General features: G+C 63.4%; 55 protein-coding genes and 1 tRNA gene (1 of these 56 only partly in view). 45 read left to right on the top strand and 11 right to left on the bottom strand.

The annotated features are described in order from the left end of the window. Positions 1-60 precede the first annotated feature (60 nt). Together lptF and lptG are read left to right on the top strand one after the other, a co-directional pair. Entirely contained in the window at positions 61-1,182 is a 1,122-nt protein-coding gene (gene lptF / locus ACFW0H_RS17100; protein ID WP_422915058.1) for an LPS export ABC transporter permease LptF, read from the top strand. After that, positions 1,175-2,236 carry an LPS export ABC transporter permease LptG gene (gene lptG, locus ACFW0H_RS17095; RefSeq protein WP_422915057.1) on the top strand — a complete coding sequence of 354 codons (1,062 nt, stop codon included), beginning with the start codon at positions 1,175-1,177 and terminating at the stop codon, positions 2,234-2,236. Before lptF ends, lptG begins: the two co-directional genes overlap by 8 nt. Positions 2,237-2,288: 52 nt before the next feature. Here the strand turns inward: lptG and ACFW0H_RS17090 are convergent, their stop codons facing one another. The 3 genes from ACFW0H_RS17090 to ACFW0H_RS17080 all read right to left on the bottom strand — a co-directional run bounded on the left by ACFW0H_RS17090 (position 2,289) and on the right by ACFW0H_RS17080 (position 3,486). Next, entirely contained in the window at positions 2,289-2,786 is a 498-nt protein-coding gene (locus ACFW0H_RS17090) for an RDD family protein (protein WP_422915056.1), read from the bottom strand. A 103-nt stretch (positions 2,787-2,889) separates the two neighbouring features. Continuing rightward, a complete protein-coding gene (locus ACFW0H_RS17085) occupies positions 2,890-3,102 on the bottom strand; it encodes a cold-shock protein (RefSeq protein ID WP_016491057.1) in 213 nt (70 codons plus the stop codon). Positions 3,103-3,400: 298 nt separating this feature from the next. Continuing rightward, positions 3,401-3,486 (bottom strand) — tRNA-Leu (locus tag ACFW0H_RS17080). A 109-nt stretch (positions 3,487-3,595) separates the two neighbouring features. Between ACFW0H_RS17080 and queA the strand changes: the two genes are divergently transcribed. From queA to ACFW0H_RS17050, 6 genes are all read left to right on the top strand, one after another. After that, the gene (gene queA, locus ACFW0H_RS17075) at positions 3,596-4,645 is read left to right on the top strand and encodes a tRNA preQ1(34) S-adenosylmethionine ribosyltransferase-isomerase QueA (protein WP_422915055.1); all 1,050 of its coding nucleotides are present in this window, start codon (positions 3,596-3,598) and stop codon (positions 4,643-4,645) included. 14 nt (positions 4,646-4,659) lie between these two features. Beyond that, a complete protein-coding gene (tgt, locus tag ACFW0H_RS17070; RefSeq protein ID WP_422915091.1) occupies positions 4,660-5,775 on the top strand; it encodes a tRNA guanosine(34) transglycosylase Tgt in 1,116 nt (371 codons plus the stop codon). 56 nt (positions 5,776-5,831) lie between these two features. Beyond that, positions 5,832-6,173, top strand: a complete 342-nt coding sequence (yajC, locus tag ACFW0H_RS17065; protein ID WP_422915054.1) for a preprotein translocase subunit YajC — start codon at positions 5,832-5,834, stop codon at positions 6,171-6,173. 63 nt (positions 6,174-6,236) lie between these two features. Beyond that, on the top strand, positions 6,237-8,099 hold the full coding sequence (secD, locus tag ACFW0H_RS17060) for a protein translocase subunit SecD (protein WP_422915053.1): 1,863 nt from the start codon (positions 6,237-6,239) through the stop codon (positions 8,097-8,099). Between the two features lie 8 nt (positions 8,100-8,107). After that, on the top strand, positions 8,108-9,022 hold the full coding sequence (gene secF / locus ACFW0H_RS17055) for a protein translocase subunit SecF (RefSeq protein WP_422915052.1): 915 nt from the start codon (positions 8,108-8,110) through the stop codon (positions 9,020-9,022). 185 nt (positions 9,023-9,207) lie between these two features. Further along, complete coding sequence (locus ACFW0H_RS17050) at positions 9,208-9,795, top strand: glycine zipper 2TM domain-containing protein (RefSeq protein WP_422915051.1); 588 nt, start codon at positions 9,208-9,210, stop codon at positions 9,793-9,795. Between the two features lie 65 nt (positions 9,796-9,860). Here ACFW0H_RS17050 and suhB read toward each other — a convergent pair whose 3' ends face one another. Continuing rightward, the gene (gene suhB, locus ACFW0H_RS17045; RefSeq protein ID WP_280288399.1) at positions 9,861-10,676 is read right to left on the bottom strand and encodes a type III secretion system regulator SuhB; all 816 of its coding nucleotides are present in this window, start codon (positions 10,674-10,676) and stop codon (positions 9,861-9,863) included. A 150-nt stretch (positions 10,677-10,826) separates the two neighbouring features. Between suhB and trmJ the strand changes: the two genes are divergently transcribed. The 22 genes from trmJ to ACFW0H_RS16935 all read left to right on the top strand — a co-directional run bounded on the left by trmJ (position 10,827) and on the right by ACFW0H_RS16935 (position 29,965). Continuing rightward, entirely contained in the window at positions 10,827-11,600 is a 774-nt protein-coding gene (trmJ, locus tag ACFW0H_RS17040) for a tRNA (cytosine(32)/uridine(32)-2'-O)-methyltransferase TrmJ (RefSeq protein WP_422915050.1), read from the top strand. Then, positions 11,600-12,376, top strand: coding sequence for a serine O-acetyltransferase (cysE, locus tag ACFW0H_RS17035; protein ID WP_422915049.1), 777 nt, complete (start codon positions 11,600-11,602; stop codon positions 12,374-12,376). Before trmJ ends, cysE begins: the two co-directional genes overlap by 1 nt. Positions 12,377-12,561: 185 nt before the next feature. Next, positions 12,562-13,059, top strand: coding sequence for a Fe-S cluster assembly transcriptional regulator IscR (gene iscR / locus ACFW0H_RS17030; protein ID WP_069086425.1), 498 nt, complete (start codon positions 12,562-12,564; stop codon positions 13,057-13,059). Between the two features lie 49 nt (positions 13,060-13,108). Next, positions 13,109-14,323, top strand: coding sequence for an IscS subfamily cysteine desulfurase (locus ACFW0H_RS17025; protein WP_422915048.1), 1,215 nt, complete (start codon positions 13,109-13,111; stop codon positions 14,321-14,323). Between the two features lie 30 nt (positions 14,324-14,353). Continuing rightward, positions 14,354-14,740 (top strand): Fe-S cluster assembly scaffold IscU, encoded by a 387-nt coding sequence (gene iscU / locus ACFW0H_RS17020; RefSeq protein WP_044871955.1) that lies wholly within the window; start codon positions 14,354-14,356, stop codon positions 14,738-14,740. Positions 14,741-14,765: 25 nt separating this feature from the next. Next, a complete protein-coding gene (gene iscA, locus ACFW0H_RS17015) occupies positions 14,766-15,089 on the top strand; it encodes an iron-sulfur cluster assembly protein IscA (protein WP_422915047.1) in 324 nt (107 codons plus the stop codon). Between the two features lie 7 nt (positions 15,090-15,096). Then, on the top strand, positions 15,097-15,618 hold the full coding sequence (gene hscB / locus ACFW0H_RS17010) for a co-chaperone HscB (RefSeq protein WP_422915046.1): 522 nt from the start codon (positions 15,097-15,099) through the stop codon (positions 15,616-15,618). A 47-nt stretch (positions 15,619-15,665) separates the two neighbouring features. Next, positions 15,666-17,525 carry a Fe-S protein assembly chaperone HscA gene (hscA, locus tag ACFW0H_RS17005; RefSeq protein ID WP_422915045.1) on the top strand — a complete coding sequence of 620 codons (1,860 nt, stop codon included), beginning with the start codon at positions 15,666-15,668 and terminating at the stop codon, positions 17,523-17,525. A gap of 7 nt (positions 17,526-17,532) precedes the next feature. Continuing rightward, on the top strand, positions 17,533-17,871 hold the full coding sequence (fdx, locus tag ACFW0H_RS17000; RefSeq protein ID WP_422915044.1) for an ISC system 2Fe-2S type ferredoxin: 339 nt from the start codon (positions 17,533-17,535) through the stop codon (positions 17,869-17,871). Positions 17,872-17,881: 10 nt separating this feature from the next. Further along, entirely contained in the window at positions 17,882-18,082 is a 201-nt protein-coding gene (gene iscX / locus ACFW0H_RS16995; RefSeq protein WP_422915043.1) for a Fe-S cluster assembly protein IscX, read from the top strand. Positions 18,083-18,184: 102 nt separating this feature from the next. Continuing rightward, a complete protein-coding gene (ndk, locus tag ACFW0H_RS16990) occupies positions 18,185-18,616 on the top strand; it encodes a nucleoside-diphosphate kinase (RefSeq protein WP_377690863.1) in 432 nt (143 codons plus the stop codon). A 25-nt stretch (positions 18,617-18,641) separates the two neighbouring features. Continuing rightward, positions 18,642-19,790 (top strand): dual-specificity RNA methyltransferase RlmN, encoded by a 1,149-nt coding sequence (gene rlmN / locus ACFW0H_RS16985; RefSeq protein ID WP_422915042.1) that lies wholly within the window; start codon positions 18,642-18,644, stop codon positions 19,788-19,790. Between the two features lie 13 nt (positions 19,791-19,803). Then, positions 19,804-20,559, top strand: coding sequence for a type IV pilus biogenesis/stability protein PilW (gene pilW / locus ACFW0H_RS16980; RefSeq protein ID WP_422915041.1), 756 nt, complete (start codon positions 19,804-19,806; stop codon positions 20,557-20,559). After that, positions 20,556-21,641, top strand: coding sequence for a RodZ domain-containing protein (locus ACFW0H_RS16975; RefSeq protein ID WP_422915040.1), 1,086 nt, complete (start codon positions 20,556-20,558; stop codon positions 21,639-21,641). Before pilW ends, ACFW0H_RS16975 begins: the two co-directional genes overlap by 4 nt. A 3-nt stretch (positions 21,642-21,644) precedes the next feature. Next, entirely contained in the window at positions 21,645-22,757 is a 1,113-nt protein-coding gene (ispG, locus tag ACFW0H_RS16970; protein ID WP_422915039.1) for a flavodoxin-dependent (E)-4-hydroxy-3-methylbut-2-enyl-diphosphate synthase, read from the top strand. Between the two features lie 15 nt (positions 22,758-22,772). After that, complete coding sequence (gene hisS, locus ACFW0H_RS16965) at positions 22,773-24,062, top strand: histidine--tRNA ligase (protein WP_422915038.1); 1,290 nt, start codon at positions 22,773-22,775, stop codon at positions 24,060-24,062. Positions 24,063-24,093: 31 nt separating this feature from the next. Further along, complete coding sequence (locus ACFW0H_RS16960; protein ID WP_422915037.1) at positions 24,094-24,732, top strand: YfgM family protein; 639 nt, start codon at positions 24,094-24,096, stop codon at positions 24,730-24,732. A 4-nt stretch (positions 24,733-24,736) separates the two neighbouring features. Beyond that, positions 24,737-25,876, top strand: coding sequence for an outer membrane protein assembly factor BamB (gene bamB, locus ACFW0H_RS16955; RefSeq protein ID WP_422915036.1), 1,140 nt, complete (start codon positions 24,737-24,739; stop codon positions 25,874-25,876). Positions 25,877-25,954: 78 nt separating this feature from the next. Further along, positions 25,955-27,433 (top strand): ribosome biogenesis GTPase Der, encoded by a 1,479-nt coding sequence (der, locus tag ACFW0H_RS16950; protein WP_422915035.1) that lies wholly within the window; start codon positions 25,955-25,957, stop codon positions 27,431-27,433. Between the two features lie 220 nt (positions 27,434-27,653). Then, on the top strand, positions 27,654-28,802 hold the full coding sequence (locus ACFW0H_RS16945; RefSeq protein ID WP_422915034.1) for a pyridoxal phosphate-dependent aminotransferase: 1,149 nt from the start codon (positions 27,654-27,656) through the stop codon (positions 28,800-28,802). Beyond that, positions 28,790-29,584 carry an amidohydrolase gene (locus ACFW0H_RS16940; protein ID WP_422915033.1) on the top strand — a complete coding sequence of 265 codons (795 nt, stop codon included), beginning with the start codon at positions 28,790-28,792 and terminating at the stop codon, positions 29,582-29,584. The genes ACFW0H_RS16945 and ACFW0H_RS16940 overlap by 13 nt, the downstream gene beginning before the upstream one ends. A 15-nt stretch (positions 29,585-29,599) precedes the next feature. After that, positions 29,600-29,965: a winged helix-turn-helix transcriptional regulator gene (locus ACFW0H_RS16935; protein WP_422915032.1), complete on the top strand. Its 366-nt coding sequence runs from the start codon at positions 29,600-29,602 to the stop codon at positions 29,963-29,965. A 154-nt stretch (positions 29,966-30,119) separates the two neighbouring features. Here the strand turns inward: ACFW0H_RS16935 and leuA are convergent, their stop codons facing one another. From leuA to xseA, 4 genes are all read right to left on the bottom strand, one after another. Next, a complete protein-coding gene (leuA, locus tag ACFW0H_RS16930) occupies positions 30,120-31,790 on the bottom strand; it encodes a 2-isopropylmalate synthase (RefSeq protein ID WP_422915031.1) in 1,671 nt (556 codons plus the stop codon). Positions 31,791-32,144: 354 nt separating this feature from the next. Beyond that, a complete protein-coding gene (locus tag ACFW0H_RS16925) occupies positions 32,145-33,389 on the bottom strand; it encodes a mechanosensitive ion channel family protein (protein ID WP_422915030.1) in 1,245 nt (414 codons plus the stop codon). Positions 33,390-33,500: 111 nt separating this feature from the next. After that, a complete protein-coding gene (locus ACFW0H_RS16920) occupies positions 33,501-34,322 on the bottom strand; it encodes a peptidoglycan DD-metalloendopeptidase family protein (protein ID WP_422915029.1) in 822 nt (273 codons plus the stop codon). Positions 34,323-34,324: 2 nt separating this feature from the next. Further along, the gene (xseA, locus tag ACFW0H_RS16915; protein WP_422915028.1) at positions 34,325-35,704 is read right to left on the bottom strand and encodes an exodeoxyribonuclease VII large subunit; all 1,380 of its coding nucleotides are present in this window, start codon (positions 35,702-35,704) and stop codon (positions 34,325-34,327) included. 99 nt (positions 35,705-35,803) lie between these two features. On the opposite strand from xseA, the gene ACFW0H_RS16910 reads away from it, so the two are divergent. The 11 genes from ACFW0H_RS16910 to ACFW0H_RS16860 all read left to right on the top strand — a co-directional run bounded on the left by ACFW0H_RS16910 (position 35,804) and on the right by ACFW0H_RS16860 (position 46,128). Continuing rightward, positions 35,804-36,355 (top strand): sugar ABC transporter ATPase, encoded by a 552-nt coding sequence (locus ACFW0H_RS16910; RefSeq protein WP_422915027.1) that lies wholly within the window; start codon positions 35,804-35,806, stop codon positions 36,353-36,355. A gap of 142 nt (positions 36,356-36,497) precedes the next feature. Further along, a complete protein-coding gene (gene guaB / locus ACFW0H_RS16905; RefSeq protein ID WP_422915026.1) occupies positions 36,498-37,967 on the top strand; it encodes an IMP dehydrogenase in 1,470 nt (489 codons plus the stop codon). Between the two features lie 113 nt (positions 37,968-38,080). Continuing rightward, on the top strand, positions 38,081-39,661 hold the full coding sequence (guaA, locus tag ACFW0H_RS16900) for a glutamine-hydrolyzing GMP synthase (RefSeq protein ID WP_422915025.1): 1,581 nt from the start codon (positions 38,081-38,083) through the stop codon (positions 39,659-39,661). Between the two features lie 439 nt (positions 39,662-40,100). Beyond that, entirely contained in the window at positions 40,101-40,703 is a 603-nt protein-coding gene (locus tag ACFW0H_RS16895) for a hypothetical protein (protein ID WP_422915024.1), read from the top strand. 70 nt (positions 40,704-40,773) lie between these two features. Next, entirely contained in the window at positions 40,774-41,577 is an 804-nt protein-coding gene (locus ACFW0H_RS16890; protein WP_422915023.1) for an AfsA-related hotdog domain-containing protein, read from the top strand. After that, entirely contained in the window at positions 41,574-42,401 is an 828-nt protein-coding gene (locus ACFW0H_RS16885; protein ID WP_422915022.1) for a hypothetical protein, read from the top strand. Before ACFW0H_RS16890 ends, ACFW0H_RS16885 begins: the two co-directional genes overlap by 4 nt. 18 nt (positions 42,402-42,419) lie before the next feature. Beyond that, positions 42,420-42,677 (top strand): tautomerase family protein, encoded by a 258-nt coding sequence (locus ACFW0H_RS16880; protein ID WP_422915021.1) that lies wholly within the window; start codon positions 42,420-42,422, stop codon positions 42,675-42,677. After that, the gene (locus tag ACFW0H_RS16875) at positions 42,677-43,384 is read left to right on the top strand and encodes an HAD family hydrolase (RefSeq protein ID WP_422915020.1); all 708 of its coding nucleotides are present in this window, start codon (positions 42,677-42,679) and stop codon (positions 43,382-43,384) included. The genes ACFW0H_RS16880 and ACFW0H_RS16875 overlap by 1 nt, the downstream gene beginning before the upstream one ends. 38 nt (positions 43,385-43,422) lie before the next feature. Then, the gene (locus tag ACFW0H_RS16870; protein WP_422915019.1) at positions 43,423-44,643 is read left to right on the top strand and encodes an MFS transporter; all 1,221 of its coding nucleotides are present in this window, start codon (positions 43,423-43,425) and stop codon (positions 44,641-44,643) included. Next, positions 44,640-45,047 (top strand): carboxymuconolactone decarboxylase family protein, encoded by a 408-nt coding sequence (locus tag ACFW0H_RS16865; protein WP_422915018.1) that lies wholly within the window; start codon positions 44,640-44,642, stop codon positions 45,045-45,047. The genes ACFW0H_RS16870 and ACFW0H_RS16865 overlap by 4 nt, the downstream gene beginning before the upstream one ends. Positions 45,048-45,084: 37 nt before the next feature. After that, positions 45,085-46,128, top strand: a complete 1,044-nt coding sequence (locus ACFW0H_RS16860; RefSeq protein WP_422915017.1) for an aldo/keto reductase — start codon at positions 45,085-45,087, stop codon at positions 46,126-46,128. Here ACFW0H_RS16860 and ACFW0H_RS16855 read toward each other — a convergent pair. After that, entirely contained in the window at positions 46,118-47,092 is a 975-nt protein-coding gene (locus tag ACFW0H_RS16855) for a LysR family transcriptional regulator (RefSeq protein WP_422915016.1), read from the bottom strand. The genes ACFW0H_RS16860 and ACFW0H_RS16855 overlap by 11 nt on opposite strands. 307 nt (positions 47,093-47,399) lie before the next feature. Then, on the bottom strand, positions 47,400-48,044 hold the full coding sequence (locus tag ACFW0H_RS16850) for an intradiol ring-cleavage dioxygenase (RefSeq protein WP_422915015.1): 645 nt from the start codon (positions 48,042-48,044) through the stop codon (positions 47,400-47,402). Between the two features lie 215 nt (positions 48,045-48,259). Here ACFW0H_RS16850 and ACFW0H_RS16845 point away from each other — a divergent pair, with 215 nt between their 5' ends. Next, entirely contained in the window at positions 48,260-49,624 is a 1,365-nt protein-coding gene (locus tag ACFW0H_RS16845) for a multicopper oxidase family protein (RefSeq protein ID WP_422915014.1), read from the top strand. Between the two features lie 7 nt (positions 49,625-49,631). After that, complete coding sequence (gene tadA, locus ACFW0H_RS16840; protein ID WP_422915013.1) at positions 49,632-50,129, top strand: tRNA adenosine(34) deaminase TadA; 498 nt, start codon at positions 49,632-49,634, stop codon at positions 50,127-50,129. A 177-nt stretch (positions 50,130-50,306) separates the two neighbouring features. On the opposite strand, the gene mltF is transcribed toward tadA, so the two are convergent. Next, entirely contained in the window at positions 50,307-51,767 is a 1,461-nt protein-coding gene (gene mltF, locus ACFW0H_RS16835) for a membrane-bound lytic murein transglycosylase MltF (RefSeq protein WP_422915012.1), read from the bottom strand. 166 nt (positions 51,768-51,933) lie between these two features. On the opposite strand from mltF, the gene purL reads away from it, so the two are divergent. Together purL and ACFW0H_RS16825 are read left to right on the top strand one after the other, a co-directional pair. Beyond that, on the top strand, positions 51,934-55,830 hold the full coding sequence (purL, locus tag ACFW0H_RS16830) for a phosphoribosylformylglycinamidine synthase (protein WP_422915011.1): 3,897 nt from the start codon (positions 51,934-51,936) through the stop codon (positions 55,828-55,830). Positions 55,831-55,945: 115 nt separating this feature from the next. Further along, positions 55,946-56,034, top strand: partial view of a CDGSH iron-sulfur domain-containing protein gene (locus ACFW0H_RS16825; RefSeq protein WP_422915010.1) — the 5' end (the start) only. The gene runs 172 nt beyond the window's last position; the window shows 89 of its 261 coding nt (coding positions 1-89); the start codon lies at positions 55,946-55,948; its stop codon lies off the right edge, out of view.

Genomic DNA, 56,034 nt, shown 5'->3' with positions numbered 1-56,034 from the left:
CCATAAAGCGGCTAGTTTGAGCGTAGCCGCCCGAGCCTGACAACCCTGGAGTGTCTGGTTTTGATTGTCTTCCGTTATCTCTCCCGCGAGGTCCTGATCACCCTCAGCGCGGTCAGTGCCGTGCTGCTGGTGATCATCATGAGCGGCCGATTCATCAAGTACCTGGCCCAGGCTGCGCAAGGCGCCCTGGACCCCGGCGTGCTGTTCATGATCATGGGTTTCCGGATCCCCGGCTTCCTTCAGTTGATCCTGCCCCTCGGGCTGTTCCTCGGTTTCCTGCTGGCCTATGGCCGGCTCTATCTCGAAAGCGAAATGACCGTGCTCACCGCCACCGGCATGAGCCAGCAACGCCTGATGGCCTACAGCCTGGCTCCAGCCCTGCTGGTGGCCCTGCTGGTGGCCTGGCTGAGCCTGGGGTTGGCGCCCCAGGGCGTGGGTCAGGTGGCGCGCATCCTCAATGAGCAGGACGCGCTGACCGAACTCGATACCCTGGTGCCCGGTCGCTTCCAGGCGCTCAAGGGCGGTGGTCGGGTGACCTATACCGAGACGCTCACTCCCGATCGCGGCGAGCTGGGCGGCGTGTTCATCTCCGAGAAGCGGGTCTCGCGCCAGGATGGCAAGGACCGTGGTATCGGCGTGCTGGTGGCGGAGAAGGGGCGCCAGGAGATCCAGTCGGATGGCAGTCGTTACCTGATCCTGCAGAACGGCTACCGCTACGACGGCAACCCCGGCAAGGCCGACTACCGCATCATCCACTACGAGACCTACGGCGTGTTGCTGCCCAAGCCGGAGATCGTGTCCGAGATCGGCGAGCGCGAAGCGGTACCCACCTCCGAGCTGTTCGCCAGTAGCGATCCGCGCTATCACGCCGAGCTGCAATGGCGCCTGTCCATCCCGCTGCTGGTGTTCGTGGTCACCCTGCTGGCGGTGCCCTTGTCCAGGGTCAATCCGCGTCAGGGGCGCTTCCTCAAGTTGCTGCCGGCGATTCTGCTGTACATGGCCTACCTGGCTTTGCTGATCGCCGCCCGTGGCCAACTGGACAAGGGGCGGATTCCCATGTGGCTGGGCCTGTGGTGGGTGCACGGCCTGTTCCTCGCGGTCGGCCTGCTGTTGTTGTACTGGGAGCCTCTGCGCCTGAAGTGGGCGGCTCGTCGTGATGCCCGTGAGGTGGCCCATGGTTAGGTTGGATCGTTACATCGGCACCAGTGTGTTCTTCGGCATCCTCGCGGTGCTGGGGATCATCGTCAGCCTGGCGGCGCTGTTCGCTTTCATCGATGAACTGGGCGACCTCGGCGGCGACTACGATGTTCTGGCCGCTGCCTCGTACGTCTTCCTCACCCTGCCGCGACGGATCTACGACATGCTGCCCATGGCGGCGCTGATTGGCAGCCTGATCGGTCTCGGCACCCTGGCCAGCAGCAGTGAACTGACGGTGATGCGCGCCGCTGGTGTGTCTGTCGGCCGTATCGTCTGGGCGGTGATGAAGCCCATGCTGGTGCTGATGGTGGTGGGCGTGCTGATTGGCGAGTACGTCGCTCCCTGGAGCGAGAATATCGCCCAGGCCAATCGCTCCCTGGCTCAGGGCGGTGGCGATGCGCAGAGTTCCAAGCGCGGTCTGTGGCACCGCCAGGGCGAGGAGTTCGTGCACATCAACTCCGTGCAACCCAATGGCGTGCTCTATGGCGTGACCCGCTACCGCTTCGATGGCGAGCGTCACATGCAGTCCTCCAGCTTCGCGCGGCGTGCGCTGTATCAGGGCGATCACTGGCAGCTGGAAGACGTGGCCACCACCCATTTCCGTGGTGACCACACCGAAGTGGTGAGCAGCGCCAGCGAACGCTGGGATGTCGAGCTCAATCCGCAACTGTTGGGCACGGTGGTGATGGAGCCGGAGGCGCTGTCCATCACGGGGCTATGGCGCTACACCCACTACCTGGCGGAGCAGGGCCTGAACAATGGCCGCTACTGGCTGGCGTTCTGGACCAAGGTGCTGCAGCCGCTGGTAACCGCGGCGCTGGTGCTGATGGCGATTTCCTTTATTTTCGGCCCGCTGCGCTCGGTGACTCTCGGTCAGCGCGTGTTCACCGGTGTAGTGATCGGCTTCGTGGTGCGTATCAGCCAGGACCTGCTCGGGCCGTCGAGCCTGGTGTTCGGTTTCTCACCGTTATTCGCCGTGCTGGTGCCGGCGGGCATCTGCGCCGTGGCCGGTCTCTGGTTGCTGAGAAGGGCGGGCTGATCCGTCGCGGGTGAAACAAAAAAGCCGGCTCGATGCCGGCTTATTCTTGGGCTCACTTCTTGTGCGCGCCCTTGGGCAGGTGGACCACCCGGGTCTCGGAGTAGATATCGTGCCAGGTGCGCTTTTCCTTGTCCCACAGGCTCCAGAAGAACCCGAGACCCAGTGCCAGCCAGGAACCGATGGCGATCACAAAGCGCAGCAGCGCCTGCCACAGGCTGATGGCCGAGCCGTCCTTGTTCTGCACGCGAATGCCCCAGACCTGCATGCCGAGGGTCTGGCCATTGTGGGTCCAGAACTTGGCAAAGAAGCCGAACAGGCTGAAGACCAGCAGGGTGGACAGCACCGGGTCGCCGGCCAGCAAGCCCTGGTCGGCCAGTTGGCGCAGACGCTCGCCGCCGTAGATGAGTCGCAGTACCACCTGCTGGTAGATCAGGGTGATCACCATCAGCATGGCGACGCACAGCAGGAAGTCGTAGAAGATCGCCGCGAAGCGGCGAATCAGCCCGGCGGCGGGAAAGTCACCCGAGGGGCGCAGCTGGTGTTTCGGCATTGCGGGCTCTTGGCGTATTGAGGGCGCGCCATTCTAGCAGCCGATCAGCGGACACAAAAAAGCCCCTGATGTTTCCATCAGGGGCTCTCGGCGAAGCTCAGGATCAGTTAACGACCTGAACCTTGTCAGCCTGCATACCTTTCTGGCCTTGAACGGCTTCGAAGGTGACCTTCTGGCCTTCTTTCAGGCTACGGAAGCCGGAGCCTTCGATAGCGCGGAAGTGTACGAACAGATCCGGGCCGCTTTCCGGGGTGATGAAACCAAAACCTTTCTCGTCGTTGAACCACTTGACGGTGCCGGTTTGACGATTCGACATATCTTTAATCCTTGAAACTGAAGTTGATGACAGCCTGCTGTTCACTCACGCGCGGCAGAAGGGCTGGAAACTGGTTGCAAAGAGGTAAGAGAAGTCGAGCGGGATGTAGCGGATCTGGTGATCTACCGCATCAGGTCACGATTCAACAGCGACCCATGCAAACACAGTTGGCCAACTCTACGCTAAGTCCTGCGGAAATGCCAAGCCCCGAAAGGCCAATCTTTACGAGCGGGAGAGGGGGGCGGACAGGCGGAAAATCAGGGGGGAGGCAAGCCCTGGGAAAGGCTTGTGGATATCGTGGTGCCCCGGGAGAGACTCGAACTCTCACTCTGTCGCCAGAAACGGATTTTGAATCCGCCGCGTCTACCATTCCGCCACCGAGGCACGATGGGCGCGCAGTATAGGGAGGCGCTCTGGGGCGGTCAATCCGTCTCCGTGGTCAGGAACGGGCATTTCCTGTACTATTTGCGCCCCTGCGATACGACCCCCCACCATGCGCGTAGCCGATTTTCATTTCGAGCTTCCAGAAGCTCTTATTGCCCGCCATCCCCTGGCCGAGCGCCGTGCCAGCCGACTCCTCGTGCTGGACGGTGAAACCGGCGCCCTGGGCCATCGGCAATTCGCCGATTTGCTGGAATACCTGCGTCCCGGCGACCTGATGGTGTTCAACAACACCCGGGTGATTCCCGCGCGCCTGTTCGGCCAGAAGGCCTCCGGCGGCAAGCTGGAAATCCTCGTCGAGCGCGTGCTGGACAGCCATCGCGTGCTGGCCCACGTGCGTTCCAGCAAGTCGCCCAAGCCGGGCACGCGGTTGCTGATCGATGGCGGTGCCGAGGCCGAGATGCTGGCCCGCCACGATGCGCTGTTCGAGCTGAAGTTCGACGATGAGGTGCTGCCGCTGCTGGAGCGGGTCGGCCACATGCCGTTGCCGCCCTATATTGACCGGCCCGACGAGGCGGCCGACCGCGAGCGTTACCAGACGGTCTACGCCCGCCATGCCGGCGCCGTGGCGGCGCCCACCGCCGGGCTGCATTTCGATCAGGCCCTGCTCGAAACCATCGCCGCCAAGGGCGTGGAAAGTGCCTTCGTCACGCTGCACGTGGGGGCCGGCACCTTCCAGCCGGTGCGCGTGGAGCGCATCGAGGAGCACCACATGCACCGCGAGTGGCTCGAAGTGGGCCAGGACGTGGTCGATGCGGTGGCCGCCTGCCGCGCCCGTGGCGGCCGGGTGATCGCCGTCGGCACCACCAGTGTGCGTTCCCTGGAGAGCGCCGCGCGGGATGGCCAGCTCAAGGCGTTCAGTGGTGACACCGACATCTTTCTGTACCCGGGGCGCCCCTTCCATGTGGTCGACGCCCTGGTCACCAACTTCCATCTCCCCGAATCCACCCTGCTGATGCTGGTCTCGGCCTTCGCCGGCTACCCGGAGACCATGGCCGCCTACGCCGCGGCGGTGGACCAGGGCTATCGATTCTTCAGTTACGGTGATGCCATGTTCATTACCCGCAATCCCGCCCCGCGCGGACCCGAGGACCAAGCATGACGCGCACCTGCCGGATGAACTTCGAGCTGCTGGCCACCGACGGCAAGGCCCGTCGCGGCCGGCTGACCTTCCCCCGCGGCGTCGTCGAGACGCCTGCCTTCATGCCTGTAGGAACCTACGGCACAGTGAAGGGGATGTTGCCGCGCGATATCGAAGGCATCGGCGCGCAGATCATCCTCGGCAACACCTTCCACCTCTGGTTGCGGCCGGGCATGGAAGTGATCAAGCGCCACGGTGACCTGCACGACTTCATGCAGTGGCAGGGGCCGATCCTCACCGATTCCGGCGGCTTCCAGGTGTTCAGCCTGGGCGCCATGCGCAAGATCAAGGAGGAAGGCGTTACCTTCGCCTCCCCGGTGGACGGCGCCAAGGTCTTCATGGGGCCCGAGGAATCCATGCAGGTCCAGCGCGACCTGGGTTCCGACATCGTGATGATCTTCGATGAGTGCACGCCCTATCCGGCCGACTTCGACGTCGCCAAGCGCTCCATGGAGTTGTCCCTGCGCTGGGCCAAGCGCTCCAAGGCGGCCCATGGCGAAAGCACCGCCGCGTTGTTCGGCATCGTCCAGGGCGGCATGCACGAGGAGCTGCGCATGCGCTCCCTGGAGGGCCTGAGCGAGATCGGCTTCGACGGGCTGGCCATCGGCGGCCTGTCGGTGGGCGAGCCGAAGGAAGAGATGATCCGCGTGCTGGACTACCTGCCGGGCCAGATGCCGGCGGACAAACCGCGCTACCTGATGGGCGTCGGCAAGCCGGAAGACCTGGTGGAGGGCGTGCGTCGCGGGGTGGACATGTTCGACTGCGTGATGCCGACCCGCAATGCGCGCAACGGCCACCTGTTCATCGACACCGGCGTGCTGAAGATCCGCAACTCGGTGCACAAGCACGACGAGTCGCCGCTGGACCCGACCTGCGACTGTTACACCTGCAAACACTTCTCCCGCGCCTATCTGCACCATCTGGACAAATGCGGCGAAATGCTCGGCAGCATGTTGAATACAATCCACAACTTGCGGCATTACCAGCGCCTGATGGCTGGTTTGCGCGAGGCAATCCAACAGGGTAAATTGGCCGCCTTTGTCGATGCCTTCTATGCCAAGCGCGGACTACCGACTCCGCCCCTGGACTGATAAAGCTGCATGTTTCCAGAGTCGAATTCTTCAAATTTCCGCAACAGGAGTGCTAAATGAGCTTTCTGATTCCCGCCGCCTATGCCGACGCTGCCGCACCGGCCGCCGCCGCTGGTCCCGCCGGCACTGGTTTCGAGTGGGTTTTCCTGATCGGCTTCCTGGTCATCTTCTACCTGATGATCTGGCGTCCCCAGTCCAAGCGCGCCAAGGAGCACAAGAACCTGCTCTCCGGCCTGCAGAAGGGTGACGAAGTGGTCACCTCCGGCGGCATCGCCGGCAAGGTCACCAAGGTCACCGATGACTTCGTGGTCGTCGAGGTGTCCGACAGCGTCGAGCTGAAGTTCCAGAAAGGCGCGATCGCGGCGACCCTGCCGAAGGGCACCCTGAAAGCGATCTAACCGATCCATGGATCAACACCGACGGGGCGCCATCAGGCGCCCCGCGTCATAACGGGCGGAGTCATGCTCAATAAGTACCCTCTGTGGAAATATCTGCTGATCCTGGCGGTGCTGGCGGTCGGCCTGGTCTATTCCGCACCCAATCTCTATCCGGATGATCCGGCGATCCAGATCAGCGGTACCAGTACCGCGCTGAAGATCCAGCAGTCTGATCTGGACAAGGCCACCGATGCGCTGAAGCAAGCCGGCATCGAACTCAAGTCCGCCACTGTCGGCGAGCGCGGCGGTCTGCTGCGCCTGACCAAGCTGGGTGACCAACTGCCGGCCAAGGACGTGATCCGCAAGGCCCTCGGCGATGACTATGTGGTCGCCCTGAACCTCGCCCCGACCACGCCGGACTGGCTGCGCAAGCTCGGCGCCGCGCCGATGAAGCTCGGCCTGGACCTCTCCGGTGGTGTGCACTTCCTGCTGGAAGTGGATATGGAGAAGGCCGTCGATGCTCGCCTGAAGATCTACGAAGGCGAAGTCCGCACCCTGCTGCGCAAGGAGCGTATCCGCTACCGCAGCCTCCCGGCCGTGGAGAACGGCTTCCAGCTCGGGTTCACTGACAGCGAGTCCCTGAGCCAGGCCCAGGCGCTGATCCGCAAGAGCTTCACCGACTTCGACGCCACCACCGTCGAGCGTGGTGGTCAGCAGGTCCTGCAGCTGGCGCTGACCCAGGCCAAGCTGTCGGAGATCCGCGAATACTCCATCAAGCAGAACCTGACCACCGTTCGTAACCGTGTGAACGAACTGGGCGTCGCCGAACCGATCGTCCAGCGCCAGGGCGCCAACCGTATCGTGGTCGAGCTGCCGGGGGTGCAGGACACCGCCGAAGCCAAGCGTATCCTCGGCAAGACCGCCAACCTGGAATTCCGTCTGGCCGCCGAGCCGACCGCCAGCAAGGCTTCCACCGAGTCCTTCGAGTTCCGCGAGCCGGGTCGTCCGCCGGTGCCGCTGGAGCGCAGCCTGATCATCACCGGTGACCAGGTGACCGACGCCCAGGCCAGCTACGACGAGAACGGTCGCCCGCAGGTGAACATCCGCCTCGATGGCCACGGCGGCGAGCTGATGAGCCGCGCTACCCGCAACAACGTGGGGCGCAGCATGGCGGTGATCTTCATCGAGCAGCGCCCGGTGACCCGCTATGTCACCCAGGATGTCGACGGCGTCCAGAAGGAAGTGGCGGTACAGAGCTTCAAGGAAGAGAAGAAGATCATCAGCCTGGCGACCATCCAGTCGCCACTGGGTAGCCAATTTCGCATCACTGGCCTGAACGGTCAGGGCGAGTCCTCCGAATTGGCCCTGCTGCTGCGCGCCGGTGGTCTGGCCGCACCGATGTACTTCGCCGAGGAGCGCACCATCGGTCCGAGCCTGGGTGCCGAAAACATCGTCAAGGGCATCGAGTCCACCGAGTGGGCGATGGTCTTCGTGTCGCTGTTCATCATCGCCATCTACCGCTTCTTCGGCTTCCTGGCCACCATCGCCCTGGCGTTCAACCTGGTGCTGCTGGTGGGCCTGATGTCGGTGATCGGCGCGACCCTGACCCTGCCGGGCATCGCCGGTATCGTGCTGACCCTGGGTATGGCGGTAGACGCCAACGTGCTGATCTACTCGCGGATTCGCGAGGAGCTGAATAACGGTCTGTCCGTACAGCGCGCGATCCACGAAGGCTTCGACCGCGCCTACACTGCGATCGTCGACAGTAACCTCACCACCCTGCTGGTGGGCGGCATCCTGTTCGCCCTCGGCACCGGTCCGATCAAGGGCTTTGCCGTGACCATGTCGCTGGGCATCATCACCTCGATGTTCACCGCCATCATGTTCACCCGCGGCATGGTCAACCTGATCTTCGGTGGCCGCAACTTCAAGAAACTGTGGATTTGAGGCCTGGCATGATCAAGTCAACTATCCGTTTCATGGCGATACGCAACGTTGCGTTCGCCATCACCGTGATCATCAGCCTGATCGGTATCGGCAGCCTGTTCGTCAAAGGGCTGAACTTCGGTCTGGACTTCACTGGCGGTACCCTGATCGAGCTGTCCTACGAGAAGCCGGCCAACCTCGAGCTGATCAAGCAGGAGCTGGGTCAGGTCGGTTACGAGGACGCCGTGGTGCAAAGCTTCGGCGCCAGCACCGACGTTCTGGTGCGCCTGGCTGGCGAAGATCCGCAGCTGGGCAACAAGGTCGCCGATGCCCTGCGCAAGGTGGATGCCGAGAGCAAGTTCGAGCTCAAGCGCGTCGAGTTCGTCGGCCCGCAGGTGGGCGAGGAGCTGCGTGACCAGGGTGGTCTGGCGATGCTGCTGGCGCTCGGCGGCATCCTGCTGTACCTGGCCTTCCGCTTCCAGTGGAAGTTCGGCCTGGGTGCCGTGGCCTCGCTGATTCACGACGTGACCGTCACCCTGGGTATCCTGGCGTTCTTCCAGATTCCCTTCGACCTCACCGTGCTGGCCGCGGTCCTGGCGATGATCGGTTACTCGCTGAACGACACCATCATCATCTTCGACCGGATCCGCGAGAACTTCCGTGTGCTGCGTCGTGCCGACCTGATCGAGAACATCGACGTGTCCTGCACCCAGACTCTGCTGCGGACCATCGCCACCTCGGTTTCCACCGCGCTGGCGCTGATTGCCCTGTTGCTGTTCGGTGGCGACAGCCTGCATGGCTTTGCCCTGTCGCTGCTGGTTGGTGTGGTGGTGGGTACCTACTCCTCCATCTACATCAGTGCCCCGGTGCTGATCTGGCTGAAGCTGACCTCCGAGGACCTGATCCCGACGGCGAATGCCGCCGAGGCGGACGATCGTCCCTGAGCTCGTGCTCCAGTGCTTCACCCAGGGCCCGGCAGTCGCCGGGCCTTGTCTTTTTCGCTGGGTGATACTGTCGTTCCATTTGTCGGAATATTCCTAAAAGTCCAGGAACTTGGCCATTTGCCTTCTATCCAAGGCAGGGAGTAGGGCATGTACGCCCGCTAAAGGAAGAGAGTCAGGAGGTTCATGTGAACAAGTCGATGCTCGTCGGTGCTGTTTTGGGTGCGGTTGGCGTGACTGCCGGCGGCGCCGTGGCCACCTACAACCTGGTAGGCAAAAGCGGCCCGGAGTATGCCGAAGTGCTCGCTGTCCAACCGATCAGTGAAACCATCAAGACCCCGCGCGAGGTCTGCAATGATGTGGCGGTGACCCGTCAGAAGCCGGTCAAGGACCAGCACCAGATCGCCGGTACCGTCATCGGTGCGGTCGCCGGTGGCTTGTTGGGCAACCAGGTCGGCGGCGGCTCCGGCAAGAAGATCGCCACTGTGGCTGGTGCCGTGGGTGGTGGTTACGCGGGCAACAAGGTGCAGGAGCACATGCAGGCGAATGACACCTACACCACCACCGAAACCCGCTGCAAGACCGTCACCGACACCAGCGAACGGGTCGTCGGCTATGACGTGAAATACCAACTCGATGGCAAGGTCAGCCAGGTGCGTATGGACCACGATCCGGGCCGGCAGATCCCGGTTACCCAGGATGGCCAACTGATCCTGACCCAGCAGCAGGCTGGTATCCAGCCGCCCCAGGGCGGCGGTGCCGGGGTCCAGCAGTAAGCGGATGTCAGAGGCAACAAAAAACCCGGCCTAGGCCGGGTTTTTTGTTGCCTCGTGAAGCGTGATCAGCGCTTCAGCGACGGCGGCAGGTGCGGCTGGATGGCGGTCAGGACCGCCTTGAAGCACTTGGTGTTGCCTGCCACCACATGGCCTTTTTCGAGGAAGTCGTGGCCGCCGGTGAAGTCGCTCACCAGGCCGCCGGCTTCCTGTACCAGCAGGGCGCCTGCTGCCATGTCCCACTCGGACAGGCCGAACTCCCAGAAGGCGTCAAAGCGGCCGGCCGCGACGTAGGCCAGGTCCAGGCTGGCGGAGCCGGCGCGGCGGATGCCGGCGGTCTGGCCCACCAGGGAGCGGAACATGCCCAGGTAGTTGTCGAGGTTGTCCAGCTGGCTGTCACGGAAGGGGAAACCGGTGCCGAGCAGCGCGCCTTCCAGGCTCTTGCGCGGGCTGACGCGCAGGCGGCGGCCATTGAGGGCGGCGCCACGGCCGCGGCTGGCGGTGAATTCTTCCTGGCGGACCGGGTCCAGGACCACGGCGTGCTCCAGGCGGCCCTTGTACTTGCAGGCGATGCTGACGGCGTAATGCGGAACGCCGCGGATGAAGTTGGTGGTGCCGTCCAGCGGATCGATGATCCACAGGTAGTCGGCGCCTTCGCCCTTGCCTTCCAGCAGGCCGCCTTCTTCGCCGAGGATGCCGTGGTTCGGATAGGCCTTGCGCAGGGCCTGGACGATGGACAATTCGGCAGCGCGGTCGACCTCGGTGACGTAGTCCTTGGCGTCCTTCTCGTTGATGGAGATAACGTCCAGGCGTTCGATCGAGCGGAAAATCAGTTCACCGGCGCTGCGAGCGGCGCGCAGGGCGATATTCAGCATAGGCTGCATGGGGGATTCACCTGGGTCGTTAAAGAAGAAAGCCGCACATGGTATCAGAAAAAGCCTGGGCAGGCAGGGGAGGCTGCGTGATTCGTGGCGTTGCGTCGGGGCCTCCGGTAATATTCCGCTCCCTTGACGTTCCGCTGAGAGACTAGAGCGTTGCTGCAGAACATTCGCGTGGTGCTGGTCAATACCAGCCATCCCGGCAATATCGGTGGTGCCGCCCGCGCCATGAAGAACATGGGGCTGACAAAGCTGGTACTGGTCGATCCTGAGGATTTTCCCAGTCCCGAGGCCCGTGCTCGCGCATCCGGCGCCGACGACATCCTGGACGGCGCCCAGGTGGTCGGCACCCTGGAGGAGGCTCTGGTGGGCTGCAGTCTGGTAGTCGGCACCAGTGCGCGCGACCGTCGCATTCCCTGGCCGCTGTTGGATCCGCGCGAGTGTGGCAAGACCTCCGTGGAGCAGGTGCAGGCCGGTGGCGAGGTGGCCCTGGTGTTCGGTCGCGAGTATGCCGGTCTGACCAACGAGGAACTGCAGCGCTGCCAGTACCACGTGCACATCCCCTCCAACCCCGAGTTCTCCTCGCTGAACCTGGCCGCCGCCGTCCAGGTGCTGGTCTACGAGGTGCGCATGGCCTGGCTGGAGCAAGAGGGACTGCCGAGCAAGGTGGAGAAAGTGGAAACCACCGCGATGCTCAATGCCCAGCCTGTGACCGTGGATGAACTGGAGCGCTATTACGAGCACCTGGAAAGTACCCTGGTGGAAATCGGCTTCCTCGATCCGGAGAAGCCGCGCCACCTCATGTCCCGTCTGCGTCGGCTCTACGGTCGCAGCGGTATCAGCAAGCTGGAAATGAACATCCTGCGCGGCATCCTGACGGAAACCCAGAAGGCTGCGCGGGGCGAAGTAAGCAAGCGGAGTGACAAGTGATGTTCGAACGCATTCGAGAAGACATTCAGAGCGTATTCCACCGTGACCCGGCCGCGCGCAATGCCTTCGAGGTGCTCACTTGTTACCCGGGCCTGCATGCCATCTGGTTGCATCGCGTGGCTCACGCCCTTTGGGTGGCCGGCTGGAAGTGGCTGGCTCGCCTGGTGTCCAACTTCAGCCGCTGGCTCACCGGCATCGAGATCCATCCGGGGGCGAAGATCGGCCGGCGCTTCTTCATCGATCACGGCATGGGTATCGTCGTTGGCGAGACCGCCGAGATCGGCAACGACGTCACCCTCTACCAGGGTGTGACCCTGGGCGGCACCAGCTGGAACCAGGGCAAGCGTCATCCGACCCTTGAGGATGGCGTGGTGGTGGGGGCGGGGGCCAAGGTGCTCGGACCGTTCACCGTGGGTGCCGGTGCGAAGATCGGCTCCAATGCGGTGGTGACCAAGGCGGTGCCGGCCGGCGCGACGGCGGTGGGCATTCCCGGTCGCATCATCGTGAAGGCCGATCCGGAGCAGGACGCCCGGCGTCAGGCGATCGCCGAGCGTTTCGGCTTCGACGCCTATGGTCTCGGCCAGGACATGCCCGATCCGGTGGCGCGCGCCATCGGCCAATTGCTGGACCATGTGCAGGCCGTGGACGAGCGTCTGGATGGCATGTGCAAGGCGCTTACCGCCCTGGGCAGCGACTACTGCGCCAAGGCGCTGCCGGAGCTTCGTGACGAGGACTTCGCCGGCGTCAAGGACGAAGAGCGGAAGCCGGTCGCCTGAGTCTTTGGAACCGCCCTGGGCCAGTGGTCCGGAGGCGGATTCTTAGGGTGCTAACGGGATGCGCCTCTGATATCATTCACGCCCCTGCAAGGTTCAAACCCGACTATTTTGATCGGTCTTATAGTTGACTTAAATAGTCGGGAATTGCATACTCGCTGCATTCCAGCGATCCCGTGGTACACACCATGCGACTGACCACCAAAGGCCGATACGCCGTCACCGCCATGCTCGACCTGGCGCTGCATGCGCAGCAGGGGCCGGTGTCCCTGGCGGATATCTCCGAGCGGCAGGGCATCTCCCTGTCCTATCTCGAACAGCTATTCGCCAAACTCCGCCGCGGCAATCTGGTCAGCAGTGTGCGCGGCCCCGGCGGTGGCTACCAGCTTTCCCGTGACATGCATGGCATTCACGTTGCCCAGGTCATTGATGCTGTCAACGAGTCGGTGGATGCCACGCGTTGCCAGGGCTTGGGTGACTGCCATTCCGGCGATACCTGCCTCACCCACCACCTCTGGTGCGACCTGAGTCTGCAGATCCACGAGTTCCTCAGTGGCATCAGCCTGGCCGACCTGGTCAACCGGCGTGAGGTCCAGGAGGTCGCTCAGCGGCAGGATCAACGCCGCTGTGGAAGCAATGGCAGGATGCCGCATCTCGATAAGATTGAAGCGTCCGCCATCGATTGAGCAGGGCGCCGGCCCGTGATTGGCCCCGATACCTGATAGGAGAGCCCAGATGAAATTGCCGATTTACCTCGACTACTCCGCCACTACGCCGGTGGACCCGCGCGTCGCTCAGAAGATGAGCGAGTGCCTGCTGGTGGACGGCAACTTCGGTAACCCGGCCTCGCGTTCCCACGTGTTCGGCTGGAAGGCTGAAGAGGCGGTGGAGAACGCCCGTCGTCAGGTGGCAGAGTTGATCAACGCCGACCCGCGCGAAATCGTCTGGACTTCCGGTGCGACCGAATCCGACAACCTCGCCATCAAGGGCGTGGCGCACTTCTACGGCGGCAAGGGCAAGCACATCATCACCTCGAAGATCGAGCACAAGGCGGTGCTGGACACCACCCGCCAGCTGGAGCGCGAAGGCTTCGAAGTGACCTACCTGGAGCCGGGTGACGACGGCCTGATCACGCCGAACATGGTCGAGGCTGCGCTGCGTGACGACACCATCCTGGTTTCGGTCATGCACGTGAACAACGAGATCGGCACCATCAACGACATCACCGCCATCGGCGAGCTGACCCGCGCCCGCGGCATCCTCTTCCATGTCGATGCCGCGCAGTCCACCGGCAAGGTGGATATCGACCTCGAGAAGATGAAGGTCGACCTGATGTCCTTCTCCGCGCACAAGACCTATGGCCCGAAAGGCATCGGTGCGCTTTACGTGCGTCGCAAGCCGCGCGTGCGCCTTGAAGCCATGATGCACGGCGGCGGCCACGAGCGCGGCATGCGCTCCGGCACCCTGGCCACCCACCAGATTGTCGGCATGGGCGAAGCCTTCCATATCGCCAAGCAGGAAATGGCGTCCGAGCGTGTGCGCATCAAGGCGCTGGCTGATCGCTTCTGGGCTCAGATCGACGGGATGGAGGAGCTTTACCTGAACGGTAGCGCCACCTCTCGTGTGCCGCACAATCTGAACGTCAGCTTCAACTACGTCGAGGGCGAGTCGCTGATCATGGCGCTCAAGGACCTCGCGGTATCTTCCGGTTCCGCCTGCACCTCGGCTTCCCTGGAGCCTTCCTATGTGCTGCGCGCACTGGGCCGCAACGATGAGTTGGCGCACAGCTCCATCCGCTTCACCTTTGGCCGCTTCACCACCGAGGAAGAGGTGGACTACGCCGCCAGCAAGATCCGTGATGCGGTAAACAAGCTCCGTGAACTGTCTCCGTTGTGGGATATGTATAAAGAGGGCGTCGACCTTTCCACGGTCGAATGGCAGGCGCACTGACGCCCCCCTGATGAGTGAGGAATAGGAACCATGTCGTACAGCGAAAAGGTCATCGACCACTACGAAAACCCGCGTAACGTCGGCAAGCTCGACGCGCAGGATCCCAATGTGGGCACCGGCATGGTCGGCGCCCCGGCTTGCGGCGACGTGATGCGCCTGCAGATCAAGGTCAACGAGCAAGGCGTTATCGAAGACGCCAAGTTCAAGACCTACGGCTGCGGCTCCGCCATCGCCTCCAGCTCCCTCGCCACCGAGTGGATGAAGGGCAAGACCCTGGACGAGGCGGCTGCCATCAAGAACACCACCATCGCCGAAGAACTGGCCCTGCCGCCGGTGAAGATCCACTGCTCGGTGCTGGCCGAGGACGCCATCAAGGCGGCCGTCCACGACTACAAGCAGAAGAAGGGTCTGCTCTAAGCGCTCGAACGAGTAAGGAGTTGCAATGGCCATCAGCATGACCGAATCCGCCGCCCGTCACGTGCAGCGTTCCATCGAGGGGCGCGGCAAGGGTGAAGGTATCCGTCTGGGGGTGCGTACGACTGGCTGCTCCGGTCTCGCCTACGTGCTGGAGTTTGTCGACGAACTGACTGCGGATGACCTGGTCTTCGAGAGTCACGGCGTCAAGGTGATCATCGATCCCAAGAGCCTGAGCTACCTCGATGGCACTGAGCTGGACTTCGTCCGCGAAGGGCTCAACGAAGGCTTCAAGTTCAATAACCCGAACGTACGTGGCGAATGTGGCTGCGGCGAGAGCTTCAACGTCTGAGGCGTGTGTGGGAAGTCCCTGTCATTTCGCTCTGTTCGACCTGAAGCCGGGTTATCGACTGGATCTCGACCAGCTTGCGGTGCGTTATCGCGAGCTGGCGCGCACCGTTCATCCCGACCGTTTCGCTGATGCGACCGAGCGCGAGCAGCGCCTGGCGCTGGAGCGCGCGGCGCAGCTCAACGATGCCTACCAGACGCTGAAGAGTGCGCCGCGGCGGGCGTTGTACCTGCTGGCCCTGAAGGGGCGCGAACTGCCACTCGAGGTCACGGTGCAGGACCCGCAGTTCCTGCTGCAGCAGATGCAGTGGCGCGAAGAGTTGGAGGAGTTGCACGACAGTGCCGACCTGGATGGCGTTGCTGCATTCAAGCGCCGGCTCAAGGTCGCCCAGGCTGAGCTGGATGGCGAATTCGCCGAGTGCTGGGACGATCCCGAGCGCCGCGAAGAGGCCGAGCGCCTGGTGCGCCGCATGCAGTTCATCGACAAGCTGACCCATGAAGTGCGCCAACTGGAAGAGCGCCTCGACGATTAACCCGCGATGCCGTCTTGGTTGCCGGTTCGCCTGATAAATAGACAAGCATGGCCTTACTGCAGATCGCTGAACCCGGGCAGAGCCCCCAGCCGCACCAGCGCCGTCTGGCGGTGGGTATCGACCTGGGTACCACCAATTCGCTGGTCGCTGCCGTGCGCAGCGGCGTCTCCGAGCCGCTGCCGGATGCAGACGGCCAGGTCATCCTGCCCTCTGCTGTTCGCTACCACGCCGACCGCGTCGAAGTCGGTCGCGGCGCCAAGCAGGCTGCTGCCAGCGACCCGCTGAATACCATTCTCTCGGTCAAGCGCTTCATGGGGCGCGGCCTGGAGGACGTCAAGCTGCTGGGCGAGCAGTTGCCCTACCGCTTCGTCGGTGGCGAATCCCACATGCCCTTCATCGAGACCGTGCAGGGCGCCAAGAGCCCGGTGGAGGTTTCCGCCGATATCCTCAAGGCCCTGCGTCAGCGCGCCGAGCAGACCCTGGGCGGTGAGCTGGTCGGTGCGGTGATCACCGTTCCGGCCTATTTCGATGAGGCCCAGCGCCAGGCCACCAAGGACGCGGCGCGTCTCGCCGGTCTGAGCGTCCTGCGTCTGCTCAACGAGCCCACGGCCGCGGCCGTGGCCTACGGCCTGGACAAGCAGGCCGAAGGCGTGGTCGCCATCTATGACCTGGGTGGCGGCACTTTCGATATTTCCATCCTGCGCCTGACTCGCGGCGTCTTCGAGGTCATGGCAACCGGCGGCGACAGCGCGCTGGGTGGCGACGATTTCGACCACGCCATCGCCGGCTGGATGGTTCAGCAGGCCGGTCTTTCCGCCGACCTGGATCCGGGTGCCCAGCGTAGCCTCCTGCGCGCCGCCTGCGATGCCAAGGAGGCCCTGACCCTCGTCGACAGCGTCGAGCTGGCCTACGGCGAGTGGCGCGGTGTGCTGACCCGTGCGCAGTTCGATGCGCTGATCGAGCCCATGGTGGCGCGTAGCCTCAAGGCCTGCCGCCGCGCCGTGCGCGATTCCGGCATCGATCTGGAAGAGGTCGAGGCCGTGGTCATGGTGGGTGGCTCCACCCGCGTTCCGCGGGTACGCGAGGCGGTGGCCGAGATGTTCGGTCGCGAGCCGCTGACCGATATCGACCCTGACCAGGTGGTGGCCATCGGCGCTGCGGTGCAGGCCGATACCTTGGCCGGCAACAAGCGCGGTGAAGAGCTGCTGCTGCTGGACGTGATCCCCCTGTCGCTTGGCCTGGAAACCATGGGTGGGCTGATGGAAAAGGTGATCCCGCGCAATACCACCATTCCGGTGGCTCGCGCCCAGGACTTCACCACCTACAAGGATGGCCAGACGGCCATGATGATCCACGTGCTCCAGGGCGAGCGCGAGCTGATCAAGGATTGTCGTTCCCTGGCACGGTTCGAGTTGCGTGGCATTCCGCCCATGGTGGCGGGCGCGGCGAAAATTCGTGTGACCTTCCAGGTGGACGCCGACGGCCTGCTGGGCGTGACCGCCCGTGAGCTCGGCTCCGGCGTCGAGGCGAGCATCCAGGTCAAGCCGTCCTACGGTCTGACCGACGGCGAGATCTCGCGCATGCTGCAGGATTCCTTCCAGTATGCCGGCGAAGACAAGGATGCCCGCGCCCTGCGCGAGCAGCAGGTCGAGGCCGAGCGCCTGCTGGAAGCTGTGCAGGCCGCTGTGGATGCCGATGGCGAGCGCCTGCTGGATGAAACCGAGCGCGCCGCCATCCTGGATTGCATGCAGGCCCTGCGCGAACTGGCCGCTGGCAGCGATGTCGTGGCCATCGAAGGGCAAATCAAGCGCCTGTCCCAGGTGACCGATGCCTTTGCTGCGCGTCGAATGGATGCCGCGGTGAAAGCGGCCCTGTCCGGCCGCCGACTCAACGAAATCGAGGATTGACCCAGAAATGCCGCAGATCATTTTCCTGCCCCATGCCGAGCATTGCCCCGAGGGCGCGGTGATCGAGGCGCAGCCGGGCGAAAGCATCCTGAAGGCCGCGCTGCGCAACGGCATCGATATCGAGCATGCCTGCGAGATGTCCTGTGCCTGCACCACGTGTCATGTGGTGGTGCGCGAGGGGTTCGACTCCATGGAGTCGTCCGACGAACTGGAAGACGACATGCTCGACAAGGCCTGGGGGCTGGAACCCCATTCCCGCCTGTCCTGCCAGGCGATAGTCGCCGACGAGGACCTGGTCGTGGAAATTCCGAAGTACACCATCAATCAGGTATCGGAAGGTCACTAAGGAGCACGATATGAGCCTGAAATGGACCGATGTGCTGGAAATCGCCATCCAGCTCGCCGAAACCAAGCCGGATGTCGATCCTCGCTACGTCAACTTCGTCGACCTGCACAACTGGATCCTGGCGCTGCCGGAGTTCTCCGATGACCCGCAGCGCGGTGGCGAGAAGGTGCTGGAAGCCATCCAGGCCGCCTGGATCGACGAAGCCGACTGACCGGCGCTTACCCCTGGGCTGCGGCCCTACGCATTTCCCCCTAACCCGCGTATAATTCGCGGGTTTAATTTTTCGCTTTAATCCTTGTTTCTGGAGTTTTCCATGGCTGTCGAACGTACTCTCTCCATCATCAAGCCGGACGCCGTTGCCAAGAACGTGGTTGGTGAGATCATCACCCGCTTCGAAAAGGCCGGCCTGCGCGTCGTTGCCGCCAAGATGGTGCAACTGTCCGAGCGTGAAGCCGGTGGCTTCTACGCCGAGCACAAAGAGCGCGGCTTCTTCAAGGACCTGGTGTCCTTCATGACCTCCGGTCCGGTTGTCGTTCAGGTCCTGGAAGGCGAGAACGCCATCGCCAAGAACCGTGAGCTGATGGGCGCCACCGATCCGAAGAAAGCCGACGCCGGCACCATCCGCGCCGACTTCGCCGTTTCCATCGACGAAAACGCCGTACACGGTTCGGATTCCGAGGCTTCCGCTGCTCGCGAAATCGCCTACTTCTTCGCCACCACCGAGGTGTGCGCTCGCACTCGCTGATAGCGACGGAGCGAGGGGTGAAGCCATGACTGAATCGACCGGTAAAGTGAACCTGCTGGGTCTGACCCAGCCGCAACTGGAAAGCTTCTTCGAGTCCATCGGGGAGAAACGCTTCCGCGCCGGTCAGGTGATGAAGTGGATTCACCACTTCGGCGTCGATGATTTCGACGCCATGAGCAATATCGGCAAGGCCTTGCGCGACAAGCTCAAGGCCTCTGCTGAAATCCGTGGCCCGGAAGTGGTCAGCCAGGACATCTCCAGCGATGGCACCCGCAAGTGGGTGGTCCGTGTGGCTTCCGGCAGCTGCGTCGAAACCGTGTACATCCCGCAAGGCGGCCGTGGCACCCTGTGTGTCTCGTCCCAGGCCGGCTGCGCGCTGGACTGCAGCTTCTGCTCCACGGGCAAGCAGGGTTTCAACAGCGACCTCACCGCCGCCGAAGTGATCGGCCAGGTGTGGATCGCCAACAAGTCCTTCGGGACCATTCCGGCGAAGATCGACCGTGCCATCACCAACGTGGTGATGATGGGCATGGGCGAACCGCTGCTGAATTTCGACAACGTGGTCGCCGCCATGAACATCATGATGGACGACCTCGGCTATGGCATCTCCAAGCGCAAGGTGACCCTTTCCACCTCGGGCGTGGCACCGATGATCGACAAGCTGGGCGAGGTGATCGACGTCTCCCTGGCGCTGTCTCTGCACGCGCCCAACGACCCGCTGCGCAACCAGTTGGTGCCGATCAACAAGAAGTATCCCCTGGCTGTGGTGCTCGATGCCTGTCGCCGCTACATCTCCCGTCTGGGTGAGAAGCGCGTGCTGACGATCGAATACACCCTGCTCAAGGACGTCAACGACCAGCCCGAACACGCGTCTGAGATGATCGAGCTGCTCAAGGACTTCCCCTGCAAGATCAACCTGATTCCGTTCAATCCCTTCCCGCACTCCGGCTACGAGCGGCCGAGCAACAATGCCATCCGCCGCTTCCAGGACCTGTTGCACAAGGCCGGGCACAATGTCACCGTCCGCACCACTCGCGGCGACGACATTGATGCCGCCTGCGGCCAGCTCGTGGGCCAGGTCATGGATCGTACGCGCCGCAGCGAGCGCTACATCGCCGTGCGCCAGCTGAGTGCCGAGGCGGAGGCCTCCCGCGACGCCGCGAACCGGAACTAGAGAAGGACACCCCATGACCCTGCGCGCTGCGCTGCTCCTGCTTTCTTCCACATTGCTCGCGGCCTGCGTGTCGACCGGCCAGGTCGACCCGATGAAGACCGACGAGGGCCGCGACGCAGCGCGTGACGCCTATATCAGACTGGGCATCGGCTACCTGAAAGAGGGTTCCACCGAGAACGCCAAGGTGCCGCTGAAACAGGCCCTGGATCTGGATCCCTCCAACGCCGACGCCCACACTGCCCTGGCCCTGGTGTTCCAGACCGAGAAGGAACCGGACCTTGCCGACCAGCACTATCGCAAGGCCCTTTCTTCCCGCAGCGATGCGCGAATCCTCAACAACTACGGCAGCTTCCTGTATGAACAGGGGCGTTACAAAGAGGCCTACGAGCGCTTCCAGCAGGCTACCGAGGACAACCTCTACCCTGAGCGTTCGCGAGTCTTCGAGAATCTGGGCCTGACTGCCCTGAAGATGAAGAACCCGGCGCTGGCCGAGCAGCATTTCGACAAGTCCCTGCGCCTGAACCGCAATCAGCCGCGCGCACTGCTGGAAATGGCCCAGCTGTCCTTCGATGAGAAGCAATACGTGCCGGCCCGCGACTACTACCAGCGTTACTCCCAGATCGCCCCGCAGAGCGCTCGCAGCCTGCTGCTGGGGGCGCGGCTGGCGACCATATTCGAAGACCGCGACCAGGCCGCGAGCCTCGGTCTGCAGTTGAAGCGACTTTATCCCGGCACGCCGGAATATCAGCAATACCTGTCGGAGCAATGATGAAAGCGTCGCATCCCGAAGCTGTAGCGGCGACCCGCGCCAATCCAGGTGAGACCCTGCGTCGAGGCCGTGAGAGCAAGGACTGGAGCCTGGGCGAGGTCGCCCGCCACCTGAACCTGACCGAGCAGGCCCTGCGTCAGCTCGAGGCGGGTGATTTCGACCAACTGCCGGGACATACCTTCGCCCGCGGCTACGTACGCGCCTACGCCAAGCTGCTGGGCATGGACCAGGCTGCCCTGGTGGCCGAGTTCGACCATTTCACCGGCACTGATGCCAAGGGCAGCAACGTGCACAGCCTGGGGCGCATCGAAGAGCCGGTGCGCCTTTCCCAGAGCGTGCTGCGCATCGTCAGTTTCATCATCCTGCTGGTGCTTGGCGCCGTGGGCTTCTTCTGGTGGCAGGAGCATTCCAGCCGCAACAGCGAAGAAGCCGCCGGCGTGAGCATCGAACATGTGGAAGTGGAAAGTGCCGATGGCACCACCCAGATCCACCCTCTGGATGAACCGGAAGACCAGGCTGTGGCCGAAGCCCAGGACGGCCAGGCTCCGGCTCCCGCCGATGTAGCGCCGGAAGAGACCGCCCAGCCCGCGCAGCAGCCGGCTGAAGGCGCCCCGGCAGCGCCGGCCGGCGAAACCGCCCCGGCACTGCCCGCCGCCTCCGTCCAGGCACCGGCTGTCGCCGCCGCTGCGACCGTGCCGGCCGTCCAGCCTTCCGCTCCGGCTGCCGTAGCGCCCACTGCGCCGGCCGCTGCGATGCCCACCGCTCCCGCCGCCCCGGCAACGCCTGCTGCAACCCCGGCACCTGCCGCGCCGACCGCCGCCCCGGTGGTCGCCCAGCAGGGCCAGGGCGTGGTGCGTATCCAGTTCACCGCCAATTGCTGGACCCAGGTCACCGATGCCAGCGGCAAGGTCCTGGTCAGTGGCCTCAAACGCACCGGCGACAGCCTGGAACTCGCCGGGAAGGCACCGCTGGACGTTCGCCTGGGCTTCGCCCGGGGCGCCCAGCTCAGCTACAACGGCCAGTCGGTCGATGTATCCCCTTACGTCCGTGGCGAAACGGCACGCCTGAAGCTGGGGCAATAAGCCATGCATTGCGAATCTCCGATTAAACGCCGCGTTTCGCGGAAAATCTGGGTCGGCTCGGTGCCGGTGGGCGGTGATGCGCCCATCGCCGTGCAGAGCATGACCAATACCGACACTTGCGACGTCGCCGCCACCGTTGGCCAGATCCAGCGCCTGGTGGATGCCGGCGTCGACATCGTCCGCGTCTCCGTACCGGACATGGACGCTGCTGAAGCCTTTGGCCGCATCAAGCAGCAGGTCCAGGTACCGCTGGTGGCGGACATCCACTTCGACTACAAGATCGCCTTGCGCGTCGCCGAACTGGGCGTCGATTGCCTGCGCATCAACCCGGGCAATATCGGCCGCGAGGACCGCGTCAGGGCCGTGGTGGACGCAGCCCGCGACAAGGGCATCCCGATCCGCATCGGCGTCAATGCAGGTTCCTTGGAGAAGGACCTGCAGAAGAAGTACGGCGAGCCGACCCCGCAGGCCCTGGTGGAGTCCGCCCTGCGCCATGTCGAGCACCTCGACAAGCTGGACTTCCAGGACTTCAAGGTCAGCGTGAAGGCCTCTGACGTGTTCATGGCCGTCGAAGCCTATCGCCTGCTCGCCAAGCAGATCGTGCAGCCGCTGCACCTGGGCATCACCGAAGCCGGTGGCCTGCGCTCGGGCACCGTGAAGTCCGCGGTGGGCCTGGGCATGCTGCTGGCCGAGGGCATCGGCGACACCATCCGCATTTCCCTGGCGGCGGACCCGGTGGAAGAGGTCAAGGTCGGCTTCGACATCCTCAAGTCCCTGCACCTGCGTTCCCGTGGCATCAACTTCATCGCCTGCCCGAGCTGCTCGCGGCAGAACTTCGATGTGGTCAAGACCATGAACGAGCTGGAAGGTCGTCTCGAAGACCTGCTGGTGCCGATGGACGTGGCCGTGATCGGCTGCGTGGTCAACGGTCCGGGCGAGGCCAAGGAAGCCCACATCGGGCTCACTGGCGGCACCCCGAACAACCTGGTCTACATCGACGGCAAGCCGGCGCAGAAGCTGAACAATGACAACCTGGTGGACGAGCTGGAACGGCTCATCCGCGAAAAGGCGGCCGCCAAGGCCGAAGCTGACGCGGCGCTGATCGCCCGTAGCTGAGATTAAGGAACCTTCGTGAGCAAGACCCTGCAAGCCATTCGTGGCATGAACGACATCCTGCCGGAGCAGACGCCCACCTGGCGTTACCTGGAGAACACCCTGGCCGAGCTGCTGGATGGCTACGGCTACCAGGAAATCCGCCTGCCGATTCTCGAGTTCACCGAGCTCTTCGCCCGCGGCATCGGCGAAGGCACCGACGTGGTCGACAAGGAGATGTACACCTTCCTCGACCGCAACGAAGAGTCCCTGACCCTGCGTCCCGAAGGCACCGCGAGTTGCGTGCGCGCCATGCTCGAGCACGGCCTGATCGGTGGCGGCCAGGTGCAGAAGCTCTGGTACGCCGGCCCGATGTTCCGCTACGAGAAACCGCAGAAGGGGCGCTACCGCCAGTTCCACCAGATCGGCGTGGAAGTCTTCAACCTGCCCGGGCCGGACATCGATGCCGAGCTGATTGTGCTCACCTGGCGCCTGTGGCAGAAGCTCGGCCTGGCCGACTCCGTGACGCTGCAGCTCAACAGCCTGGGTTCCAGCGAGGCCCGTGCCCGCTACCGCGACGCCCTGGTGGCCTACCTCCAGGAGCGTTACGACCTGCTCGACGAAGACAGCCAGCGCCGCCTGACCACCAACCCGCTGCGCATTCTCGACAGCAAGAACGGCGGCACCCAGGCCCTGCTGGTGGACGCGCCGACCCTGCACGATTACCTGGACGAGGAGTCCGTGGCCCACTTCGAGGGCCTCAAGGCGCGCCTGGACGCCGTGGGCATCCGTTACGAAATCAACCAGAAGCTGGTGCGCGGCCTGGACTACTACGGCCGCACCGTCTTCGAGTGGGTCACCGACAAGCTCGGTGCCCAGGGCACCGTCTGCGCCGGTGGCCGCTATGACGGCCTGGTCAGCCAGTTCGGCGGCAAGCCGACTCCGGGCGTGGGCTTCGCCATGGGTGTGGAGCGCCTGGTGCTGCTGCTGGAAACCCTCGGCCTCGTGCCGGAAGAGCTGAACACCCCGGCCGATATCTACATCTGTGCCTTTGGCGAGCCGGCTGAACTGGCCGCCCTGGCCCTGGCCGAACGCCTGCGCGATGCGCTGCCGGGCTTGCGCCTGCTGGTCAACGCCGCGGCTGGCAGCTTCAAGAGCCAGTTCAAGAAGGCTGACAAGAGCGGTGCCCGCTACGCACTGATCCTGGGGGACGACGAACTGGCCAAGCGCGTGGTAGGTTGCAAGCCGCTGCGCGACGACAGCGAACAACAAAGCATTGCCTGGGATGCTCTGGCCGAGCATCTCGCAGCCCGCCTGAAGCGGGCTTGAGCATCCAAAGATCAGGAGTACGGGGTTAAGCATGCAGACTGAAGAAGAACAGATTGCGCAGTTCAGGGACTGGTGGCAGCGCAACGGCAAACCCATGCTCACCGGCGGCGCACTGGCGCTGGTGGTGGTCTTCGGTTGGCAGGCCTGGCAGAAGTACCAGACCAACCAGGCCCAGGGCGCTTCCATCATCTACCAGCAACTGCTGGAGACTGCGCTGAACCCCGGCGGCACCCCCGATTCCGCCAAGGTGGCGGAACTGGCCGGCAAGCTGAAGAGCGACTTCGGTGGCAGCCACTACGCCCAGTACGGCAGCTTGTTCGTGGCCAAGGTCGCGGTCGAGTCCGGCAAGCTGGACGATGCCGCTGCCGAGCTCAAGTCGGTGCTCGACAAGCCTGCCGACGCCACCCTGGGCGAGCTGGCACGCCAGCGCCTGGCCCGTGTCCTGGCTGCCCAGGGCAAGGCCGAGGATGCCCTCAAGCTGCTCGAAGGCGATGCCGACAAGGCCTTCCTCGCCAGCCGCGAAGAACTCAAGGGTGACCTGCTGGTCCAGCTGGGTCGTGCCGACGACGCCCACGCCGCCTACCAGAAGGCGAAGGACGCGCTGCCCGAAGATGCCGCCGTGGGTGGCCTGCAGATGAAGCTCGACGACCTGGCGAAAGGGGACGCGTGACGTGATGCGCTGGAAGAATGCCGCAGTGCTGGCCCTGGCCATTCTGGCCGTGGGCTGCAGCAGCAACAGCAAGAAGGAACTGCCGCCGGCCGAGCTGCCCGATATCACCGAGGAAGTGAAGCTGGACAAGGGCTGGAGCCGCTCGATCGGCGATGGCCAGGGTGAGAGCTACAACCTGCTGGTGCCCGCCATCGATGGCGACACCATCTATGCCTCCGACATCAACGGCGAGGTCATGGCGATCAATCGCTTCAATGGCGACGTGATCTGGAAGAAGGACCTCGAACTGCCGGTTTCCGGCGCGGTGGGTGTGGGCTACGGCCTGGTCATGCTGGGCACCCTGAAAGGCGAAGTCATCGCCCTGGACGCCAGCAACGGCGAGGAACGCTGGCGCGCCCGGGTCAACGGCGAAGTGCTCGCCCCGCCGGCCAGCAATGGCGACGTCGTGGTGGTACAGACCCAGAACGACACCCTGTTCGGCTTCGATGCCGCCACCGGCAACCAGCGCTGGATCTACGAAAATACCCCGGCGGTGCTGACTCTCCGTGGCACCGGCGCCCCCATCGTCACCAACAACCTGGCGGTGGCCGGCCTGTCCACCGGCAAGGTGCTCGCCCTGGACATCCAGCGCGGCATTCCGGTGTGGGAACAGCGCGTGGCCGTGCCGCAGGGCCGTTCCGAGCTGGAACGCGTGGTGGATATCGACGGCGGCCTGCTGCTGTCCGGTGGCACCCTCTACCTGGTCACCTACCAGGGCCGCGTCGCCGCCCTGGACCTGGAAAGCGGCCGTGTCCTCTGGCAGCGCGAGGCGTCCAGCTACGCCGGCGTCGCCCAGGGCTTCGGCAACGTCTACGTCAGCCTGGCCAACGGCACGGTGGAAGGCGTGGATGAGCGTTCCGCCTCCGCCCTGTGGAGCAACGACGCCCTGGCCCGTCGCCAGCTGTCGGCCCCGGAAGTCTTCTCCAGCTACGTGGCCGTGGGTGACTTCGAAGGCTACCTGCACCTGCTGAGCCAGGTGGACGGCCATTTCGTCGGCCGCGTGAAGATCGACGGCGACGGCCTGCGTGCCCGTCCGCTGGTGGTCGGCGAATGGATGTATGCCTATGGCAATGGCGGCAAGCTGGTCGGCCTGACCATCCGCTAAGCTCAAGGCTGATGTGTGGCCGCTGTCGTCAAACGGCAGCGGCCTTTGTGTTTTCTGAAATAACCAGTGGAGAGCCTCATGGTTCCCGTAATCGCCCTGGTGGGTCGGCCCAACGTCGGCAAGTCCACCCTGTTCAACCGCCTGACCAAGACCCGCAACGCGATTGTCGCGGAATACGCAGGTCTGACCCGTGACCGCCAGTACGGCGAGGCGAAGTGGCAGGGTCGTACCTATATCGTCATCGATACCGGGGGTATCTCCGGTGACGAAGAGGGCATCGATGCCAAGATGGCCGAGCAGTCCCTGCAAGCCATCGAGGAAGCTGACGCGGTGCTGTTCATGGTCGATTCCCGCGCCGGCATGACCGCCAGCGACCAGATGATCGCCGAGCACCTGCGCAAGCGGAACAAGCGCAGCTTCCTCGTGGCCAACAAGGTCGATACCGTCGATCCGGACATCGCCCGCGCCGAGTTCAGCCCCCTGGGCCTGGGCGACGCACTGCCGATCGCCGCCGCCCATGGCCGTGGCATCAGCCAGATGCTCCAGGCCGCACTGGGTGAGTTCCCGCGCGATGACGGCGCGGATGAGGAGGAAGCCGCCGAGGCCGAGGCAGTCGCCGAAGGCGAAGAGGCCAAACGCATCCCCGGTCCGAGCGAGAAGGATGGCATCAAGATCGCCATCATCGGCCGCCCCAACGTTGGCAAGTCCACCCTGGTCAACCGCATGCTCGGCGAGGAGCGGGTGATCGTCTACGACCAGGCTGGCACAACGCGCGACAGCATCTACATCCCCTTCGAGCGCAACGAAGAGAAGTACACCCTGATCGACACCGCCGGCGTGCGCCGTCGTGGCAAGATCTTCGAGGCGGTGGAAAAGTTCTCCGTGGTCAAGACCCTGCAGGCCATCCAGGACGCCAACGTGGTGATCTTCGTGATGGACGCCCGTGAAGGCGTGGTCGAACACGACCTCAATCTGCTGGGCTTCGTGCTGGAGACCGGCCGCGCGCTGGTCATCGCCCTGAACAAGTGGGACGGCATGGAACCGAGCGAGCGCGACTACGTGAAGACCGAGCTGGAGCGCCGGCTGTTCTTCGTCGACTTCGCCGACATCCATTTCATCTCCGCGCTGCACGGTACCGGCGTCGGCCACCTGTACAAGTCGGTGCAGGAGTCCTTCCGCTCGGCCATCACCCGCTGGCCCACCAGCCGCCTGACGCAGATCCTCGAGGACGCGGTGCAGGAGCACCAGCCGCCGCTGGTCAACGGTCGCCGGATCAAGCTGCGCTACGCCCACCTGGGTGGCGCCAACCCGCCGCTGATCGTGATCCACGGCAACCAGGTCGAGTCGGTGCCCAAGTCCTACTCGCGCTACCTGGAGAACACCTACCGGCGCGTGCTCAAGCTGGTCGGCACGCCGATCCGCATCGAGTACAAGGGGGGCGAGAACCCCTACGAGGGCAAGAAGAACGTCCTGACCGAGCGCCAGGTGAACAAGAAGCGCCGTCTGATGTCGCACCACAAGAAGGCCGAGAAGAAGCGCCGCGACAAGAATCGCTGATCCCGTCCGGACCGGAAGAGGGCGCCTAATGGGCGCCCTTTTCCATTCCCTGGATATATCGCCGACGTAGGTTGGGCTGAGGCACGAAGCCCAACGGGGCTCGGGTGGGCAAGACCTCGTTGGGCCTCGCTACGCTCGGCGCCAACCTACGGGAAGTGCGCCTGCTTGCGGTCCCGCGTTAAGCTATGGGCTTCTTCCCAGTCGCCAGCAGCCTGATGAAATGATCACCAGCAAGTTGCCCAATGTCGGCACCACCATCTTCACCCGTATGTCCCAGCTCGCCGCAGAAGTCGGCGCCATCAACCTGTCCCAGGGTTTTCCGGACTTTTCCGCGCCGGCCGCCCTGTGCGAGGCGGTCGGCCAGCACATCGCTGCCGGGCATAATCAGTACGCCCCGATGACCGGCCTGCCGGCCCTGCGCGAGCAGGTGGCCGCCAAGGTCGCGACTTTCTATGGCCGCGCGGTCAGTGCTGACACCGAGGTAACCATCACCCCCGGTGCCACCGAGGCCATCTTCTGCGCCATCCAGGCGGTGGTGCGCGCCGGCGACGAGGTGATCGTCCTCGACCCCTGCTACGACAGCTACGAGCCCTCAGTGGAACTGGCCGGCGGCCGCTGCGTGCACGTGCCCCTGGCACTGCCGGGCTTCTCCATCGACTGGCAACGCATGCGCGATGCCCTCAGCCCGCGCACCCGCATGATCATCATCAACAGCCCGCACAACCCCAGCGGTGTGCTGATCTCCCTCGCCGAACTGGACCAGTTGGCCGAGCTGATCCGTGGCCGCGACATCTACCTGGTGTCGGACGAGGTCTACGAACACCTGGTGTTCGACGGCGTCCGCCATGTCAGCGTGCTGGCCCATGACGAACTCTATGATCGCGCCTTCGTGGTCAGCTCCTTCGGCAAGACCTACCACGTCACCGGCTGGAAGACCGGCTACGTGGTGGCGCCGCCGGCCCTGTCCGCCGAGCTGCGCAAGGTTCATCAGTACGTCAACTTCTGCGGCGTGACGCCGCTGCAGTGGGCGCTGGCCGACTTCATGGCCGCGCATCCGGAGCACCTTGCCGAGCTGCCCGGCTTCTACCAGGCCAAGCGTGACCTCTTCTGCGACCTGCTGGTCGGATCGCGCTTCAGTTTCACCCGCTCCGCCGGCACTTACTTCCAGCTGGTGGACTACAGCGCCATCCGCGACGACCTGGACGATGTGGCCATGTCCGAGTGGCTGACCCACGAGCACGGCGTGGCCGCTATCCCGGTCTCGGTGTTCTACCAGCAGCCGCCCAAGGACCTGCGCCTGGTGCGCTTCTGCTTCGCCAAACGTGAGGAGACGCTGCGTCAGGCAGCGGAAAAACTATGCGCGATCTGACCACGCTGCCCGACCTCAGGCTGGCCCTGGTACAGACCACCCTGGCCTGGCACGACTGCGCCGCCAACCATGCTCACTTCGAGGCCCTGCTGGCGCAGGCGAAGGGTGCCGACCTGATTGTCCTGCCGGAGATGTTCACCACCGGCTTTTCCATGGACTCGGAAGCGCTGGCCGAACCCGAACAGGGCCCGACCCATGCCTGGCTGCGCGAGCAGGCGCGGCGCCTGGATGCGGTGATCACCGGCAGTGTGATCATCCAGGCCGCCGACGGCAGCCATCGCAACCGCCTGCTCTGGGCGCGCCCGGACGGCGAGGTGCTGCACTACGACAAGCGCCATCTGTTCCGCATGGCCGGTGAGCACAAGCACTACACCCCCGGCGAAACCCAGGCGCTGTTCGAGGTCAAGGGCTGGCGGGTGCGTCCGCTGATCTGCTACGACCTGCGCTTCCCCGTGTGGAGCCGCGACCCCCACGACACCGACCTGTTGCTCTACACCGCCAACTGGCCGGCCGCGCGCCGCCATCACTGGAATCGTCTGCTGCCGGCACGCGCCATCGAGAACCTCTGCTACGTGGCGGCGGTGAACCGGGTGGGTGCCGACGGCAAGGGCTACGCCTACAGTGGCGACAGCCAGGTGCTGGATTTCCAGGGGGAAAGCCTGCTGGATGCCGGAGATGCCGATGGCGTGTTCTCCATCAGTCTGTCCGCTGCGCAACTGGCAGCCTACCGCGAGCGTTTCCCGGCGATGCGCGACGCGGATGGCTTCGACCTGCACCTCTGATAGCGGGGTAGGAGCATGAGCGAACACAAGCCGCTGCCGGCCGCGGGCAATCTGCTCGTGGCAGGCGAGAAGGTCTACAACACGCCGGTGGAAGTCACCTTGGCGGTGATCGGCGGCAAGTGGAAATCCCTGCTGGTCTACCACCTGATGCCCGAGGCGCGACGCTTTTCCGAGCTCAAGCGGCTGGTACCGGGCATCACCGAGAAGATGCTGACCCAGCAGCTGCGCGAACTGGAACGCGACGGCATCGTCTCGCGCACCGTCTATGCCGAAGTGCCGCCGCGGGTGGAATACCGCCTCACCGAGCACGGCAGCAGCCTCAAGCCGGTGCTCGACTCCATGTGCGCCTGGGGCAAGTGCCACTGGCAGCAGCAGGGGTAGGCACCGGGCCGCCGTGGTGGAAATCCCCCTAGGGGATTTTCACCCTACGCGGAGGCCTCGCCAGATGTAGGGTGGATAGCGCTCTTCTATCCACCGGCTCCTACCAAACGAAAACCCCGCCGAATGGCGGGGTTTTTTCATTGCTGCATCAGCCTCAGGCCGCTTCGGCTTCGGACTGGCTCAGCGCGCGGTTGAGGGCGCTGAACAGGGCGCGGAAGCTGGCGGTGGTGAGGTTCTCGTCGATGCCGATCCCGTGCAGGGCACGGCCGCCGTTGACGCGCAGTTCGATGTAGGCCGCGGCCTTGGCGTTGGTGCCAGCGCCGATGGCGTGCTCGGAGTAGTCCATGATCTCCACTTTCACCGGCAGGCTGGCCACCAGGGCTTCCAGCGGGCCCTTGCCCATGCCACGCAGGTGCTGGGTCTCGCCCTTGACCTGCACTTCGATGTCCACGGCGCTGGTGCCGTTTTCTTCCTGCAGGCGATGACCCTTCAGGGTGTATGGCGTGGTGGCTTCCAGGTACTCGCTGTCCAGCAGCTGGTAGATCTGCTGGGCGGTCATTTCCAGGCCCAGGCGATCGGTTTCCTTCTGCACCACCTGGCTGAACTCGATCTGCATGCGGCGCGGCAGGCTGATGCCGTACTCCTGCTCCAGCAGGAAGGTGATGCCGCCCTTGCCCGACTGGCTGTTCACCCGGATCACCGCCTCGTAGCTGCGGCCGATGTCGGCCGGGTCGATCGGCAGGTAGGGCACTTCCCACAGGGCGTCGTCCTGCTGCTGGGCGAAGCCCTTGCGGATGGCGTCCTGGTGGGAGCCGGAGAAGGCGGTGTGGACCAGGTCGCCCACGTAGGGGTGGCGCGGGTGGACCGGCAGCTGGTTGCACTCTTCCACCACCTTGCGCACGGCGTCGATGTCGGAGAAGTCCAGCTGCGGGTGCAGGCCCTGGGTGTACATGTTCAGCGCCAGGGTCACCAGGTCGACGTTGCCGGTGCGCTCGCCGTTGCCGAACAGGCAGCCTTCCACGCGGTCGGCGCCGGCCATCAGGCCCAGCTCGGTGGCGGCCACGCCGGTGCCACGGTCGTTATGGGTGTGCAGGCTGATGATCACCGAGTCGCGGCGGCTGATATGGCGGCCGAACCATTCGATCTGGTCGGCGTACACGTTCGGCGTGGCGCATTCCACGGTGGCCGGCAGGTTGAGGATGATCTTGTTGTCCGGGGTCGGTTGCCAGACGTCGATCACGGCGTCGCAGACTTCCACGGCGAAGTCCAGCTCGGTGGAGCTGAAGATTTCCGGGGAGTACTGGAAGGTCCAGTCGGTTCCCGGCTGCTTGGCCGCCAGTTCCTTGATCAGGGTGGCGGCCTTCACGGCGATGTCGATCACGCCGGCCTTGTCCTGGTTGAAGACGATGCGGCGGAAGGACGGCGCGGTGGCGTTGTAGACGTGGACGATGGCCTTCTTCGCGCCCTTCAGGGATTCGAAAGTGCGGGTGATCAGGTCTTCGCGGGCCTGGGTCAGCACCTGGATGGTCACGTCATCCGGAATGTGGCCGCCTTCGATCAGTTCGCGGACGAAGTTGAAATCGGTATCCGAAGCGGAGGGGAAGGCCACCTCGATTTCCTTCAGGCCCACCTGCACCAGGGTCTTGAAGAATCGCATCTTCTTCTGCGCGTCCATCGGCTCGATCAGCGACTGGTTGCCGTCGCGCAGGTCGGAGCTGCACCAGATCGGCACTTCGGTGATGGTCTTCGACGGCCAGGTGCGGTCCGGCAGGTCGATGGCAGGGAAGGCGCGGTACTTGCGGGACGGGTCTTTCAGCATGCTCATGGGGCAAATCCTTTTTACTGCGGGCCGTTGGATGGTCGGCCAGGCATTGAAATCGGCGGATGTGGCAGAGGCGGGTTTCAGCCACGCAGTCGTGGGCTGACCAGTCGCAGGCAGGCGTGTTGACGCAGAAGGATGAGGGTGTGTGCGGTTTTCATAGGGGCTAACCCTATTCATCGAGCGTGAATATGGCAAGCATCGCGGAAAAAATGGTGAAAAAGAGCGCAAGAATGTGCAGTGGAGGAAGTTATTGCGCGATTGTTGGTATTTCCTTTATCTGATTGCGCTGGCCGTTTCGGTCGCCGCAGCCAGCCCACGAAATGCCCTCTGCCGGGCAATTCGCGGGCTGCTCGCCGGTCACTCCGCCGCTGGCAGGCGCAGCGTGCGCATGTCCGCGCCGCTCGGGTGCTGGAACACCCGCAGGCCGAATTCAGGGAGTATCGCCAGGAGGTGGTCGAAGATGTCCGCCTGGATGGCTTCGTAGCGAGCCCAGGCCGTGGTGTTGGTGAAACAGTAGAGCTCCAGGGGCAGGCCATCCGCGGTGGGGGCCAACTGCCGCACCATCAGGGTCATGTCCTTGCGGATATCCTGGCTCTCCCGCAGGTAGTGCTCGACGTAGGCGCGGAAGGTGCCGAGGTTGGTGAGCTGGCGGCTGTTGATCGGCAGGCGGCTGGCCTCGTCCAGCTGGCTGTTCCAGCTGAGCAGCTCGCTTTCCTTGGTCCTGAGATAGCTGTCCAGCAGGCGGAAACCGTGCAGCCGGGCGATGTCCTCCCGGTTGAGGAAGTGCACGCTGTTCTGGTCCAGGTAGAGGCAACGCTTGATCCGCCGGCCGCCGGATTCCTGCATGCCGCGCCAGTTCTTGAAGGAATCGGTGATGAAGCGCTTGGTCGGGATGGTGGTGATGGTCTTGTCCCAGTTCTGCACCTTCACCGTGTGCAGGGCGATGTCGATCACGTCGCCGTCGGCGTTGAGCTGCGGCATCTCCACCCAGTCGCCGACACGGAGGATGTCGCTGGAGGTGATCTGCACGCTGGCCACCAGGGACAGCAGGGTGTCCTGGAAGATCAGCATCAGTACCGCGGCCATGGCGCCCAGGCCCGAGAGCAGGATCAGCGGCGAACGGTCGATCAGGCTGGCGATCATCAGGATGGTGGCGATGGCGAAGATGGCGATCTTCAGCACCTGCAGATAGCCCTTGATGGGCCTCAGGTGTGCGTCTTCGCGGCGCTGGTAGAGGTCGTTGGCGATGGTCAGCGCGGCGCTCAGGGCCAGGGCGACGGTCAGGATGATGAAGGCAGCGCAGACGTTGCTCACCACCGTCACCAGGGTGTCCGGGAGGTTGGGGACGACCTTGACCCCGCCGGCCAGGACCAGTGCCGGCACTATATTGGCCAGGCGCTTGACCAGGCCATGGTCCGGAATCTGCGCGTGGCGGCCGTAGGCGATGGCGCCGGCGGCATGGAACAGGCCGCGGACCAGGATGCGCTTGACCATCCAGTTGGACAGCCAGGCCACCAGGACCAGGAAGATGGAGGTGACTACGGTGTGCAACTCGTTGTGCTGCCGTAGCCAGTCGAGCCAGGAGGTGATTTCGCTATGCATGGGCTGCTCCCTGTAACGGATCGGCGTGGCTGGGGCTGACCCCGGAACCGGCGGACCTTAGCAAATCCCTTGCCGTGCACCCAAGGCCGCGCCCTGTGCGCGGCTGTAGGCTCAGGGCTTGTAGGCGCCGATGAAAATAGCCGGGTCCACCCGCACGTCGTTGAGACTGACGTTCCAGTGCATGTGCGGCCCGGTGGCGCGTCCGGTAGCGCCGACCCGGCCCACCACGCCGCCACGCGGCAGTTGCTGGCCGAGTTTCACGTCCACTTTCGACATGTGGCAGAACATGCTGATCAGGCCCTGACCGTGGTCGACGAATACCGTTCGGCCATTGAAGAAGTAGTCACCGATGAGGGTCACCTTGCCTGCGGCCGGGGACTTGATCGGGGTGCCGGCGCCTACCGCGAAGTCCAGGCCGGAGTGCGGATTGCGCTCCTCGCCATTGAAGAAGCGGCGCAGGCCGAAGGGGCTGGAGAGCGGGCCGTCCACCGGCTTGTCGAACAGCAGGTTGCTCGGCGTGCCGGGGCTGAATCGGCGGTAGGCGGCGGTCTGTTCGGCCAGTTCGCGGTCGATGCGCTTGAGGTCTTCCGGCAGCGGGTTCACCTGGCGGGTGTTGGCCAGCTTGATGCGTTGCTCGCGATAGGTGCGCGTGCCGACGCTGAAGCCCAGGTGGCGTCCGTCGTTCACCTCGATCTGCTGCTGCCCGGCCTTGGTGCCCAGCGGGATGCCGACTATGGCGATCCAGTCGCGGCCATCTTCCTTCACCACCAGCACCGGCCTGCCCTGGTAGCGGGCGGTGGGCGCCTGCGCCCCGGTGCCCAGCTGGACCACCGCCACGCCGCCAGGCACCGGTTTGTTCAGGAGCCGGCTGATGAAGCCGTCGGCGTGGGCGGGGAGGGCGAGGCAGAGGAGCAGGGCGGCAAGCAGGCGCATGGTCAGTCCAGCAGGGAGAGGTTCACGGGGGTGAGGTGGTTGTCTTCGACGCGCACGTCCAGTTCGCCTTCGCCCAGGCGGGCCTTCAGGCGCTGGCCAGGGTGGGTCTGGCTGGCGGCGCGGATGGCCTGGCCGCGTTCGTCGAGCAGGATGCTGTAACCGCGTCCGAGGGTGGCCAGCGGACTGACCACGTGCAGGGTCTGGGCCAGGGCGTCGAGGCGTTGGCGGCGATCCTTGAGGGCTGCGTGGGCGGCGCGGGGCAGGCGGGTGGCGAGGCCGTCGAGCTTTTGCCGCAGCAGGGCCAGGGTGCGCCCCGGATGCTGGGCGGCGAGGCGGGTGTCCAGGCGTGCCAGGCGCTCATGGCGCACCTGCTGCTGGCGCTCGAAGGCGCGGCGCAGGCGCATGTCCAGATCGTCCAGGCGCTGGGCCTGCTGGCGCAGCCGCTCGCCGGGGTGGCGCAGGCGGCGGAACAGGCCATCCAGGCGCAGGCGTTCGCGCAGCAGACGGTCCTGCAGGCGCAGGACCAGGCGGCGGTGCAGGCTGTCGAGGCGCTGCTGCAGGTCACCGGTATCCGGCGCCAGCAACTCGGCGGCGGCCGACGGCGTCGGCGCACGTACGTCGGCGACGAAGTCGCTGATGGAGACATCCGTCTCATGGCCCACGGCGCTGACGATGGGCGTGCGGCAGGCGGCCACGGTACGGGCCACGGCCTCTTCGTTGAAGCACCAGAGGTCCTCCAGGGAGCCGCCGCCACGGGCCAGGATCAGGGCGTCGAAGCCCTGGGCATCGGCCAGGGCCAGGGCCCGGACGATCTGCGCGGTAGCTTCGCGTCCCTGCACGGCGGTGGGTACCAGGGTCAGCTGTACCTGGGGGGCGCGGCGGCGGAACACGCTGATGATGTCGCGAATCACCGCCCCGGTGGGGGAGCTGACGATGCCGATGCGCCGCGGATGGGGCGGCAAAGGGCGTTTGCGTTCGGCGGCGAACAGGCCCTCGGCGGCGAGCTTCTCCTTCAGCGCCTCGAAGGCCAGGCGCAAGGCGCCGTCGCCGGCCGGCTCCACGGCATCGGCGATCAGTTGGTAGTCGCCGCGGCCCTCGAACAGCGAGACCTTGCCGCGCACGCGCACGGCCAGGCCGTCACGCAGGGCCTGGCGTACGCGCTGGGCGTGCTGCCGGAACAGGGCGCAGCGCACCTGGGCCTGGGCGTCCTTGAGGGTGAAATACAGGTGGCCTGAGGCGGGGCGGGCGAGGTTGGAAATCTCGCCTTCCACCCAGACCTGCGGAAACACGTCCTCCAGTAGATGGCGGGCGCGTTGGTTGAGCTGGCTGACGGTCAGCACCTCGCGATCGAGGCCGAGCCGCTGGAAGGGATCATTGATCATGGGCGGGGATGATAATGACTTTGCCGCCATGCGCCATAGTTGACGGGTGAGGGGAGGCGGTTAACCTGCGTGCCCCTTCCATCGCCGCAGGAGTCCGACATGGAATCGAGCCAATTGATCATAGTGCCGCAGATATCCAGCGTGCCCGGGCACCAGGCCCTGGTCGGGCGCATGTTGCGCTGGCTGGCCCAGCGCGGCGTGGTCGAGGCGCTGCCCAGCACTTGCGGCCTGCGCGGCAATCGCATGGCTTATGCCATCGCTCCAGGCGCGGCGCAGGTGGTGGCGCATCCGCAGCGCCTGCCCTTCGGCCAGAAGGTGAACGGCCTGGAGTGGGTGGACAAGCGCTGCATCTATACGCCCACCCGTGACTTTCTCCGCGAAGCGGGCTGTCCGGAGTGCCGCCAGGAGATCGGCGAGCCATTGTTCGAGAGCCTGGACGAGTGGTGGCCGGGCCAAACGGACAACTTCACCTGCCCGGAATGCGGCTTCGAGGACGACATCAACGGTTTTCTCTTCCTGCAGCCCTGCGGCTTTTCCAACCTGGGTTTCATCTTCAACGGCTGGGGTGAAACGGCCTTCACCCAGGGCTTTCTCGATGCCTTTGGCGAGCGCCTGGGGTTCGCCGTGCGGCAGGTGCGGACGGACGGCTGACGGCTGGATGTCTGCAGGCCCCGACGGGCCTGGCACGTTTTTTTCACGGGAAAGGCTCTGCAGCCCGTCGGCTGCGTTGAGCGAAGGCCCAGGCCCCGTTATAATGGCGCGCTTCCAATTTTCCCGCCTGGGAGCCCCCGCCATGCTGCGCATCAGCCAAGAAGCCCTGACCTTCGACGACGTTCTCCTGATCCCGGGTTATTCCGAGATTCTGCCGAAGGATGTCAGCCTCAAGACCCGCCTGACCCGCGGCATCGAACTGAACATCCCGCTGGTATCCGCCGCCATGGATACCGTGACCGAAGCCCGTCTGGCCATCGCCATGGCCCAGGAAGGCGGCATCGGCATCATCCACAAGAACATGACCATCGAGCAGCAGGCTGCCGAGGTGCGCAAGGTCAAGCGTCACGAGACCGCCATCGTCCGTGACCCGGTGACTGTTACCCCCTCTACCAAGATCATCGAGCTGCTGCAGATCGCCCGTGAGTACGGCTTCTCCGGCTTCCCGGTAGTGGAGGAAGGCGAGCTGGTGGGGATCGTGACCGGCCGCGACCTGCGCTTCCGTCCGAACGTCGGCGACACCGTCGCCGCGATCATGACGCCCAAGGACAAGCTGGTTACCGCCCGCGAAGGCACCCCGCTGGAAGAGATGAAGGCCAAGCTCTACGAAAACCGTATCGAGAAGATGCTGGTGGTCGACGAGAACTTCTACCTGCGCGGTCTGGTGACCTTCCGCGACATCGAGAAGGCCAAGACCTACCCGCTGGCGTCCAAGGATGAACAGGGCCGCCTGCGCGTCGGCGCGGCGGTGGGCACCGGCGCCGATACCGGCGAGCGCGTCTCCGCACTGGTCGCCGCTGGCGTCGACGTGGTGGTGGTGGACACCGCCCACGGCCACTCCAAGGGCGTGATCGAGCGCGTACGCTGGGTCAAGGACAACTTCCCGCACGTGCAGGTGATCGGCGGCAACATCGCCACCGGCGAAGCCGCTAAGGCCCTGGCCGAGGCCGGCGCTGACGCGGTCAAGGTCGGTATCGGCCCGGGTTCCATCTGCACCACCCGTATCGTCGCCGGTGTCGGCGTACCGCAGATCTCCGCGATCGCCAACGTCGCCGCCGCCCTGGCCGGCTCCGGCATCCCGCTGATCGCTGACGGCGGCATCCGCTTCTCCGGCGACCTGTCCAAGGCCATCGTGGCCGGCGCTTCCTGCGTGATGATGGGCTCCATGTTCGCCGGTACCGAAGAGGCCCCGGGCGAGGTCGAGCTGTTCCAGGGCCGTTCCTACAAGGCTTACCGCGGCATGGGTTCGCTGGGTGCCATGGCGCAATCCCAGGGCTCGTCCGACCGTTACTTCCAGGACTCCTCGGCCGGTGCCGAGAAGCTGGTACCGGAGGGCATCGAAGGCCGTGTTCCCTACAAGGGCACCCTGACTGCCATCGTCCACCAACTGATGGGCGGCCTGCGCGCCTCCATGGGCTACACCGGCTGCTCCACCGTCGAAGAAATGCGCACCAAGCCTCAGTTCGTGCGCATCACCGGCGCCGGCATGGCCGAATCCCACGTCCACGACGTGCAGATCACCAAGGAAGCGCCCAACTACCGGGTCGGTTGATCGGTCCACATACAGGTGCTGGAAGCTGGAAGCTGGAAGCCTGAAGCGATGCCTTCAGGCTTTTACTTCCAGCTTCTGGCTTTCAGCTTCAAGCTCCTTCCGAAGGAAAGCTCATGGCTCACCAAAACATTCACGCCCACCGCATCCTGATCCTGGACTTCGGCTCCCAGTACACCCAGCTGATCGCCCGCCGCGTGCGCGAAATCGGCGTGTACTGCGAAATCCACCCGTTCGACATGGACAATGAGGCAATTCGCGCCTTCGCACCGCGCGGCATCATCCTCGCCGGTGGCCCCGAGTCGGTGCACGAGGCCAACAGCCCACGCGCGCCCCATGCGGTGTTCGAACTCAATGTACCGCTGTTCGGCATCTGCTACGGCATGCAGACCATGGCCGAGCAGCTGGGCGGCAAGGTCCAGGGCTCCGACTTGCGCGAGTTCGGCTACGCCCGCGTCGATGTGGTGGGCAAGGCCCGCCTGCTGGACGGTATCGAAGACCATGTGGACGACGACGGTGTCCTCGGCCTCGATGTGTGGATGAGCCACGGTGACAAGGTCACCGGGATGCCCGCCGGTTTCCACATCCTGGCCAGCACCCCGAGCTGCCCGATCGCCGCCATGGCCGACGATCATCGCGCCTACTACGGCGTGCAGTTCCACCCGGAAGTGACCCACACCAAGCAGGGCCTGCGCATCCTGTCGCGCTTCGTCCTGGATATCTGCGGTTGCGCCGCGCTCTGGACCCCGTCCAACATCGTCGAAGACGCCATCGCCACCGTGCGCGCCCAGGTGGGCTCGTCCAAGGTGCTGCTGGGCCTGTCCGGCGGCGTGGATTCCTCGGTGGTGGCAGCCCTGCTGCACAAGGCCATCGGCGACCAGCTGACCTGCGTCTTCGTCGACAACGGCCTGCTGCGCCTGCACGAGGGCGACCACGTGATGGCCATGTTTGCCGAGAACATGGGCGTGAAGGTGATCCGCGCCAACGCCGAAGACAAGTTCCTCGGCCGCCTGGCCGGCGTCGCCGATCCGGAAGAGAAGCGCAAGATCATCGGCCGTACCTTCATCGAGGTCTTCGATGAGGAAGCCACCAACCTGCAGGGCATCCGGTTCCTCGCCCAGGGCACCATCTACCCCGACGTGATCGAGTCGGCCGGCGCCAAGACCGGCAAGGCCCATGTGATCAAGTCCCACCACAACGTCGGTGGCCTGCCGGAAGACATGCAGTTCGAACTGGTCGAGCCGCTGCGCGAGCTGTTCAAGGACGAAGTGCGCAAGATCGGCCTGGAGCTGGGCCTGCCCTACAGCATGGTCTACCGCCATCCGTTCCCCGGCCCGGGCCTGGGTGTGCGCATCCTCGGCGAAGTGAAGAAGGAATACGCCGACCTGCTGCGCCGCGCCGACCATATCTTCATCGAAGAGCTGCACAAGGCCGACTGGTACCACAAGACCAGCCAGGCCTTCGTGGTGTTCCAGCCGGTGAAATCCGTCGGCGTGGTCGGTGACGGCCGCCGCTATGCCTGGGTCGTCGCCCTGCGCGCGGTAGAAACCATCGATTTCATGACCGCCCGCTGGGCGCACCTGCCCTACGAGCTGCTGGAGACCGTCTCCAACCGCATCATCAACGAGATCGAAGGCATCTCTCGCGTCACCTACGACGTGTCGAGCAAGCCGCCGGCGACCATCGAGTGGGAATGATGCGCAGGCCTTCGGGCGAGCGTTGAACGACCGGCCAGGCCCTCAAAAGCCTGGCCGGTTTCGTTTTGGGGGGTACGCAACGGCTCTCCTCAGTCGGGTGCGATATTCATCGAGTTCGGTTATCTCTGACTTCTACAGAGTTTTGTGGCGAATACTCGCTTTCGCCAACGGGCGCCTATTCGCAATTGATTGCAACCGTCAAATACCTGGTCAGGTTATATGACCTTACTCTCCGCTGAATGGCGTGAGAGCAGAGTAGGGCTCTGGCTGGCTTCTCTACTTGTTCCTGGCTACTGGATATTTCAGGAGTTGTTGGGCAACGTCTGCTGATACCTAAAAGGATTTGCTTTTAAAGCAATTGCTACTGGTTGGCTCGATTTGTAGTCTTTGAAACTCCTCAGTCATGAGATTGAGTGAAGTTTTCCATGGAGGGATTTCCGTGTCTGCGAAAATTATTCTTACTTCGCGGTTCATGCTCGACCCTAAAATTGGCAAGGAGATTTCAGTGAGTCTCCCTGGAAATGAGTGGGTGTCACACTATATTGATCTTGATAGGACGGAGTTGCTCCAGATTCGCGCGTATGAGGATATCTCCAGCTTCTCAGCTGCGAAGGATGAGTTGCGCGAGGATGTGGAGCGCCTGAAAAAACACATGGTTTCAGATGTTGTCAGAGAGCTTCTTGAATTCGTGGAGGCGCCTAAGCCATGTGCGTCAAGAGTTCCTCAGACGGATTTTGTTCAGCTTCGTCATATCGATGTGCCACCATCAAAGTCTTCGGATTATAGGAGGTGGCGTGCGAATACGATATTCCCTGAAGTCATGAAAAGCCCGGCAGTCGAGGTATTTCTTGCTTATCACTCAATAGTCAGCGGCCAGCCAGGGGTTATGTTCCTGGCGGGTTTCTCCGGGGATCCTATTGAGTATCAGTCGGTTTATGAAACTGAAAGATATCGCGAAATTGTCAGGCAGGCTGGTAGTGAATATATAAGTGGGGGAGTTGGCGGGTTATATACGCGCACGTACGCAAGGGTAGCCTGTTGATTGTTCTGTGTGGGCGTCTTTGAATGACGCCTTGCCGCATGCATGATAAGTTTTGTTGTGGGGAATTGATATGGAGCGTCGATGCTATTTTCTAGTTGGGGACAAGTTCAAGGGGTTCGCTGAGGGGAAGGAGGTGCTCACTCTAAATCAGCTTCAAGCATTGGCCAGTCTTCCTAAGGAATTGATGAATATCTGTGCCGTGCTCAAGCTGGGTCAGGGTGTTAGAGAAGAAGACGTTCGCTCAATCTTGAGCAAGTATGAGGAGGGTGAAGATTGCGTACCATTCCTGGAGTTGTCGGATTTGCACCGGGTAAAGGATCGAGCAGATGGCAACCTCAGCCACAAGAAATTACCGTACAACACGCTTATTGGTGTTCCACGGCGGCTGAGTGATGAAGAGTTTATGATTCCGCTGAACATCGATGAGCGGTGTGAGCTCATGGGGGATCACCAGACCGGCCAGCATGTGCAGGGCATGATAGTCATTGAGGCATTCCGGCAATCTTTCCTGGCTGTTACGGAGACATTCTTTCCCCTCCAGAGCGAGCAGACCTATTTTGTCATAAACGCAATGAATACAACGTTCATGAACTTTCTATTCCCTCTTCCTGCGGATGTGGAATATCGAATTGTTGATAGACGTAGAAAAGGGCTGCATGCGCGCTACAACGTAATTATGTCTGTAGTCCAGAATGACGTTGCCTGCGCAACCGCCGACGTTTCATTCACTGTCTATCCCGCTAGTCGCATTGCATCGAAAGAGGCTGAACTAGCCCGTCAGGTTACTCAGGAGATGCTCGGAGCGCAGCAGGAAGTCGTGCGCTCATTCCAGCCAGAGAGTGACGGTACTCAGTTGGTGGAGCTCAATCGATGAGCCAGACATTTTCTCTTAGCGTTACCACCCAAGGGCCGCTTTACCCTCCTAGCGAAGTCGTGAATGAGCGAGGCGACTTCATAGTCGTAGGGAGAATTCCGCAAGTCGAAGGCACGCTTTCCTGGGGAAGTGCGATTGTCTCTTCTGCTACGCGCCCTCCGCCATTCAATGAACTAGGTGCATATGACGTGCAGAGGTGGATCGATCCGGAGAATCTGGGGGAGTTGGCCGATATGGTGCTGCATACGTTGCCGCTTCCCTTGCCGTCGAACAATTACACGATGTTATTCGCGCCTGAGCAGCGGCCCAGTGCACATTATGAGCACCGGCCAAGTTTCCCCCTTCATGCTGCGCCGATTCCAGATATTCGTGCTGAGGATGGTCGCAGACCTCAATCTCCCATAACGCTGGGAATATGGTTGCAGGCAAGTGGCGAGTTGAAGGTCTACTTAGCTGACGATGGACGCAGCGCACGATTCGAATTGGAGTGCAAACACTTAATACCGTACAGCTTGTACACCGTTATGAGTTTGCGCCAGCACGATCTGCGCGTGGACCGCCCCAGTCGGCCGGGTCCGCTCGGCGTACCCAATGTATTTCTAACAGACGCTGAGGGTGTCGGGCGTTACTGGGCAGTACTACCTAATCCGTTTCCTGATGCGAATCTTCCTGACTCCAATCGTATTATCAATGTGATTGTCTTGTACATGAGCTCCCAGATGAGTCACGGCGGAGCTGTCGGATGGTATGGCTTGGGCGCAGATATACACGCTCAATTGAAATTGAAAGTTGATGAGTTCTCCGATTTTCTCACGCGCGGTTAGACGCACTCTTTCTGCGAAATGTATGTTACTGCTGTTGAGGGTTATTCCATGCCTGTAGTTCATATTTCGACATGGCCGTTAAAAGACGAAAGTGTTGCGCGCGCTTTGATTGAGGAGGTAACTCGAGCTGTCCACATCGCGTGTGAGGTTCCGCTCGACAAGATATCCGTCTGTATCCAGGAGGTTGAGCCTTCTCGATGGGGGGATGCCGGCGTGCTTGGGACTGACCCGGAGTTCCAGCAGAAAAGTAGGCGTTTGATCTATGGAGACTCCTGATGAATGGGGCCGCCAACCTGACTTCTGATTCCGTGGCTCACGACTCAAGGAAGTGTTTTGCATTCTTTGATGTCGACGAGACGATAATCTCGCTAAAGAGCATGTTCGACTTCTTCCCGTTCTGGTGCGGTCGAAAAAATGACCAAAAACTCTGTCGGCGCTTTCAAGCAGCTTTCGCGCAAGCACGGGCAGAGGGCTTGTCCCGAGAGGAACTGAATCGGCTGTACTACCGGTTCTTTCATGGGGTTTCGCTGCAGGTTCTGGAAGTAGCAGGGCGGGAATGGTTTGAGGATAGATTCTGTGTATCGAGACCTCCCTACATTGAGCACGTGGTTGCTCAATTAAAGGTACATCAGCGGTCTGGTGATATCCCTGTCTTTGTGTCCGGTTCCATGTTGCCGCTACTGGAGCCGCTGGCCAGAGCTTTGAACGTCGAACATTGCTTGTGCACGAAATTGCAGGTCGATACAGACGGGCGATTGACCGGTGAAATCGATCTTCCGCAAACCATAGGCCAAGGAAAGGTTGAAGCTATCGCCAGTTTCCTCCAGCAAGAGAATGGGCTTGCTCAGAACTGCTTTGGATACGGTGACGACATCTCGGACTCGCCGATGCTCGAAGCTGTTGGTAACGCAGTTGCTATCGGAGATGACGGGGAACTGATTGCACTGGCTTCCGTTCGTGGTTGGAAGCGACTGCCTGCATAACGTTATGGCATCGACTCAATGACTTTGGAGCGATTCAAATGGAATTCTCTGCATCAGCGGCACCTGCTCAACAGCTACCGGCGTGGCGTGTCTGGTTGTCTATTGTCCTCCTCGGTGTGGGTGCGTTCACTATTGTCACTACCGAACTGGCACCTATAGGACTTTTGTCGCCTATCGCACTTGAGTTCGGTCGTAGTGACGCGGTTGTTGGACTCACGGTCACCCTTTACGCATGGATAGGTGCCTGTAGTGCGCTGCTGGCGGCCCTCGCACTGAACGGTTTGCCTCGCAAGCCGCTTTTGATTGGACTCATGTTAGGGCTGACCCTGTCGAATGCAATTGCGTTGCTTGCACTTAATTTCGGCATGTTCCTGCTGGCCCGGGTCCTTGGTGCTTTAGTGCACGGGCTCTTCTGGGCCGTGATCGCCGCTACAGCAGCACAGATAGCGCCTGCTCGGCACGTAGGCTTGGCAACCTCGATAGTTTTCGGCGGTGTTTCCGTGGCCAGTGTTCTTGGCGTTCCATTGGCCAACTTCATTGCCCAGGTCGGTAACTGGCGCATGTCCTTTGGTGGCATCTGTGGGCTCAGCCTGATTGCAGTGCTTCTGATGCTTCCCATACTTCCCAGCATTCAGCGGCAACCTGAAAAGGCAGGTTATGCAGCGCTTGCCGGCGTGCTGCGCCGGGCAGATTTGCGGGGGATTTATGCAGCCACTGCACTAGCGGTCACCGGGCACTTTGCAGCCTTCACCTTTATCGAGCCTTTCCTGCGTAGCGCCCCTGGCGTTTCAGTGCCCCTGGTTGCTGCATTGCTTTTTGGTTTTGGTGCTGCAGGCCTGTTCGCCAACTTGCTTACAGGGATTTTCATCGACCGCTATTTGAAGCCTTTTTTGATGCTCGCCCTCGGGTTGTTAAGTCTCGCTCTTCTGGTCATGGGACAGTGGGGAGATCGTCTCGGCATTCTGGGAATCAGTTTCACGCTGGTGATTTGGGGCTGCTCCACTTCGGCAATTTTTGTTGGCTTCCAGACCTGGATTCTTCGTACTTCAGGAACTGCGGTCATGCCTGCATCAGCGGTCTATGTCGCTATTTTCAATGCCGCAATTGGAATAGGTGCAATGATTGGGGCCTGGATCTTGAGCCATAGCGGGCTCCCAGCTGTCCTGAAAGTCGCCGGGATGAGCGGTGGGTTGGCGATTCTACTGGTCGCCTGGCTCGACCGCCCCACTCCGGTATTTCAGGAGGAGATTGCTCAATGAAGAGTGAATTGGAACGAAGCAGCGGAAAGACCCAGCGAGGTCGCCGTCTCATGGACGCTCTGGAACCAGGCACAGCGGAGAGAGTGACGTCCAGTCTTGCCGATTTGGATCCTGATCTGGCACGACTGGTCACGGACTACGCGTTTGCCGATGTATTGGGACGCCCTGGTCTAGGTCTCAAAACCCGCGAGATGTTGACCGTCGCTGCTCTGACTGCACTTGGAAATGCACCTTCCCAATTGGAGTTTCATATGCGCGGTGCCCTCAATGTCGGAGTGTCTCCAGCGGAGCTGCTGGAGATCGTGATTCAGATGGCCATATACGCAGGAGTCCCTGCTTGCATGAACGGACTGACCGCTTACCGGGCAGCGCTCGCGGCGTTCGAGGGTTCTGATGCGCGATAGGCTTAGAGTAAAGCGCCCAGGGTAAGGAGAAAGGAGTATGAGTACGACCAGTCAGCAGGGATTCAGGCAGCGAGCCAGATTGCCAATGCGCAGGCTTGGAGACGGCCTCTGTGTTTCTGCGATAGGTTTCGGCGCGATGGGCATGAGCGAGTTCTACGGCCCGTCGGATGATGATGCATCCAGAACACTGCTGCGTGAGGTTGTTGAGCATGGTGTAACGATGATCGATACAGCGGATATGTACGGTCGTGGACATAACGAACTACTGATCGGGGGGCTGCTGAAGAGCGCGGCTTCTCTCAGGCGGGGCGGGGAACTGAAGATCGCAACCAAGTGCGGAATTGAACGCTCCGGTGGTCCCACAGCTCCTCGACGAATCAACAACACCCCTGCATATATACGAAGTGCCTGCGAAGGCTCCCTTGAACGATTAGGGGTCGAGCGCATTGATCTCTACTACATCCATCGGGTCGATCCCGAAGCTGATATCGAAGAGACGATGGGGTGCCTTGCCGAATTAGTGAAAGAGGGCAAGATCGCCCATGTGGGGCTCTGCGAGGTCTCCGCAAGCACATTGGAGCGGGCTCACCGGGTACACCCTGTTGCGGCCCTGCAGTCTGAATACTCACTGTGGAGCCGAGACGTCGAGAAGGACATCCTGCCGATGGTGAGAAAGCTTGGTATTGGCTTTGTTGCCTATTCGCCCCTTGGTCGCGGATTTCTAAGCGGTCGCTTGACCAGTACTGCCGACCTGTCGGAAGGGGATTTCAGACGAGGCAATCCGCGCTTTGAGGAACACAACCTTTCGCACAACCTGCGCTTGTTGGATTCGATTCGGGATATTGCAGATGATCACAAGGCTACAGTTGGCCAGGTTGCCCTGGCGTGGCTGCTTGCCAAAGGGCCCGACATAGTTCCAATACCCGGCACGCGCAGATCAGCATTTCTCCAAGAGAACCTTGGCGCATCGAGTGTGGACCTGAGTCCCGCAGATCTGGCGTTGCTGGATCGTTCCTGGCCGGCCTCGGAAATTCGAGGTGAGCGCTATGGAGAATCCGGAATGCGGGGCATCAACGCATAGCCCTGCCAACTTTTCCGGCATGGGGCGGTGACAGGAGTGAAGGCGATCGCATGCGAATCGCCTTCATTTTCTCCAGGACACATGCTCTGGTTTCTCGCGCACGGGTGACCATGTGGATGTCTATGGTCAGCAACTTCTCGAGTCCTGGTTCGAGGAGACGGTATGTCACACCTACTCGGGATGTGCCGCACATCGATTTGGGACACAACGCCACTCCCTCACCTGCCGCCACGGATGCGAGTAGCAAGGTGAAATCCTTGGGCTCCAGCCGTCTCTGTGCCCTATAGCTGTGCACTTCGAAGACGGTTTCGCATTTGTCGTAGAAAGCCGGATTGTCTGTGCGGGCAAACCAGAGGAGGGGCGATTGGCCAAGTGCCTTCAGGCAGACCGCGGATTCTCTCGCAGCTGGATGGTCGGATGGCAGAACCGCAATCATCGGTTCGCAACCAATTGTCTCGACCGTCAGACTTTCCGGTGGATCGGAGATGTTCCCTACAATGGCGATGTCCAGCTCATTCTGGATAACCCGTTGAACAAGATGCTTGGAGTAGGCTCGTTCCAAGGGATATCCGCCGATGCGCTCGGGATTGCTCGCCAGCGCCTGGAGGCAGGGGTTCAGCAAATGGTCGACAACACTGGTAACGCCAATTCGCACTCTGCTCGTGGTGTCGTGTCGATCATCGAAGTGGGATCTCAGGTTTTCAATTGCCGCGTTAAGTTCAGCGAGGAGTTCATGGGCGTCGATTTTGAACGCCTCTCCAGCCGGAGTCAGGGTCACACGGTTGGTACTCCGCTGGATCAATTGCACTCCGAGGTAGGACTCCAATCCCTGTATCTGGCGTGATAATGGTGGTTGGGTCATGTGCAGCAACTCTGCCGCGCTGCGGAAGTTCAGCTCTTGGGCAACGGCAAGAAAGCACTGCAATGTTCTGGTGCTTGGCAGGCGCCTGGATAACAACCTCATCGAGAGTCCCCATGCATAGTCTGGAAGATCGTGCTGCTCGCCTGGAGAACCATAGGCTCATCGAGATGCTGGAAAACCCGATGATCAGCCCGCCTTGTGCAACCTCTATCCCGTGATTCATCCCTTGGAAAGCGTTCGGCGGAACCCTTCTACCGAGCGGCGTCTCTACTTGGGAATGTCTCAACTATCTTCCGACGATGAAAGCGACCACCGTCCTCCTACTGTGTCAGTTCATTCGCTTTCCTCATATGGATGATTTGGACAGGCCCTAGGCCTTTTCGCCTTTGACTGCTGGTCCCTGGCACGATTAGCTACGGGCGTCGACCACCAGCGTCAGCCGCGCCACGAAGCCTTCGCCATCCTCCACCAACTCGGCGATGGACTGCTCGCCCCCTTGGCGACGGTAGATGTCGTCCTGCTCGAGCGGCGTCCAGTCCTGCCCGGAGTACTGGTACTGCGGCCGGGCCATGGCGGGGCGGATGACGGCCTCGGGGAAGTACAGCTGGCCGGTGTGGATGTCCCGTTCGCCCAGATGCACCTTGAGGTGCACGTGGTTGGTGCGGCCGGGGTAGCAGCCCGGGAGAATGCTGCGAAACTCCGCGCGGCCCTCGCCGTCGGTGATCTGCACACCGCGCAGGAAGCGGCTGGTATCGCGGGTCCCGACGCCCGAGTAGGCGCCCTCGGCGTCGCAGTGCCAGACCTCGAGGGCGGCATCGTCCAGGGGCCGGCAGCCGTCCAGTTCCAGCACCTGGAACTGCAGCCGCAGCGGGATGCCCGGCTTGCCGTCAGTGATGTCCTGGCGCAGCAGCGCATCTTCCAGGTAGAAGGGGCCGGCGGTCTGTTCCGGGCTGAGGCGGCAGGTGCTGGCGGCGGCCTGGACGAATCGTGGCCAGTGCAGCGCAACCAGGCTACCCAGACAGAGTTGAACCATTTGGCGGCGGGTGGAGTGCATGAAGTCGCTCCTCTGCTGGAAAGCCGGGAGGGCCCTCCATCCTACGCCTGCCGAGAGCAGTCGGCTGCGCCCATCGGTCGCGGCCAATGCAGATGCTTTCACTTATCTTTCACAGTCCCCGGGTGTATCTTGTGCGCCCCGTAAGCCGGCCCGGCAGAGGCCGGTTCGATTAGCCGATGGGACAGCCCCGTTCTTCCCCAGAGGAGCTTGACCCCATGTCCTTCACTCGCAGACAGATTCTCGGCGGCCTGGCGTGCCTTGGCGTGGTCGGCCTCGGTGCCGGCGGCGCGCGCTACTGGCTCGGCCGCCCCCTGGATGCCAAAACCCACGACTACGAGCTGATCGCCGCGCCGCTGGACCTTGAACTGGTCTCCGGCCACACCACTCCGGCCTGGGCCTACGGTGGCCAGGCGCCGGGCGTTGAGCTGCGCTCGCGCCAGGGCGACTGGCTGCGGGTGCGCTTCATCAACAAGCTGGACGAACCCACCACCATCCACTGGCACGGCATCCGCCTGCCGCTGGAAATGGACGGCGTGCCCTATGTGTCCCAGCTGCCGGTGCTGCCGGGCGAATACTTCGACTATCGCTTCAAGACCGAGGATGCTGGCAGCTTCTGGTACCACCCGCACCTGTCCAGCGCCCATCAGCTGGGGCGCGGCCTGGTCGGTCCGCTGATCGTCGAAGAGCGCGAGCCCAGCGGCTTCAAGCATGAGAAGGTGCTCAGCCTGAAGACCTGGCATGTGGACCAGGACGGCGCCTTCAGCGCCTTCAGCGTGCCGCGCGAGGCCGCCCGGGAAGGCACCCGCGGCCGCCTGACCACCATCAACGGCAAGCCGCTGCCAACCCTGGAGCTCCCCGCCGGCCAGGTGGTCCGCCTGCGGCTGCTCAACCTGGACAACACCGTCACCTATCGGCTCAACCTGCCGGGGGCCGAAGTGCGCATCTACGCCCTCGACGGCCACCCGATCGAGCCCCGCGAGTTGGACAAGGAATACTGGCTCGGCCCGGGCATGCGCATCGAGCTGGCCATCAAGGTACCGGCGGCCGGTACCGAGTTGCCCCTGCGCAACGGCCCGCTGCGCCTGGCGACGCTGAAGAGCGTGGCCAGCAACGAGGTGCCCGGCGACTGGCCGGCGCGGCTGCCGGCCAACCCGGTGCCGGAGCCCGACCTGGAGAAGGCCCAGGTGCTGCGCTTCAACTTCGAATGGGCAGCCACCCTGGCCAGCGCCGCCGGGCGGCCGAGCAACTATTGGCAGATCAACGGCAAGGCCTGGGACATCAATGACAAGACCTGCGCCGACCGGCCCATCGCCAAGTTACAGAAGGATGGCCACTACATCTTCGAACTGCGCAACATGGCGCAGTACCTGCACCCCGTCCATTTGCACGGCATGGCCTTCAAGGTGCTGGACTCGGACCGCAAGGACATCGTTCCCTATTTCACCGACACCTACCTGCTGGGCAAGAACGAGACCGCGCGCATCGCGCTGGTGGCGGATAACCCAGGGGTGTGGATGTTCCACTGCCACGTCATCGACCACATGGAAACCGGCCTGATGGCCGCCATCGAGGTTGCCTGAGCCGACCATGCGCCAACCCCAGATCATCGACCGCAGCCGCGATGAACACTTCATGCGCGAAGCCCTCGAACTCGCCCGCCGGGGCGCGGAACTGGGCGAGGTGCCGGTGGGGGCGGTGTTGGTCAAGGACGGCGAAATCGTCGGGCGCGGCTTCAACTGCCCCATCTCCGGGCACGATCCCAGCGCCCATGCCGAGATGGTGGCGGTGCGCGATGCCGCCAGCCGGCTGGAGAACTACCGCCTGGTGGGCAGCACCCTCTATGTGACCCTGGAGCCCTGCAGCATGTGTGCCGGGCTCATCGTCCATTCGCGGATCACCCGCGTGGTCTATGGCGCCACCGAGCCCAAGGCCGGTGTGGTGGTCAGCCGGGGGCAGTTCTTCAATCAGGACTTCCTCAACCACCGGGTACTGGTGGAGGGCGGGGTGCTGGCGCAGGCGTGCAGCGAGCTGCTTTCGGGCTTCTTCCAGGCCCGGCGGGCGAAGCGCAAGGATGCAGATTCGTAGCGCTGATGCTGGGCCAGTGAAGCGTGGTCAAACCCTCGTACTCCGCAGTCCCCGTAGGGTGGATGGCGCTCTTCCATCCACCATTCGGCGCTCCGCCTGACACCGATGGTGGACCGGAAAAGCGTGGTCCACCCTACGGAGGAACCGTGCGCAGCGTGGTAATCCGCGAGGTGGGCCTCAGAGCCTCTCGTCCTGGTTCTCGGGAGGCCGGGTCTTGTTGATGCCTGGCAGGTGGGTGGCGTTCTCCGCCAGTTGGCTGCCTTCCATCTGCGGCTGGGTCACCCAGGTGAGGATGTCGTAGTAGCGGCGGATGTTCTGCACGAAGTGCACCGTTTCGCCACCACGGGCGTAGCCGTAGCGGGTCTTGCTGTACCACTGCTTCTGCGACAGGCGCGGCAGCATCTTCTTCACGTCCAGCCACTTGTTCGGGTTGAGGCCTTCGGCCTCGGCCAGCTTGCGTGCATCACTGAGGTGGGCGATGCCGATGTTGTAGGCGGCCAGGGCGAACCAGGTGCGATCCGGCTCCTTGAGGTCATCGGAGAGGCCGTCCTTGATCATGGTGAAGTACTTGCCGCCGCCGTGGATGCTCTGCTGGGCGTTCAGGCGGTTGGACACCCCCATGGCCTTGGCCGTACCCTCGGTGAGCATCATCATGCCGCGCACGCCGGTCTTGGAGGTGGCGGTGGGTTGCCAGAGGGATTCCTGGTAGCCGATGGCCGCCAGCAGGCGCCAGTCCACGTCGTTCTTCTGCGAGGCGTGACGGAAGTGCTGTTCGTAGCGCGGCAGGCGCTGCTGGAGGTGCCTGGCGAAGGTGTAGGCGCCGACGTAGCCCAGTACGTCCACATGGCCGTAATAGCGCTCCTTCAGGCGTTGCAGCGTGCCGTCCTTGCGCGCCTTGTCGAGGAAGGCGTTGACTTCGTCGTACAGGCTGTTGTCCTCCCCCGGCGCCATGGCCCAGGCCAGGCTGGTGGCGTCGCCCAGGTCGAAGGCGACACGCACGTTGGGGAAGTAGACCTGGTTCATCGCCAGCTCGTTGGAGTCCACCAGGGTCAGGTCGATCTGCCCTTCGTCGACCATGCGCAGCAGGTCGACGACTTCGAATTCGTCGGATTCCTCGTACTTCAGGCCCGGTAGGGTGGCTTTCAGTGCCGCCAGCTGTTCGGCGTGGCTGCTGCCCTTGAGCACCATGATGCGCCGGCCCACCAGGTCCTCGGGGCGAGTAGGGCGGCGTTCGCCGTTGCGGTAGATGACCTGGGGGGTGACGTCCAGGTAGGAGTGGGAGAAACGCACCTCGTTCTTGCGCGTCTCGCTGGCCACCAGGCCGGCGGCGGCCAGCACCGGGCCGTTGGCCTGGCCCAGGCTGGAGAAGACGTCGTCCAGCTTGTCGGCGGTCTCGATCTTGAGCTCGACGCCCAGGTCGTCGGCGAAGCGCTTGACCAGCTCGTACTCGAAGCCGGTTTCGCCGTTTCGATCCTCGAAGTAGGTCGCAGGGCTGTTGCGGGTGATCACGCGTAGCACACCCTCCTCCTGTACGCGCTCGAGGGTGGTGGGCTGCTTGCAGCCGACGAGCATCAGGAAGAATCCGGTAGCCAGGGCCCAGAAAGCCCGACGTGTGCCGAACACGTGTTGATTTAGCATCCACGGAGTATACGCAAAGCCTGGCGGGCGCCATATCTCGACAGGTGGCATCTTCTCTGCTAGCTGTACGGCGACGCGAGGCGCCTTCAGAGGTGCCGGAAAGCGGCGCTTTGCGCTAGAATGCACGGCCTCCAAGCACACCCCTTCCCCAGAGGCTGTCCCGAAGATGTTGATCCTGCGCGGTGCTCCCGCCCTTTCCGCCTTTCGCCACGGCAAACTGCTCGAGCAACTGACCCAGAAGGTTCCCGCCGTCAGCGGACTCTACGCCGAGTTCACCCACTTCGCCGAGGTGACTGGCGTGCTCACCGGGGAGGAAGAGCAAGTCCTGGCCCGCCTGCTCAAGTACGGCCCCAGCGTCCCGGTGCAGGAGCCCAGCGGCCGCCTGTTCCTGGTGGTGCCGCGCTTCGGCACCATCTCGCCCTGGTCGAGCAAGGCCACCGACATCGCCCGCAACTGCGGCCTGGCCAAGATCGAGCGCCTGGAGCGCGGTATCGCCTACTACGTGGCCGGCGAGATCAGCGACGCCGACGCGCAACTGATCGCCAGCAGCCTGCATGACCGCATGACCCAGCTGGTGCTGGCCGGCCAGGAAGAGGCCGCCGGCCTGTTCAGCCATGCCCAGCCCAAGCCGCTGACCGTCGTCGACATCCTCGGTGGCGGCCGCGCCGCGCTGGAGAAAGCCAACGTCGAACTGGGCCTGGCACTGGCCGAGGACGAGATCGACTACCTGGTGAAGAGCTTCGTCGAGCTGGGCCGCAACCCCCACGACGTCGAGCTGATGATGTTCGCCCAGGCGAACTCCGAGCACTGCCGCCACAAGATCTTCAACGCCAGCTGGGACATCGACGGCCAGGCTCAGGAGAAGAGCCTGTTCGGCATGATCAAGAACACCTACGAGATGCACCGCGACGGCGTGCTGTCCGCCTACAAGGACAACGCCTCGGTGATCGAGGGCTCCACCGCCGGGCGCTTCTTCCCGGACCCGGCGACCCGCCAGTACGGCGCGACCCAGGAGCCCGTGCACATCCTGATGAAGGTGGAGACCCACAACCACCCGACCGCCATCGCCCCCTTCCCTGGCGCATCCACCGGCTCCGGCGGCGAGATCCGCGACGAAGGCGCCACCGGCCGCGGCGCCAAGCCCAAGGCGGGCCTGACCGGCTTCACCGTCTCCAACCTGCAGATCCCCGGTTTCGAGCAGCCCTGGGAGAAGCCCTACGGCAAGCCCGAGCGCATCGTCACCCCGCTGGACATCATGATCGAGGGCCCGCTGGGCGGCGCCGCGTTCAACAACGAGTTCGGCCGTCCGGCCCTGACCGGCTATTTCCGTACCTTCGAGCAGGCCATCGACACCCCTCACGGTGAAGAAGTACGCGGCTACCACAAGCCGATCATGCTCGCCGGCGGCATGGGCAATATCCGTGCCGAGCACGTGCAGAAGGGCGAAATCTCCGTTGGCGCCAAGCTGATCGTCCTCGGCGGCCCGGCCATGCTCATCGGCCTGGGCGGCGGCGCGGCTTCCTCCATGGCCACCGGCGCCAGCTCTGCCGACCTGGACTTCGCCTCGGTACAGCGCGACAACCCGGAAATGGAGCGCCGTTGCCAGGAAGTGATCGACCGCTGCTGGCAGATGGGTTCGGAAAACCCCATCAAGTTCATCCACGACGTGGGTGCCGGCGGTATCTCCAACGCCCTGCCGGAACTGATCAACGACGGTGGCCGCGGCGGCCGTTTCGAACTGCGCGCCGTGCCCAACGACGAGCCGGGCATGAGCCCGCTGGAAATCTGGTGCAACGAGTCCCAGGAGCGTTACGTGCTTTCCGTGGACGCCGCCGACTTCGAGCGTTTCAAGGCCATCTGCGAGCGCGAGCGCTGCCCCTTCGCCGTAGTGGGCGAGGCGATCGAAGAGCGTCACCTGACCGTGGCCGACAGCCACTTCGGCAACAAGCCGGTGGACATGCCGCTCGAGGTCCTACTCGGCAAGCCGCCGCGCATGCACCGCTCCGTCAGCCGCGAAGCGGAGCTGGGCGATGACTTCGCCGCCGCCGAGCTGAACCTCGACGATGCCGTCAGCCGTGTCCTGCGCCACCCGGCCGTGGCCAGCAAGAGCTTCCTGATCACCATCGGCGACCGCACCATCACCGGCCTGGTGGCCCGCGACCAGATGGTCGGCCCCTGGCAGGTGCCGGTCGCCGACTGCGCCGTCACCGCCACCAGCTTCGACGTCTACACCGGCGAAGCCATGGCCATGGGCGAACGCACCCCGCTGGCCCTGCTGAACGCCCCGGCCTCCGGCCGCATGGCCATCGGCGAGACCATCACCAACCTGGCCGCCTCGAAGATCGAGAAGCTCTCCGACATCAAGCTCTCCGCCAACTGGATGGCCGCCGCCGGCCACCCGGGCGAGGACGCCCGCCTGTACGACACCGTCAAGGCCGTGGGCATGGAGCTGTGCCCGGCGCTGGGCATCACCATCCCGGTGGGCAAGGACTCCATGTCCATGAAGACCCGCTGGCAGGATGAGGGTGTGGACAAGTCCGTCACCTCGCCGCTGTCGCTGATCGTCACCGGCTTCGCCCCGGTCACCGACATCCGCAAGACCCTGACCCCGCAGCTGCGCCTGGACAAGGGCGAGACCGACCTGATCCTGGTCGACCTCGGCCGTGGCCAGAACCGCCTGGGTGGTTCCATCCTCGCCCAGGTGTACAGCAAGCTTGGCCAGCAGGTGCCGGACGTCGACGATGCCGAAGACCTCAAGGCCTTCTTCGCGGTGATCCAGGGCCTGAACGACGATGGCCACCTGCTGGCCTACCACGACCGCTCCGACGGCGGCCTGCTGGCCACCGTGCTGGAAATGGCCTTCGCCGGCCATTGCGGCCTGGACCTCTACCTCGACGCCCTCGCCGACAACCGCGATGGCCTGTCTGCCGTGCTGTTCAACGAAGAGCTGGGCGCGGTCATCCAGGTTCGCCAGGATGCCACCCCGGAAGTGCTGGCCCAGTTCAGCGCCGCCGGCCTCGGCGACTGCGTGGCGGTGATCGGCCAGCCGGTCAACGGTGCCAACGTCGCCATCAGCTTCAACAGCGAAGCCGTGTTCGGTGGTGAACGCCGCATGCTGCAGCGCCAGTGGGCTGAAACCAGCTACCGCGTCCAGCGCCTGCGCGACAACGCCGACTGCGCCGACCAGGAATTCGACATCCTGCTGGAAGAAGACAACCCCGGCCTGTCGGTCAAGCTCGGTTTCGACGTCAACCAGGACATCGCCGCGCCCTACATCAAGAAGGGTGTGCGCCCGCAGGTGGCGATCCTCCGCGAGCAGGGCGTCAACGGCCAGGTGGAAATGGCCGCGGCCTTCGACCGCGCCGGCTTCTCCGCTATCGACGTGCACATGAGCGATATCCTCGCCGGTCGCGTCAGCCTGGAAGACTTCAAGGGCCTGGTGGCTTGCGGCGGCTTCTCCTACGGCGACGTGCTCGGCGCCGGTGAAGGCTGGGCCAAGTCCATCCTCTTCAATGCCCGTGCCCGTGATGGCTTCCAGGCCTTCTTCGAGCGCAAGGACAGCTTCGCCCTGGGCGTGTGCAACGGTTGCCAGATGATGTCCAACCTGCACGAGCTGATTCCCGGCACCGAGTTCTGGCCGCACTTCGTGCGCAACCGCTCGGAGCAGTTCGAAGCCCGTGTGGCCATGGTCCAGGTGCAGGAGTCGTCCTCGATCTTCCTGCGCGGCATGGCCGGCTCGCGCATGCCCATCGCCATCGCCCACGGTGAAGGCCATGCCGAGTTCGAAAGCGAGGAGGCCCTGCTGGAAGCCGACCTGTCCGGTTGTGTATCCCTGCGCTTCGTCGACAGCCACGGCAAGGTCACCGAGACCTACCCGGCCAACCCCAACGGCTCGCCGCGCGGCATCACCGGCCTCACCAGCCGCGACGGCCGCGTGACCATCATGATGCCGCACCCGGAGCGCGTGTTCCGTGCCGTGCAGAACTCCTGGCGCCCGGATGAGTGGCAGGAAGACGCCGGCTGGATGCGCATGTTCCGCAACGCCCGCGTCTGGGTGGATTAAAAGGCCGAAGGCCATCTGATGACCCAGAGGGCGCTTGATTGGCCCACTCGGACATCGACAGCGAAAGGCGGGAGAAGGCACTCTTCTCCCGCCTTTTTCTTTTCGAGCCCCGCCCATGACGGACCCACAGCTCCCCGAAGTCCGTCTGCTCCAGCCCGGCGACAGTTGTCTGCTCTGCCGCTGCGGCCGCTCCGCGCAACTGCC

Source organism: Metapseudomonas cellulosilytica (assembly GCF_049334135.1).
Lineage (GTDB): Bacteria > Pseudomonadota > Gammaproteobacteria > Pseudomonadales > Pseudomonadaceae > Metapseudomonas.
The sequence above is the reverse complement of the archived record's forward strand: the minus strand, read 5'-3'. Positions and strand labels throughout refer to the sequence as shown.

Bases quoted from the DNA above. Each gene is read 5' to 3' on its own strand.
- lptG (WP_422915057.1), top strand. From the start codon at position 1,175: ATGGTTAGGTTGGATCGTTACATCGGCACCAGTGTGTTCTTCGGCATC.
- ACFW0H_RS17090 (WP_422915056.1), bottom strand. From the start codon at position 2,786: ATGCCGAAACACCAGCTGCGCCCCTCGGGTGACTTTCCCGCCGCCGGG.
- ACFW0H_RS17085 (WP_016491057.1), bottom strand. From the start codon at position 3,102: ATGTCGAATCGTCAAACCGGCACCGTCAAGTGGTTCAACGACGAGAAA.
- queA (WP_422915055.1), top strand. From the start codon at position 3,596: ATGCGCGTAGCCGATTTTCATTTCGAGCTTCCAGAAGCTCTTATTGCC.
- tgt (WP_422915091.1), top strand. From the start codon at position 4,660: ATGAACTTCGAGCTGCTGGCCACCGACGGCAAGGCCCGTCGCGGCCGG.
- yajC (WP_422915054.1), top strand. From the start codon at position 5,832: ATGAGCTTTCTGATTCCCGCCGCCTATGCCGACGCTGCCGCACCGGCC.
- secD (WP_422915053.1), top strand. From the start codon at position 6,237: ATGCTCAATAAGTACCCTCTGTGGAAATATCTGCTGATCCTGGCGGTG.
- secF (WP_422915052.1), top strand. From the start codon at position 8,108: ATGATCAAGTCAACTATCCGTTTCATGGCGATACGCAACGTTGCGTTC.
- suhB (WP_280288399.1), bottom strand. From the start codon at position 10,676: ATGCAGCCTATGCTGAATATCGCCCTGCGCGCCGCTCGCAGCGCCGGT.
- cysE (WP_422915049.1), top strand. From the start codon at position 11,600: ATGTTCGAACGCATTCGAGAAGACATTCAGAGCGTATTCCACCGTGAC.
- iscR (WP_069086425.1), top strand. From the start codon at position 12,562: ATGCGACTGACCACCAAAGGCCGATACGCCGTCACCGCCATGCTCGAC.
- ACFW0H_RS17025 (WP_422915048.1), top strand. From the start codon at position 13,109: ATGAAATTGCCGATTTACCTCGACTACTCCGCCACTACGCCGGTGGAC.
- iscU (WP_044871955.1), top strand. From the start codon at position 14,354: ATGTCGTACAGCGAAAAGGTCATCGACCACTACGAAAACCCGCGTAAC.
- iscA (WP_422915047.1), top strand. From the start codon at position 14,766: ATGGCCATCAGCATGACCGAATCCGCCGCCCGTCACGTGCAGCGTTCC.
- hscA (WP_422915045.1), top strand. From the start codon at position 15,666: ATGGCCTTACTGCAGATCGCTGAACCCGGGCAGAGCCCCCAGCCGCAC.
- fdx (WP_422915044.1), top strand. From the start codon at position 17,533: ATGCCGCAGATCATTTTCCTGCCCCATGCCGAGCATTGCCCCGAGGGC.
- iscX (WP_422915043.1), top strand. From the start codon at position 17,882: ATGAGCCTGAAATGGACCGATGTGCTGGAAATCGCCATCCAGCTCGCC.
- ndk (WP_377690863.1), top strand. From the start codon at position 18,185: ATGGCTGTCGAACGTACTCTCTCCATCATCAAGCCGGACGCCGTTGCC.
- rlmN (WP_422915042.1), top strand. From the start codon at position 18,642: ATGACTGAATCGACCGGTAAAGTGAACCTGCTGGGTCTGACCCAGCCG.
- pilW (WP_422915041.1), top strand. From the start codon at position 19,804: ATGACCCTGCGCGCTGCGCTGCTCCTGCTTTCTTCCACATTGCTCGCG.
- ACFW0H_RS16975 (WP_422915040.1), top strand. From the start codon at position 20,556: ATGATGAAAGCGTCGCATCCCGAAGCTGTAGCGGCGACCCGCGCCAAT.
- ispG (WP_422915039.1), top strand. From the start codon at position 21,645: ATGCATTGCGAATCTCCGATTAAACGCCGCGTTTCGCGGAAAATCTGG.
- ACFW0H_RS16960 (WP_422915037.1), top strand. From the start codon at position 24,094: ATGCAGACTGAAGAAGAACAGATTGCGCAGTTCAGGGACTGGTGGCAG.
- bamB (WP_422915036.1), top strand. From the start codon at position 24,737: ATGCGCTGGAAGAATGCCGCAGTGCTGGCCCTGGCCATTCTGGCCGTG.
- der (WP_422915035.1), top strand. From the start codon at position 25,955: ATGGTTCCCGTAATCGCCCTGGTGGGTCGGCCCAACGTCGGCAAGTCC.
- ACFW0H_RS16945 (WP_422915034.1), top strand. From the start codon at position 27,654: ATGATCACCAGCAAGTTGCCCAATGTCGGCACCACCATCTTCACCCGT.
- ACFW0H_RS16940 (WP_422915033.1), top strand. From the start codon at position 28,790: ATGCGCGATCTGACCACGCTGCCCGACCTCAGGCTGGCCCTGGTACAG.
- ACFW0H_RS16935 (WP_422915032.1), top strand. From the start codon at position 29,600: ATGAGCGAACACAAGCCGCTGCCGGCCGCGGGCAATCTGCTCGTGGCA.
- leuA (WP_422915031.1), bottom strand. From the start codon at position 31,790: ATGAGCATGCTGAAAGACCCGTCCCGCAAGTACCGCGCCTTCCCTGCC.
- ACFW0H_RS16925 (WP_422915030.1), bottom strand. From the start codon at position 33,389: ATGCATAGCGAAATCACCTCCTGGCTCGACTGGCTACGGCAGCACAAC.
- ACFW0H_RS16920 (WP_422915029.1), bottom strand. From the start codon at position 34,322: ATGCGCCTGCTTGCCGCCCTGCTCCTCTGCCTCGCCCTCCCCGCCCAC.
- xseA (WP_422915028.1), bottom strand. From the start codon at position 35,704: ATGATCAATGATCCCTTCCAGCGGCTCGGCCTCGATCGCGAGGTGCTG.
- ACFW0H_RS16910 (WP_422915027.1), top strand. From the start codon at position 35,804: ATGGAATCGAGCCAATTGATCATAGTGCCGCAGATATCCAGCGTGCCC.
- guaB (WP_422915026.1), top strand. From the start codon at position 36,498: ATGCTGCGCATCAGCCAAGAAGCCCTGACCTTCGACGACGTTCTCCTG.
- guaA (WP_422915025.1), top strand. From the start codon at position 38,081: ATGGCTCACCAAAACATTCACGCCCACCGCATCCTGATCCTGGACTTC.
- ACFW0H_RS16890 (WP_422915023.1), top strand. From the start codon at position 40,774: ATGGAGCGTCGATGCTATTTTCTAGTTGGGGACAAGTTCAAGGGGTTC.
- ACFW0H_RS16885 (WP_422915022.1), top strand. From the start codon at position 41,574: ATGAGCCAGACATTTTCTCTTAGCGTTACCACCCAAGGGCCGCTTTAC.
- ACFW0H_RS16880 (WP_422915021.1), top strand. From the start codon at position 42,420: ATGTATGTTACTGCTGTTGAGGGTTATTCCATGCCTGTAGTTCATATT.
- ACFW0H_RS16875 (WP_422915020.1), top strand. From the start codon at position 42,677: ATGAATGGGGCCGCCAACCTGACTTCTGATTCCGTGGCTCACGACTCA.
- ACFW0H_RS16870 (WP_422915019.1), top strand. From the start codon at position 43,423: ATGGAATTCTCTGCATCAGCGGCACCTGCTCAACAGCTACCGGCGTGG.
- ACFW0H_RS16865 (WP_422915018.1), top strand. From the start codon at position 44,640: ATGAAGAGTGAATTGGAACGAAGCAGCGGAAAGACCCAGCGAGGTCGC.
- ACFW0H_RS16860 (WP_422915017.1), top strand. From the start codon at position 45,085: ATGAGTACGACCAGTCAGCAGGGATTCAGGCAGCGAGCCAGATTGCCA.
- ACFW0H_RS16855 (WP_422915016.1), bottom strand. From the start codon at position 47,092: ATGAGGTTGTTATCCAGGCGCCTGCCAAGCACCAGAACATTGCAGTGC.
- ACFW0H_RS16850 (WP_422915015.1), bottom strand. From the start codon at position 48,044: ATGCACTCCACCCGCCGCCAAATGGTTCAACTCTGTCTGGGTAGCCTG.
- ACFW0H_RS16845 (WP_422915014.1), top strand. From the start codon at position 48,260: ATGTCCTTCACTCGCAGACAGATTCTCGGCGGCCTGGCGTGCCTTGGC.
- tadA (WP_422915013.1), top strand. From the start codon at position 49,632: ATGCGCCAACCCCAGATCATCGACCGCAGCCGCGATGAACACTTCATG.
- mltF (WP_422915012.1), bottom strand. From the start codon at position 51,767: ATGCTAAATCAACACGTGTTCGGCACACGTCGGGCTTTCTGGGCCCTG.
- purL (WP_422915011.1), top strand. From the start codon at position 51,934: ATGTTGATCCTGCGCGGTGCTCCCGCCCTTTCCGCCTTTCGCCACGGC.